General features: G+C 71.3%; 45 protein-coding genes (2 of these 45 only partly in view). 29 read left to right on the top strand and 16 right to left on the bottom strand.

The genetic code is table 11. The features are described 5' to 3' along the window. Positions 1–461, top strand: partial view of a streptophobe family protein gene (locus OG456_RS11225; protein ID WP_266559791.1) — the final stretch only. The gene continues 835 nt to the left of window position 1, outside the view; 461 of the gene's 1,296 nt are visible here — the last part of the coding sequence; its start codon lies beyond the left edge, outside the window; the stop codon is at positions 459–461. A gap of 88 nt (positions 462–549) precedes the next feature. Here the strand turns inward: OG456_RS11225 and OG456_RS11220 are convergent, their stop codons facing one another. Genes OG456_RS11220 through OG456_RS11210 form a run of 3 tightly spaced genes read right to left on the bottom strand, consistent with a single transcriptional unit; the run spans position 550 to position 4,704 of the window. Then, positions 550–1,551, bottom strand: coding sequence for a serine/threonine-protein kinase (locus tag OG456_RS11220; protein WP_266559789.1), 1,002 nt, complete (start codon positions 1,549–1,551; stop codon positions 550–552). Next, positions 1,551–2,261, bottom strand: coding sequence for a hypothetical protein (locus tag OG456_RS11215; protein WP_266559787.1), 711 nt, complete (start codon positions 2,259–2,261; stop codon positions 1,551–1,553). Before OG456_RS11215 ends, OG456_RS11220 begins: the two co-directional genes overlap by 1 nt. A 13-nt stretch (positions 2,262–2,274) precedes the next feature. Then, on the bottom strand, positions 2,275–4,704 hold the full coding sequence (locus OG456_RS11210; protein ID WP_266559785.1) for an FHA domain-containing protein: 2,430 nt from the start codon (positions 4,702–4,704) through the stop codon (positions 2,275–2,277). 140 nt (positions 4,705–4,844) lie between these two features. Here OG456_RS11210 and OG456_RS11205 point away from each other — a divergent pair, with 140 nt between their 5' ends. The 4 genes from OG456_RS11205 (at position 4,845) to OG456_RS11190 (ending at position 9,513) form a co-directional block, all read left to right on the top strand. Then, on the top strand, positions 4,845–5,450 hold the full coding sequence (locus OG456_RS11205; RefSeq protein ID WP_266559783.1) for a hypothetical protein: 606 nt from the start codon (positions 4,845–4,847) through the stop codon (positions 5,448–5,450). A 216-nt stretch (positions 5,451–5,666) separates the two neighbouring features. Then, positions 5,667–5,864, top strand: coding sequence for a hypothetical protein (locus tag OG456_RS11200; RefSeq protein ID WP_266559781.1), 198 nt, complete (start codon positions 5,667–5,669; stop codon positions 5,862–5,864). Between the two features lie 158 nt (positions 5,865–6,022). Further along, positions 6,023–9,082, top strand: coding sequence for a helix-turn-helix transcriptional regulator (locus OG456_RS11195; protein WP_266559779.1), 3,060 nt, complete (start codon positions 6,023–6,025; stop codon positions 9,080–9,082). Between the two features lie 95 nt (positions 9,083–9,177). Further along, positions 9,178–9,513, top strand: coding sequence for a DUF6191 domain-containing protein (locus tag OG456_RS11190; RefSeq protein ID WP_266569147.1), 336 nt, complete (start codon positions 9,178–9,180; stop codon positions 9,511–9,513). Positions 9,514–9,560: 47 nt separating this feature from the next. Here OG456_RS11190 and OG456_RS11185 read toward each other — a convergent pair whose 3' ends face one another. Together OG456_RS11185 and OG456_RS11180 are read right to left on the bottom strand one after the other, a co-directional pair. After that, positions 9,561–10,739 (bottom strand): sorbosone dehydrogenase family protein, encoded by a 1,179-nt coding sequence (locus tag OG456_RS11185; protein WP_266559777.1) that lies wholly within the window; start codon positions 10,737–10,739, stop codon positions 9,561–9,563. A 259-nt stretch (positions 10,740–10,998) separates the two neighbouring features. Then, positions 10,999–11,997, bottom strand: a complete 999-nt coding sequence (locus OG456_RS11180; RefSeq protein WP_266569146.1) for an aldo/keto reductase — start codon at positions 11,995–11,997, stop codon at positions 10,999–11,001. Positions 11,998–12,095: 98 nt separating this feature from the next. Here OG456_RS11180 and OG456_RS11175 point away from each other — a divergent pair, with 98 nt between their 5' ends. From OG456_RS11175 to serA, 6 genes are all read left to right on the top strand, one after another. Then, positions 12,096–13,046 carry a 2-hydroxyacid dehydrogenase gene (locus OG456_RS11175; RefSeq protein WP_266559775.1) on the top strand — a complete coding sequence of 317 codons (951 nt, stop codon included), beginning with the start codon at positions 12,096–12,098 and terminating at the stop codon, positions 13,044–13,046. Positions 13,047–13,291: 245 nt separating this feature from the next. After that, the gene (locus OG456_RS11170; protein ID WP_266559773.1) at positions 13,292–16,306 is read left to right on the top strand and encodes a bifunctional diguanylate cyclase/phosphodiesterase; all 3,015 of its coding nucleotides are present in this window, start codon (positions 13,292–13,294) and stop codon (positions 16,304–16,306) included. A 237-nt stretch (positions 16,307–16,543) separates the two neighbouring features. After that, positions 16,544–18,391 carry an acetolactate synthase large subunit gene (locus OG456_RS11165; protein ID WP_266559771.1) on the top strand — a complete coding sequence of 616 codons (1,848 nt, stop codon included), beginning with the start codon at positions 16,544–16,546 and terminating at the stop codon, positions 18,389–18,391. Between the two features lie 29 nt (positions 18,392–18,420). Beyond that, positions 18,421–18,945: an acetolactate synthase small subunit gene (ilvN, locus tag OG456_RS11160; RefSeq protein ID WP_266559769.1), complete on the top strand. Its 525-nt coding sequence runs from the start codon at positions 18,421–18,423 to the stop codon at positions 18,943–18,945. A gap of 109 nt (positions 18,946–19,054) precedes the next feature. Continuing rightward, positions 19,055–20,056, top strand: coding sequence for a ketol-acid reductoisomerase (gene ilvC, locus OG456_RS11155; RefSeq protein ID WP_116509561.1), 1,002 nt, complete (start codon positions 19,055–19,057; stop codon positions 20,054–20,056). A 416-nt stretch (positions 20,057–20,472) separates the two neighbouring features. After that, the gene (gene serA / locus OG456_RS11150) at positions 20,473–22,098 is read left to right on the top strand and encodes a phosphoglycerate dehydrogenase (protein WP_266559766.1); all 1,626 of its coding nucleotides are present in this window, start codon (positions 20,473–20,475) and stop codon (positions 22,096–22,098) included. A 156-nt stretch (positions 22,099–22,254) separates the two neighbouring features. Here serA and OG456_RS11145 read toward each other — a convergent pair whose 3' ends face one another. Beyond that, positions 22,255–23,790, bottom strand: coding sequence for an MFS transporter (locus OG456_RS11145; RefSeq protein WP_266559764.1), 1,536 nt, complete (start codon positions 23,788–23,790; stop codon positions 22,255–22,257). A gap of 135 nt (positions 23,791–23,925) precedes the next feature. Here OG456_RS11145 and OG456_RS11140 point away from each other — a divergent pair, with 135 nt between their 5' ends. Then, positions 23,926–24,507, top strand: coding sequence for a TetR/AcrR family transcriptional regulator (locus OG456_RS11140; protein ID WP_266559762.1), 582 nt, complete (start codon positions 23,926–23,928; stop codon positions 24,505–24,507). On the opposite strand, the gene OG456_RS11135 is transcribed toward OG456_RS11140, so the two are convergent. After that, on the bottom strand, positions 24,496–25,683 hold the full coding sequence (locus tag OG456_RS11135; RefSeq protein WP_266559760.1) for a CdaR family transcriptional regulator: 1,188 nt from the start codon (positions 25,681–25,683) through the stop codon (positions 24,496–24,498). The genes OG456_RS11140 and OG456_RS11135 overlap by 12 nt on opposite strands. A gap of 183 nt (positions 25,684–25,866) precedes the next feature. Here OG456_RS11135 and OG456_RS11130 point away from each other — a divergent pair, with 183 nt between their 5' ends. Together OG456_RS11130 and pruA are read left to right on the top strand one after the other, a co-directional pair. Then, positions 25,867–26,847, top strand: a complete 981-nt coding sequence (locus tag OG456_RS11130) for a proline dehydrogenase family protein (RefSeq protein ID WP_266559758.1) — start codon at positions 25,867–25,869, stop codon at positions 26,845–26,847. A gap of 170 nt (positions 26,848–27,017) precedes the next feature. Next, positions 27,018–28,649: an L-glutamate gamma-semialdehyde dehydrogenase gene (gene pruA / locus OG456_RS11125; RefSeq protein WP_266559756.1), complete on the top strand. Its 1,632-nt coding sequence runs from the start codon at positions 27,018–27,020 to the stop codon at positions 28,647–28,649. 93 nt (positions 28,650–28,742) lie between these two features. On the opposite strand, the gene bla is transcribed toward pruA, so the two are convergent. The 4 genes from bla to OG456_RS11105 form a co-directional block, all read right to left on the bottom strand. Next, positions 28,743–29,645 (bottom strand): class A beta-lactamase, encoded by a 903-nt coding sequence (gene bla / locus OG456_RS11120; RefSeq protein ID WP_266559754.1) that lies wholly within the window; start codon positions 29,643–29,645, stop codon positions 28,743–28,745. Between the two features lie 86 nt (positions 29,646–29,731). Beyond that, positions 29,732–30,928 (bottom strand): 1-acyl-sn-glycerol-3-phosphate acyltransferase, encoded by a 1,197-nt coding sequence (locus tag OG456_RS11115; protein WP_266559752.1) that lies wholly within the window; start codon positions 30,926–30,928, stop codon positions 29,732–29,734. After that, positions 30,925–31,779 (bottom strand): phosphatidate cytidylyltransferase, encoded by an 855-nt coding sequence (locus OG456_RS11110; RefSeq protein WP_266559750.1) that lies wholly within the window; start codon positions 31,777–31,779, stop codon positions 30,925–30,927. Before OG456_RS11110 ends, OG456_RS11115 begins: the two co-directional genes overlap by 4 nt. Then, a complete protein-coding gene (locus tag OG456_RS11105; RefSeq protein ID WP_266559748.1) occupies positions 31,776–32,660 on the bottom strand; it encodes a CDP-alcohol phosphatidyltransferase family protein in 885 nt (294 codons plus the stop codon). Before OG456_RS11105 ends, OG456_RS11110 begins: the two co-directional genes overlap by 4 nt. A 76-nt stretch (positions 32,661–32,736) precedes the next feature. Between OG456_RS11105 and OG456_RS11100 the strand changes: the two genes are divergently transcribed. Next, positions 32,737–33,273 carry a GNAT family N-acetyltransferase gene (locus OG456_RS11100; RefSeq protein ID WP_266559746.1) on the top strand — a complete coding sequence of 179 codons (537 nt, stop codon included), beginning with the start codon at positions 32,737–32,739 and terminating at the stop codon, positions 33,271–33,273. 403 nt (positions 33,274–33,676) lie between these two features. On the opposite strand, the gene OG456_RS11095 is transcribed toward OG456_RS11100, so the two are convergent. Then, complete coding sequence (locus tag OG456_RS11095) at positions 33,677–35,275, bottom strand: metallophosphoesterase family protein (protein ID WP_266559744.1); 1,599 nt, start codon at positions 35,273–35,275, stop codon at positions 33,677–33,679. A gap of 167 nt (positions 35,276–35,442) precedes the next feature. Between OG456_RS11095 and OG456_RS11090 the strand changes: the two genes are divergently transcribed. After that, a complete protein-coding gene (locus OG456_RS11090) occupies positions 35,443–36,492 on the top strand; it encodes a 3-isopropylmalate dehydrogenase (protein WP_227297363.1) in 1,050 nt (349 codons plus the stop codon). Positions 36,493–36,771: 279 nt separating this feature from the next. Continuing rightward, positions 36,772–37,860, top strand: a complete 1,089-nt coding sequence (locus tag OG456_RS11085) for a branched-chain amino acid aminotransferase (RefSeq protein WP_266559740.1) — start codon at positions 36,772–36,774, stop codon at positions 37,858–37,860. 41 nt (positions 37,861–37,901) lie between these two features. Here OG456_RS11085 and OG456_RS11080 read toward each other — a convergent pair whose 3' ends face one another. After that, on the bottom strand, positions 37,902–39,353 hold the full coding sequence (locus tag OG456_RS11080; protein ID WP_266559738.1) for a cytosine permease: 1,452 nt from the start codon (positions 39,351–39,353) through the stop codon (positions 37,902–37,904). Positions 39,354–39,510: 157 nt separating this feature from the next. Here OG456_RS11080 and ureA point away from each other — a divergent pair, with 157 nt between their 5' ends. From ureA to OG456_RS11060, 4 genes are all read left to right on the top strand, one after another. Next, positions 39,511–40,200, top strand: a complete 690-nt coding sequence (ureA, locus tag OG456_RS11075) for an urease subunit gamma (protein WP_266559736.1) — start codon at positions 39,511–39,513, stop codon at positions 40,198–40,200. Continuing rightward, positions 40,197–41,948 (top strand): urease subunit alpha, encoded by a 1,752-nt coding sequence (locus tag OG456_RS11070; protein ID WP_266559734.1) that lies wholly within the window; start codon positions 40,197–40,199, stop codon positions 41,946–41,948. The genes ureA and OG456_RS11070 overlap by 4 nt, the downstream gene beginning before the upstream one ends. A 10-nt stretch (positions 41,949–41,958) precedes the next feature. Next, entirely contained in the window at positions 41,959–42,987 is a 1,029-nt protein-coding gene (locus tag OG456_RS11065; RefSeq protein WP_266559732.1) for an agmatine/peptidylarginine deiminase, read from the top strand. Between the two features lie 76 nt (positions 42,988–43,063). Further along, positions 43,064–43,618 carry a TetR/AcrR family transcriptional regulator gene (locus OG456_RS11060; protein ID WP_266569145.1) on the top strand — a complete coding sequence of 185 codons (555 nt, stop codon included), beginning with the start codon at positions 43,064–43,066 and terminating at the stop codon, positions 43,616–43,618. A 14-nt stretch (positions 43,619–43,632) separates the two neighbouring features. Here the strand turns inward: OG456_RS11060 and OG456_RS11055 are convergent, their stop codons facing one another. From OG456_RS11055 to OG456_RS11045, 3 genes are read right to left on the bottom strand one after another with little or no spacing between them, the layout of a single operon-like run. After that, complete coding sequence (locus OG456_RS11055) at positions 43,633–44,541, bottom strand: biotin-dependent carboxyltransferase family protein (protein ID WP_266559730.1); 909 nt, start codon at positions 44,539–44,541, stop codon at positions 43,633–43,635. Beyond that, the gene (locus tag OG456_RS11050) at positions 44,538–45,188 is read right to left on the bottom strand and encodes an allophanate hydrolase subunit 1 (protein ID WP_266559728.1); all 651 of its coding nucleotides are present in this window, start codon (positions 45,186–45,188) and stop codon (positions 44,538–44,540) included. The genes OG456_RS11055 and OG456_RS11050 overlap by 4 nt, the downstream gene beginning before the upstream one ends. Beyond that, on the bottom strand, positions 45,185–45,946 hold the full coding sequence (locus OG456_RS11045; RefSeq protein ID WP_266569144.1) for a LamB/YcsF family protein: 762 nt from the start codon (positions 45,944–45,946) through the stop codon (positions 45,185–45,187). The genes OG456_RS11050 and OG456_RS11045 overlap by 4 nt, the downstream gene beginning before the upstream one ends. Positions 45,947–46,121: 175 nt before the next feature. Here OG456_RS11045 and OG456_RS11040 point away from each other — a divergent pair, with 175 nt between their 5' ends. The 8 genes from OG456_RS11040 to OG456_RS11005 all read left to right on the top strand — a co-directional run. After that, entirely contained in the window at positions 46,122–46,877 is a 756-nt protein-coding gene (locus OG456_RS11040) for a DUF969 domain-containing protein (protein WP_266559726.1), read from the top strand. Next, positions 46,874–47,863 carry a DUF979 domain-containing protein gene (locus OG456_RS11035; RefSeq protein ID WP_266559724.1) on the top strand — a complete coding sequence of 330 codons (990 nt, stop codon included), beginning with the start codon at positions 46,874–46,876 and terminating at the stop codon, positions 47,861–47,863. The genes OG456_RS11040 and OG456_RS11035 overlap by 4 nt, the downstream gene beginning before the upstream one ends. Before the next feature lie 86 nt (positions 47,864–47,949). Beyond that, positions 47,950–48,594: a pyroglutamyl-peptidase I gene (gene pcp / locus OG456_RS11030; RefSeq protein WP_266559722.1), complete on the top strand. Its 645-nt coding sequence runs from the start codon at positions 47,950–47,952 to the stop codon at positions 48,592–48,594. A 95-nt stretch (positions 48,595–48,689) separates the two neighbouring features. Further along, positions 48,690–49,688 carry a DUF2891 domain-containing protein gene (locus OG456_RS11025; protein ID WP_266559720.1) on the top strand — a complete coding sequence of 333 codons (999 nt, stop codon included), beginning with the start codon at positions 48,690–48,692 and terminating at the stop codon, positions 49,686–49,688. Between the two features lie 81 nt (positions 49,689–49,769). After that, positions 49,770–51,086, top strand: coding sequence for an MFS transporter (locus tag OG456_RS11020; RefSeq protein ID WP_266559718.1), 1,317 nt, complete (start codon positions 49,770–49,772; stop codon positions 51,084–51,086). A 294-nt stretch (positions 51,087–51,380) separates the two neighbouring features. Then, entirely contained in the window at positions 51,381–53,006 is a 1,626-nt protein-coding gene (gene cimA, locus OG456_RS11015; protein WP_266559716.1) for a citramalate synthase, read from the top strand. A 411-nt stretch (positions 53,007–53,417) separates the two neighbouring features. Further along, positions 53,418–56,444, top strand: a complete 3,027-nt coding sequence (locus OG456_RS11010) for a glycoside hydrolase family 3 N-terminal domain-containing protein (RefSeq protein WP_266559711.1) — start codon at positions 53,418–53,420, stop codon at positions 56,442–56,444. Positions 56,445–56,535: 91 nt separating this feature from the next. Beyond that, positions 56,536–57,671 carry the 5' portion of a hypothetical protein gene (locus OG456_RS11005; RefSeq protein ID WP_266559703.1) on the top strand. Its footprint extends 235 nt past the window's final position, so the window shows 1,136 of its 1,371 coding nt (coding positions 1–1,136); it begins with the start codon at positions 56,536–56,538; its stop codon lies off the right edge, out of view.

Below are 57,671 nucleotides of genomic sequence, written 5' to 3'. Positions count from 1 at the left end.
CGTTCGGTCTGCCCATGCCGCACATCCTCGACGCCGTGCTCCGCACGCCCGACACCTCCACCGTCGACGTCAGCACGCTCGCCGAGCAGGACGGCCGTATCTGGTGGTCGATCGCGGTGGCCGCGATCCTGACGCTGGCGGCCGCGTTCGGCATGGCGCTGCGCTCACCCGCCCGGATGCGGGCCTGGCAGCACGCCCTCCACATGGCGGTGGCCCTCGCGCTGACCGTGCTCGCCATCTGCCTCCTCGCCCGCGTCTCCGCGCACTACGGCCTGTCGCTCCTCGGCATCGGCGACATCGGCGGCGGGCTCGGCGGAGAGGTGTCGCTCCGCCCGAAAGTGTGGAGCGCCCTCGGCCTCGCGGTCCTGTGGGGCCTGGTCACCGGGTTCCTCGGCGGCCTGCTCGCGTCCCGGCGCCACCGGCGCGGGGAGGTGGAGACGGCGAAGCCGGACCGAGGTTGACCGGACTGGAGTTGACCGGACTGGAGTTGACCGGACCGGAGTTGACCGGACCGGAGCTCGGGGAGGCGGAGCTGAGGGAGGGGAGCGGCTAGCGCACGAGGCCCGTGAAGACCGGCAGCGCCCATCGTGGGGGTGCGGGCGGGGGCTCGGCCGTGGGGGACCACGTACTGATCCGGCCGTTCACCTGCGTCGGGGGATGGTTGTCCCGGGCGCCGCCACGGGCCGCCGCGCGCAGGGCCGCCACCAACTGGAGGCACGAGTCGTAGCGGTCGTCCGGGCTCTTCGCCAGCGCCTTGGCGAGTACGTCGTTCATCGCCGCCGGGAGATCCGGGCGCAGCCCGGTCAGGGGCGGCGGCGGGTCGAACTGGTGGGCCCACAGCAGCGCCATGTCGTCGTCGCGCTGGAACGGCGGCAGACCGGTCAGGGTCTCCTGGACGACGCAGGCGAGGCTGTAGACGTCGCACCGGCCGTCGACCGGGCGGCCGGAGATCTGCTCGGGCGCCACATAGTCGAGCGTGCCGACGAACTGGCCCACGGACGTGAACCCCGTCAGCGACAGCGACTTCTTCGTCAGGCCGAAGTCGGTGAGGTAGACGTGCTCGGGGTGGTCGCTGTCCGTTCCCGCGGCGACCAGGATGTTGCCGGGCTTCACGTCCCGGTGCACCAGGTCGTGGTCGTGGGCGGCGTCGAGCGCGGACGCGACCTGCGCGGCGATCCGTACCGCCGTCCCCACGGGCAGCGGACCCTGGCGGTCGATGAGCGCGCGCAGGTCCTGGCCCGCGACGAAGCGCATGGCGATGTAGAGGATGCCCTCGGCCTCGCCGGCCTCGAAGACCGGCACGATGTGCGGATGGTCGATCGCGGCGGCGACGCGCGACTCGTGCGTGAACCGTTTACGGAAGGTGTCGTTACGGACGAGTTCGGGGGCGAGCAGCTTGAGCGCGACGGTGCGGTCGAGGCGCAGGTCCAAGGCCCGGTAGACGACCGCCATGCCGCCCCGGCCGATCTCGCTCTCCACGCGGTACCCGGCGATCTGTCGCCCGAGCAGATCGGACGGACGGCCGACGGGCAACTGCGCGTCGTCCGTCATCACCGGTCACCTGGTGCCTGGGTGCTGCGCTCGCGCTCGGCCGGGTCGTTGCCGGTCATCTGCCCGGGGTCGACGACGCGTGTGGGCTCGGGGGCGTTGGGGTTCGAGGCTGGGGCCGGGGTCTGGTTCGGGGCGGGGGGTGCCTCGGCGGCGTCCTCGGGCGTGCCGGTGTGCGGGTCCGCGGCCCGCGTGGGCGCGGGCGCCGCCGGCGCCGCGCTCGGCCGTCCCGGTCCCGCCCCCGCCGCGTACGTACTCAGCTGTGTGCCGTCGCAGTACACCCACCGCTCGTGCTCGGCGTCGTACAGCCACACCGCCTCGCCGTCGACGACCATGCCCACCCGCAGCCCCTGCGTGCGGCGCTGGAACGTCTCCCCGTCGATGCGCTCCTCGGCCAGTTCCTGTGCGGCCCGCCGGTACTGGCCCGCGGCCTCCTCGACACGTGCCATCAGCGGGCGCGGGTCCGCCGTGCGGGCCATGGGCTTTCCGGCCTGTGGCGGGTCGCGCGGCACGGCGACGAGCAGGCGACCGTCGACCCACGCCGACCAGCCGTTGGCGCACACGATCCGGCCCCAGTCCGCGCGCCGGTCGACCAGTTCGACGGGGAGCAGCGGGTCGAGCGGCTGCGTGGGCCGGGACACGTCCGGCTCCTCCCAGGCGGGCATCCCGTCCGGGGGCACGACATGGGTGGGGCGGAACTCCGGTGTCGCCATGGGCGCCTCTCCGCTACTTCCGCATGATGGCGGGCTCGTGCCGGCGCAGCAGGCGCGCGACGGCGAATCCGAAGACGGCCGAGAGCACGACCAGCATCCCCATGTTGAGCAGCCACACCCCGGTGGCGTGCTCGAACAGGGGGTCGCTCGTCAGCTTCCCCGGCACGATCCGGGACAGACCGACCGTGCCCGCCATCGCGGCCAGCGCCCACCGCGACGGGACCAGCCACGACAACTGCTCGATTCCGGGGACCCCGTGCAGTGTGAGCAGCGCACCGCAGAACACGACCTGGATGATCGCCAGGAGCACCAGGAGCGGCATGGTGACCTCCTCCTTGCGCACCAGCGCGGACACGAGCAGCCCGAGCATCATCGCCGTGAACGACAGGAGTGCCACGGTCAGCGTGATCTCCGCCAGCGGAGGCATCAACACCCCCTTGCCACCTGGCGCGTTGAGGTCGACACCGACGAGTCCGACGAGCGTCAGCACGACGGCCTGAAGCACCGTGATGGTGCCGAGGACGACGACCTTGGACATCAGATACGCCGATCTGGACAACCCGACCGCGCGTTCCCGCTGGTAGATCACCCGTTCTTTGACCAGCTCGCGCACGGCGTTGGCGGCGCCCGTGAGCACACCGCCCACACACAGGAGGAGCAGCGCGTTCATCGCCGTTTCCTGGGTGAGACGGCTGCCGGCCAGCGCACGCACCATCGCACCCATGACGAACGGCAGCGCGATCATGATGGCGAGGAAGGTCCGGTCGGCGCTCAGCGCGGCCGCGTACCGGCGCACGAGCGTCCGCAGCTGCGCGCCCCAGCTCCGTGTCCTCGGCGGCGGGGCCACCTCCTTTGCGGGGGTGGTCGGCAGCCGGGGCTGCGCCGTGGAGTTCACGATGTACTGACGGTGGAACAGGGACGTGTTGTAGTCCTCCGCCCAGCCGCGGTCGCGGTCGTTCTCGAAGGCCTCGAACGCCTCCGGCCACTCCTCGAAGCCGAAGAACCCGAGCGCGTCCCCCGGCGGGCCGTAGAACGCGATCTTCCCTCCGGGGGCGAGGACCAGCAGCCGGTCGCACACCTCCAGGCTGAGGACGCTGTGCGTGACGACGATGACGGTCCGCCCGTCGTCGGCGAGGCCGCGCAGCATGTGCATCACCGAGCGGTCCATGCCCGGGTCGAGCCCGGACGTCGGCTCGTCGAGGAAGAGCAGCGACGGCTTCGTGAGCAGTTCGAGGGCGACGCTGACGCGCTTGCGCTGGCCGCCGGAGAGGCTGTGGATCGGCTGCGTTGCCCGCTGTTCGAGACCCAGCTCGCGGACGACCTCGTCGACGCGGTCGCGCCGTTCCGACTTCTCGGTGTCCTGCGGGAAGCGGAGTTCGGCCGCGTAGCCGAGGGCCCGGTGCACGGTCAGCTGGGAGTGCAGGATGTCGTCCTGCGGCACGAGCCCGATGCGCTGGCGCAGTTCGGCATAGTCGCGGTACAGGTCTCGGCCGTCGTACAGGACCGTGCCCCGGTCGGCGGGGCGCAGCCCGGTCAGGGCGTTGAGCAGCGTGGACTTGCCCGCGCCGCTCGGACCCACGACGGCGAGCAGGCACTTCTCGCCGACCGGGAACGAGACGTGATCGAGGAGCGTCTTGCGGCCCCGGTCCACGGTCACCGCCAGGCCCTGGACGTCGAGCGAGACCTCGCCGGTGTCGACGAACTCCTGCAGCGTGTCGCCGACCAGACAGAACGCGGAGTGGCCGATACCCACGATGTCTCCGGGCGAGACCCGGGCGCGGGAGACCGGTGTGCCGTTGAGGTAGGTGCCGTTGTGCGAGCCGAGGTCGACGATCTCGAACGTGCCGTCGGGCTGAGCCCGCAGCTCCGCGTGGCGGCGGGAGACGATCAGGTCGTCGACCACGAGGTCGTTGTCGGCGCTGCGGCCGATGTGCACGGTGCGGGCGGGCAGCGGCCGCACGGTCGTCGGCTGCCGGAACGTGCCGGTCGCGCCGGGCATGGACACGGAGGAGGGCCGTTCGGGGGCGCGGGGTGTCGCTGACACCTGGGCGAGTACGTGATCAGGAATGCGGTCCGGTACTTGATCCGCCAGGTGATCCGTCACGGGCTCGGGCGGTGGTGGCTCATGGCCGACCAGTACCGCGCGCGGCCCGTCCGCGGGGTGGCCGAACCTGATGACCGTCCCCGGTCCCACCCCGGACTCGTGGATGCGCCGGCCCCCGGTGTACGTGCCGTTCGTACTGTCCTCGTCCTCCAGAGACCAGTGGTCGGCGACGGGCCGGAGCACCGCGTGGTGCCATGAGACACGGGCGTCGTCGATGACGATGTCACTCAGGGGGTCGCGACCGACGTGGTAGACCCTGCTCGGGCTCATCACCGTGGGTCCGGCATCGGTTTCGAGCACAAGCTCGGGCGCAGTGGGCGCGACGGGCCGCTCTGCCATGCCCGAATTCTATCGACGTGTGCTGGTATGCGCCCGATCGGGCGAGTGCCCCGTCCGCACACAGGCCCGGCACAGGCCGGTCTCAGCCCGGACTCAGCTCGTTAAGAGAGCTCTCAGACTCCGTCCGTACGGTGCGGGGCATGGTTACGAAGACTGATGACGAGACGACCGAGACCCCCGAGTCCACCACCGCCGAGGCCGCTGAGGTTGCCGCCGAGAGTTCTGAGGTCATCGAGGCCACCAAGGAGGCCGAAGGCACCGACGCCGCCGAGGCCGCAGACGCCCCCGAGGGCGCGGACACGGACTTCGACGACGAGCCGTTCGCGAGCGGCGCGCCCGTGGAGGACTCCTCCGGTGCGGGGCAGGGCGCCGGCGCCGTCGTCTCCGCCGCACTCGGTGTCGTCGCGCTCAGCGGCAGCTGGGTCGCGACCGTCGCCTCGGCCCGCGAGTCCCTGATCGGCCAGCTCCAGACCTCGCAGGGCGCGAGCGTCGCCAAGCAGGTCTCCGAGGTCTACGGCGACTCGTGGCACGCCACCGCCCTGGTCGGCGGTATCTTCGCGCTCCTCGCGCTGATCGTCGGCGCGGTCGTCCTGGCCAGGCCCGCGTTCGGCGCCCCGGGCAGGCCGCAGGCCGTGTGGATCAAGTCGGTCGCCTGGGCGGGTGTCTCCCTCGGCATCCTCGGTCTGCTTCTCGCCGTGGCGAAGTACACCGACATCCTCATGGCGCTTCCCTCGACCTCTTCCTGACTCCTGCTTCCTGAGGCGTGCGTCGGGGGGCCTCAGACCGGGTCGAGGGTGCCTCAGGCCGGTCTGAGGTCCTCTGAGGTCCTCTGAGGTACGTCTAAGGCACCCCGTACCCGGAACATGCGGCACTCTCCCGATGTGGCGGACCCCCCTGGGAGACGAGTGTTGAGGCATCGCAGAAAGCGAAGCCGAAACCCACTCGCCACCAGGGAGCACCAGATGTACGAGTACGAGATCCACCAGGTCCGCGCCGCCGAACTGGTCCGCCAGGCCGAGCACAGCCGCCTGGTCCGCGAGGCCCGTGAAGCCCGGCGCAGCCGGCGCGCGGAGCGCCGCGCCGCCTCTGCCGGCCAGGACGCGGAGGGCCGGGTGAACAGTCCGCGCTCACGCCGCTCGCGTTTCGCGCGTGCGGCCTGACGATGAAGGCAGAGCAGGGGGAGGGCCACACGGGTGTGGTCCTCCCTTTCACCTTCAGCCCCGACTTCAACGCAGCCGACAGGCATATCGAGGTCACTGACCCGCGCCCGACTCCGCCCTCGGCGATAACGGGTGCCGCTGCGTCGGACCCCTGTGCGATGCTCGCCCCTGTGGAGACCAGGTGCGTCAGCCCGGTGTTCGTCGGTCGCGCCGGCGAACTGGGCGTACTGAACAAGGCGCTCGCCCGTGCCACCACGGGGGAGCCGCAGGCCATGCTGCTCGGCGGGGAGGCGGGGGTCGGAAAGACCCGTCTCGTCGAGGAGTTCGCGCTCGCCGCGGGACGCGAGGGCGCCGTCGTCGCGCTCGGCGGATGCGTCGAGATCGGGGCGGACGGACTTCCGTTCGCCCCCTTCTCGACCGCTCTGCGCGCCCTGCGCCGACTGCTGCCCGAGGAGTTCGTCGCGGCGGCCGCCGGACAGGAGACCGAGCTGGCACGGCTCCTGCCGGAACTCTCCCCGGCGCCGACCGGACGCGACGGACGCCACGACGAGGAAAGCATGGCCCGGCTCTTCGAGCTGACGGCCCGTCTCCTGGAACGCGTCGCCGCGGACCGCACCGTCCTCGTCGTCCTGGAAGACCTCCACTGGGCCGACGCCTCCACCCGCCACCTCCTCTCCTACCTCTTCCGTACGCTGCGCAGCGGCCGCCTCGTCATCGTGGCCACGTACCGCGCCGACGACGTCCACCGCCGCCACCCCCTGCGCCCGCTCCTCGCCGAACTCGACCGCCTGCGCACCGTCACCCGCCTCGAACTCGCCCGCTTCAGCCGTGACGAGGTGGCCCGCCAGGTCGCCGGGATCTTCGCCGCAGAGCCCGAACAGGCCCAGGTCGACGACATCTTCGAGCGCTCCGACGGCAACGCGTTCTTCGTCGAGGAACTGGCCGTCGCCACCAGCGAGGGCAGCTGCACCGGCCTGTCCGAGACGCTGCGCGACGTGCTCCTCGTCCGCGTCGAGAGCCTTCCCGACGACGCCCAGCGCGTGGCCAGGATCGTCGCCGAAGGCGGCTCCACCGTCGAGTACGCGCTGCTCGCCGCCGTCGCCCGGCTCGGCGAGGACGAACTGATCGAGGCCCTGCGCGCCGCCGTCGGCGCCAACATCCTGCTCGCCACCCCCGACGGGGACGGCTACCGCTTCCGCCACTCCCTGGTCCGCGAGGCCGTCGGCGACGACCTCCTGCCCGGCGAACGCTCCCGCCTCAGCCGCCGCTACGCCGAGGCACTCGAGGCCGACCCCTCCCTCGTCCGCGCCGACGAACGCGTCACGCGCCTCGCGAGCTACTGGTACCACGCCCACGACCCGGCCAAGGCCCTGCCCGCCGTCCTCGACGCATCCGTCGAGGCCCGCCGCCGGCACGCCTACTCCGAGCAACTGCGGCTCCTGGAACGGGCGATGAACCTCTGGGACGAGGCCCCCGAGGACATCCGCGCCGAGCTGCGCCCGGTTGACTACACCGAGGTCTATCCGCCCTGCGGCTGCGACCCCGCCACCACCCCCCTGCGCTATCTCGACCTGATGGCCGAGGCCGCCGTCGCCGGCCGGCTGTGCGGCGAACGCGAACGTTCCCTCAAGATCACCAAGCGCGCCCTGCGCCTCATCGAGGACGCCGACGACGAGAAGGACCCCCTGCGCGCCGCCTGGTTCTGGATCCAGCGCTCCCGCCTCGTGCCGTCCCTCGGCCGCGGCGACGGCTGGGCCGAGATCGCCACCGCCCAGGAACTCGTACGCGGACTGCCGCCGTCCGAGGTGCACGCTGAGGTCCTCACCAACGTCGCCTCCTGGGGCATGCTCCACAACCCCGGCGAGGAGACCCTGGCCGCCGCCGAACGGGCCGTCGAATACGCCCGCATGGTCAAGGCCGAGGACATCGAACTGAACGCGAGACTCACCCTCGGCAGCCTCCTCGTCGATGCGGGGGAGGCCGACCGCGGCCTGGCCGAGATGTACGCCGTCCGCGACCGGGTCGTCGAGATCGGCCTCGTCCCGCAGGTCGGCCGCGTCCACATCAATCTCGCCTCCGCTCTGGAGAGCGCGGGCCGCTCCCTCGAGTCCGTGACCGTCGCCGAGTCGGGCATGGACCTGTGCCGCCGGTACGGCCTCCTCGACTCGGAGGGCTGGGTCCTGACCAACATGGCCGAGTCCCTCACCTCCCTGGGCCGCTGGACCGAGGCCGACGCCGTCGTCGACACGGCACTGCGGTCCTCCGCCCTGAGCGCCAAGCCCCGCGGTACGGCCGCCCTCCGCCGCGCGACCGTCGCCCTAGGCCGAGGCGACCATGCCGAGGCGGCCGTCCAGCTCGCCGCCGCCCGCGCCACCTACGGCACCCACGACACCATGCCCCAGTACGCGCTGCCCCTGTCCGCCCTCGCCGTAGGCATAGCAGCCGCCGGCGGCGGCACCCAGGGACTCCTCGACGCCCGCGCCGAACTCGCCCGCGTCGTCACCGAGGGCATCCCACCGAGCAACCAGCGCTATGCCTGGCCCCTCCTCGTCGCCGCAGCCGTCGCCGAGGCCGACGCGCGGGGCCTGCCGACCGCGGAGCCCGGCCGCGCCGGAGCCGTCGACCGCATCCGCACCGCCGCCAAGCACCTGGCCACGCCCATGCCCGTGTGGCTCGCCCACGAACAGTGGGTACGCGCCGAACTCCTGCGCGCCGAAGGCCGCGACACCCCTGACGACTGGTCCCACCCCCTCACCACCTTCGAGTCGCTCGACCGCCCCCACGACCTCGCCCGCGTCCGCTTCCGCGCGGCGGAATCCCTCCTCGCGGCAGCCGCCACGTTCGAGGACGAGAGGGAGCGGGCCACGGAACTGCTGCGGCTCGCGGGAGCCGTCGCCGATCACATCGGAGCGCGCCCGCTCACCGAAGCGGTCGCCCTCCTCGCCCAGCGCGCCCGTCTCACCCTGAACCCCGCCGCGCCACGCCCCCAGATCCCTGCCGACCCCGCCGAGGAACTCGGCCTGACCAGCCGCGAACGCGACGTCCTGCGCCTCGTCGCCGCCGGACGCAGCAACCGCCAGATCGCCGAGGAGCTCTTCATTTCCCCGAAGACAGCGAGCGTCCACGTCTCCAACATCCTCGCCAAGCTGGGCGTCGCCGGCCGGGGCGAGGCAGCCGCTCTGGCCCACCGCCTGAGACTGTTCGCGCCGACGGGCTGAGCCCCAGGCCCGCTCGGGATCGTCACGAAGGGTGAAATTTCGCGCTGTCGTACGCTGGAGTGAGGTCTCGGCCACCCGGAGGTGCCGTGTTCAACATGTTCGAGGAGCTGTTCTCACCCGGCCGTAAGCACACCAACGAGGAGCGCAAACGGCTGGAGCTGACCCGAGTCGACCTCAACGACGGCGACCCGGGACGCGGCCCCATAGACCTCACCTCCGGCAAGGTGGTGGTCCGCGTTCCCGCTCAGGCCACACCTGGCCCGACGGACCCGACGGACCCGACGGACCCGACGGACCCGACGGACCCGACGGACCCGACGGACCCGACGGACCCGACGGACCCGACGGACGAAGCGGAGTCGGGGGAGCCGGCCCCCGAAGCGGACGCGCCCGACCCCGCCGTCCCCGCCCCCTCCGGCGGCGAGACCTGAGCCCTGGCTCCGCTCCCGCCGCCCGGGCCCGGGGCCGGCCCCGCCGTTCAGGACACCTCCAGCTCCAGGATCCGGTCGTCGCCCTTCCGGGGCGTGCCTCTCGAGTCCGTGTTGCTCGTCGTCAGCCACAGCTTGTTCCGGCCCGCGGCGACCACCGTGCGCAGCCTTCCGTACGTGCCCTGCTGGGTCGCCTCGTCGATGAGGAAGGACTGGGGCTCGGCCGCCACCCCGGCCCCCTTCAAGGGGATTCGCCACAGCCGCTCGCCTCTCAGGCCCGCCATCCAGACCGAGCCCTCCGCGTAGGCGATGCCGCTCGGTGACGCCTCGGACGTGTGCCACACGGCCACCGGGTCGTGGAAGCCGGGCTTGCCGCTCTTGCCCTCCACGTCGGGCCAGCCGTAGTTGTCACCCGGCACGATCAGGTTGAGCTCGTCCCACGTGTCCTGGCCGAACTCCGAGGCCCACAGCCGCTTGTCCTTGTCCCAGGCGAGGCCCTGGACATTGCGGTGACCGTACGTATAGACCACGGAGTCCCCGAAGGGGTTTCCGGGCGCCGGTTTGCCGTCCGGGGTCATCCGGAGGATCTTGCCGCCCGGGGACTTCTTGTCCTGGGCGTACTTCTTCACGTACGTCTCGCCCGTGCCCGCGTAGAGCAGCTTGTCCGGGCCGAACGCGAGGCGCCCACCGTTGTGGTTCGTGCCCTTCGGGATGCCCTTGAACACCGTCTCGGGCGCACCCAGCTGATCACCCGGCGGCTTCTTCGCGTCGTACCGCATCCGCACGATGCGGTTGTCCGACTTCGCGGTGAAGTACGCGTAGAGCCAGTGGTCGGAGGCGAACGACGGGGAGAGGGCCAGGCCGAGCAGTCCGCCCTCGCCGGCAGGGACCACCCCGGGCACGGTGCCGACCGCGGTCTTCTTGCCCGTCTTCGTGTCGACCCGCGTGATCGTCGCCTCGTCCCGCGAGGACACCAGCAGACCGCCGCCGCCCGGCAGCGGAGCCAGGCCCCAGGGGGAATTCAGGCCCTCGGCGACCGTGCGCACCACCTTCACCGAACCCTTCACCGGACCGGTGTCGCCCCCCGCGCTCCCGGAAGCGGACGTTCCTGGTGGGGACGAGCCGGGGGAGGCGCTGTGCCGACTGTCCGGTGGACCGTCGTCACCCGAGGAACACCCCGCCGTGAACAGGATCGAGGCGCAGGCCAACACGGCCAACACGGGCTGCACACCTGGACGTTGCACGATCGGATCCCCTCGACGCCGCGGACTGGGCTGCTCTTCTGCGCTGCGGTTCTACTGTTCATACACCGCAGCCATCCCGCAGGTTCCCGATCAACCCCGACGCGTTCGGAGTAACCCACTCCCCGCCCGCCGCTCTCACAGCCCCAGCCGTCAAAGCTCCCCCAGCCCTCGAAACTCCCCCCTCAGCTCCCAGAACTCCCCCCGTCCCGTCCCCGGAGTTCCCCCCGTTCCCAGAGGCTCCCCCTCAGTCCCAAGACCCCCGAGCCCGCGGCAGCTCCCCGATCTCCGCCAGATCACGGTCCGTGAGCCGCAGTTCCGCGGCCGCAGCGTTCTCCGCCGCCCACCGCTCCCGCTTGGCACCCGGCACCGGGACCACGTGCCGCCCGCGGCCCAGCACCCACGCCAGCGCCACCTGCGCAGGAGTGACCGCTTCCCCGTGCCGCGCGGCGATCCGGCGCAGGCCCGCCACGATCGGCTGGTTGGCCGCCATCATCTCCGCGGTGAACCGGGGATGCCGGGCCCGCAGATCGTCCGGTTCGAAGCCCTGCCCCGGCGTCAGCGTGCCCGTGAGGAAGCCGTTGCCCAGCGGCATCGCCGCGAGGAACCCCACGCCCCGCGCCTCGCACCACGGCAGCAACGTCTCCAGGGCCTCCGGTGACCACACCGAGAGCTCGGCCTCCACCGCGCTCACCGGGAACACCTGCTGCACCCGCTCCAGCTGCCGGATCGTTCCCGCATGCAGCCCTGCCCTGCCCCGCCGTGTCGCCCGCGCCCCCACCGCGCACAGCCCGAGCGCCCGCACCTTCCCCGCGCCCACCAGCTCCGCCATGGCGCCCCACGTCTCCTCGACGGGCACCTCCGGGTCGGCCCGGTGCAGCTGGTACAGATCGATCGTGTCGGTCTGGAGCCGCCGCAGCGACGCGTCGCACGCCCGCTTCACATACCCAGGCCGGCCGTTGGCGACGACGTGCTGCTCCCCGACGAGCAGCCCGCACTTGGTCGACACGAAGGCGTCGCCCCGGCGCTCCTTCAGGACCCGTCCGAGCAGCAGCTCGTTCGTGAACGGTCCGTACATGTCCGCCGTGTCCAGCAGGGTCGACCCCCGGTCCAGCGCGGCATGCACAGTGCGTACGGACTCGTCCCCCCGCTGCTGTGAGCCGGTGTAGGCCCAGCTCATCGGCATGCACCCGAGCCCGATCGCGCCCACCTCGAGCGCTGCCGCCCCGATCGTCCTGCGCTCCACCTGGAAGTAGCCTCCCCCTGCGTGTTCGAGAGGCACCCAAACTAACCTCTGGGACCCGGCCCGCCGCGCACAGCCCACCTCCCATTAGCCTCCTGACCATGAGTGCTGAGGTATCCGCCGACGTTTGGCTCCCGTTCCGTGCAGACGAGGTCCCCGGGCTTCCCGAGGGGCTCAACTACCGCTTCTGGGACGGCGGCCCCGACTTTCCCGCCGACCCGGCCGACTGTGCCTTCTACGTGGTCCCCTACATGAAGGGCGCGGACGTCGGCGTACGCCCCATGGCGCAGATGGCGTCCGTACGGGCCGTGCAGACGCTCTCCGCGGGCGTCGACCACGTACAGGGAGGCCTCAAGTCGCTCCCGTCGGGCGTGCGGCTGTGCAACGCGCGCGGCGTGCACGAGGCGAGCACGGCCGAGCTCACCCTCGCCCTGATCCTGGCGTCCTTGAGGGGCATCCCCGGGTTCGTGCGGGGACAGGAGAGCGAGGAGTGGCGCTCCGGGTTCTATCCGGCGCTCGCCGACAAGAACGTACTGATCATCGGGTACGGGTCGATCGGCTCCGCCATCGAGGACCGGCTCGCTCCCTTCGAGTGCGCGCGGGTGGTGCGCGTCGCACGCTCCGCCCGCACGACCGCACGCGGCCCGGTGCACCCGCTCACCGAACTGCCTGCGCTGCTCCCCGACGCGGACGTGGTGATCCTTTCGACGCCGCTCAACGAGGCGACGCGAGGTCTCGCGAACGCAGCCTTCCTGGCACGACTCAAGGACGGCGCCCTCCTCGTGAACGTCGCGCGCGGGGCCGTCGTCGACACCGAGGCGCTCCTGGCCGAACTGGAGAGCGGCCGGATCACCGCCGCTCTCGACGTCACCGATCCCGAACCCCTGCCCCAGGGGCACCCGTTGTGGCACGCTCCGGGAGTACTCGTCAGCCCGCACGTCGGCGGCTCCACATCCGCCTTCTGGCCGCGGGCCAAGCGTCTGCTCGCCGCGCAGCTGACCCGGTTCGTGGCGGGAGAACCGCTCGAGAACGTCGTCCTGACGACGGACTGAGGGCGGGCTCCGGAGAGGCCCATCCGCCGCCTCCCGGCCCGACCCAGCGCACCCCCGCACACGCTCCGCGCTCGTCCGGATGCGCCCCGTACGCGTATCGCCGCCGGTCGTCACGGAGAGTAGAGGCGCTATGTCCCTGAGTGACGAGTCTGGTGTATCGTCCCGACTGGGGCAGCGCCGTGGAGAGTTCGGCGCCGGGGACGGACAACCGGACTGCGAGGGGGGCGACGGGCGATGCACGGCCTATGGGCGAACGATCCGACGCGGCGGGGCCGCCGGCGGCGACCCGCGCGCGCACCGGTCCGCACAAGCCGGCCCGGCTGCCACGGCAGTCGCAGGAGCGGACGCCACAGGAGCGGCGGACGCAGAAGGCCTCAGCAACCAGCACACGGAAACCGGGACACGGGGGCGGGGCGGATCGGAGTGACCCCGTGAGCGCCCCCGGAGCCGTGCTCACCGGCCGCCGCCTGTTCCAGGGCGGAAGGTCCAGTCTCGCCTCACAGCTCGTGCTCGCCCTCCTGTGCGCCGGGTACGCCACGGGGTCCGCGCTCGGCTGGGGATCCGACCGACTCGCCCTGTTCATGGGCGACTTCGGGCTCAGCGCCGCCGCCGCGGTCGCCGCCGTGTCGAACTTCGCGTACGCACGCAGCCGGCGCAGTCACTTTCGACCGGCCTGGATCCTGTTCGCGGTCTCCTCCGCCATGGCATCCCTGGGGAACGGGGTGTGGGGCTGGTACGAGGTCGTGCTCCAGCGCCCCGTGCCGACCCCCAGCCTGGCCGACCTCTTCTTCCTGTGTTTCGCGCCGCCCGCCATCGTCGGGCTGCTCGTTCTCGCCAAGCGCCCCTTCACCAAGGCCGGTTGGGTCTGTCTCGCCCTCGACTCCTGGCTCATCGCCGGCTCGCTGATCACGCTGTCCTGGAGCCTCGCCCTCGTGCACACCGCGCGGTTCGAGGGGCAGAGTGTCACCCGCACCGCGCTCTCCCTCGCGTACCCGCTCCTCGACATCGTGCTGGTCAGCATGGTGCTCGCGCTGCACTTCCGCCGCTCGCCCGGCAACCGCACGGCGGTGAACACCGCCATCGGCGCGCTCGCCCTGACCGTCATGTGCGACGCCCTGTTCACCTCGCCCCTGCTGCACGCGAGTTACCACTCGGGGGAGATCCTCGACGCCGGCTGGTTCGCCGGGTCGCTGCTTCTTGCGTACGCGCCCTGGGTGGGGCCGAGGCGCGGGGAGTGCGACGGAGGGCCCGGGTTCGCGCGGTACCAGGTCACCCGCCCCATCTCCGGATCGCTCGCGGCGCTCACGCCCTATCTGGCCGCCGCCGTCTGCACGCTGGGGATTCTCTACAACGTCCTGAACGGCCACCGCATCGACCCCGTGGTCCTCTTCACGGCCTGCACGGTCGTCCTGGCCCTCGTCATCCGCCAGGGCATCATGCTCCTCGACAACATCACCCTCACCCAGGAGCTGGCGCAGAAGGAGAACCACTTCCGCTCCCTGGTACAGGGCTCCAGCGACGTCATCATGATCGCCGCTCCGAACGGCATCCTCAGATACGTCAGCCCTGCCGCCGCCGGGGTCTACGGGCGCGACGCCGAGGAACTCGTCGGGTCCGAGCTCGCCTCGATCATCCATCCCGAGGACCTCGGGCGCGTGGTCCACGAAGTGCGCCGCTTCCTCGCGGCGAGCCAGATCGAGGAGCCCACGACCCGGATCGAGTGCCGCTTCCGCTCCGGCGCCGGCGCCTGGCTGAACGTGGAGTCGACGATCAACCGCCACCACGGCGGCCTCATCCTCAACAGCCGGGACGTCACCGAACGGGTCCGTCTCCAGGCGCAGTTGCAGCACAACGCCGAGCACGACCCGCTCACGGACCTGCCCAACCGCGCCCTGTTCACCAAGCGGGTCGGCAACGCGCTGGGCGGCCGCCGCGCCACCGACCACGGTACGGCCGTCCTCTTCATCGACCTCGACGGCTTCAAACAGGTCAACGACACCATCGGCCACCAGGCCGGCGACGAGCTCCTCGTGCAGGCCGCCCGGCGGCTGGCCGAATCCGTGCGCTCCGGGGACACCGCCGCCCGCCTGGGAGGCGACGAGTTCGCGGCGCTGATCGTCGGCGACGGCAGCCGCGACGACACCGCGCGTGAGCAGCACATCTACGAGCTCGCGGACCGCCTCAGGGTCACGCTCTCGCAGCCGTACACCATCGACGGCAACGATGTCCGGGTGGCTGCCTCCATCGGCGTCGCCTTCGCCGCACCAGGCCTGTCCGCGGGCGAGTTGTTGCGGAACGCGGACCTGGCGATGTACCGGGCGAAGGCCGCCGGCAAGGGCCGGGTGGAGCTGTACGCGCCCCAGATGCAGGCCGACGTCGTCCGCAAGGCGGAGCTCGCCACCCGACTGCGCACCGCCCTGCACGAAGGCGAGTTCGCTCTGCTGCACCAGCCGGTCGTCTCCCTGGGCACGGGCCGGATCACGTCGGTCGCCGCGCAGGCCCGCTGGCGCTCGACCCAGGGCATCCTGTTCACGCCCGCCGAGTTCCTGCGTACCGCCGAGGAGGGCGAGCGCACCGCCGAGCTCGGCCGCTGGATGCTGGAGGAGGCCGTCGAGCAGGCCGCCGAGCGCGGCCGCAGATGTCATGCCGTGCCCGTGGCCGTCCGGATCAGCGCCCGCAGGCTCCTCGACCGGTCGCTGCACCTCGGCTCCATCGAGGCGCTCCTGACCCGGCACGGGCTGCCCTCCGGCGCGCTGGTCATCGAGCTGGCCGACAGTGACCCCAGGGTCCCCTTGGACGAACTGGAGCGCCGTCTCACCGCGCTGCGCAGACTCGGCGTCCGGATCGCCCTGGACGGCTTCGGCAGCGGATACGCGGCCATCACGGCGCTGCGCAGGCTCCCTGTCGATGTACTGAAACTCGACCGCAGTCTCGTAGAAGGAGTAGTGGAATCCGCCCGCCTGCACAAGATCACCAGTGGTCTGCTGCGCATCGCCGGCGACCTCGGCCTGAAGTCCGTGGCCGACGGCGTCGACCTGCCCGAGCAGGTCGTCGCACTGCGCGCCATGGGGTGCACACATGGACAGGGGATGGCCTTCTCCGGGCCGCTCGACGAGTACAGGCTGCGCCGCGCGCTGGCCTCGGGGAACTACCCGGTGCCCAGCGGTCCGGCCGAGCCGGTGTTCGCGGGGGTACCGTCGCCGTCCGGCCGGACGGCTCTGCTCCGCTCACATAATGAGACTCCCGTCCCACCTACTTGACACGCACTATGTCCCGGAGGGAGGGTCAATGCCATGCGCACCCGAATTCTCGTACTTGGAAAGCGCGTCGGCTGAAGCTGGGACCTACCGGTCGGAACACCGGATCCCAGCGACCGCACCCGGCGCGCTCCCCTCGCTTGCCTCACGGCACGAGGGGTTTTTTGTTGCACAAGCGCGTGTAATCCAGTAACCGAACACCGTACAAACCTCGCAAAAACCCTCAGCATCGAGAAGAGAATGCCGATGACCGAGCAGGCCACCGGGGCCCACCATCCGCAGCCGCGGCCCCGAGGACAGCAGTCCGCCCCCGTCGAGCACGTCACGGGTGCGAAGTCCCTCATCCGTTCGCTCGAGGAGGTCGGGGCCGACACGGTATTCGGCATTCCTGGCGGTGCGATCCTTCCCGCCTACGACCCGATGATGGACTCCACCCGCGTCCGTCACGTGCTCGTCCGGCACGAGCAGGGCGCCGGCCACGCGGCGACCGGCTACGCGCAGGCCACCGGCAAGGTCGGGGTGTGCATGGCCACTTCGGGCCCCGGCGCCACCAACCTCGTCACCCCGATCGCCGACGCGCACATGGACTCCGTGCCGCTCGTCGCGATCACCGGCCAGGTCGCCTCCAAGGCCATCGGCACGGACGCCTTCCAGGAGGCGGACATCGTCGGCATCACCATGCCGATCACCAAGCACAACTTCCTGGTGACCAAGGCCGAGGACATCCCGAAGACGATCGCCGAGGCGTTCCACATCGCCTCCACCGGCCGTCCGGGCCCCGTCCTCGTCGACATCGCCAAGGACGCCCTCCAGGCGCAGACCACCTTCAGCTGGCCGCCGCAGACCGACCTGCCCGGCTACCGCCCGGTGACCAAGCCGCACGCCAAGCAGATCCGCGAGGCCGCGAAGCTGATCACCGCCGCGAAGCGGCCGGTCCTCTACGTCGGCGGCGGTGTGCTCAAGGCGCACGCCACGGCCGAGCTGAAGGTCCTCGCAGAACTCACCGGAGCGCCCGTCACCACCACCCTGATGGGGCTCGGCGCATTCCCCGACAGCCACCCGCTGCACGTGGGAATGCCGGGCATGCACGGTGCGGTCACCGCCGTCACCGCGCTGCAGAAGGCCGACCTGATCGTCGCCCTCGGAACCCGCTTCGACGACCGCGTCACCGGCAAGCTGGACAGCTTCGCCCCGTTCGCGAAGATCGTCCACGCCGACATCGACCCGGCCGAGATCGGCAAGAACCGCGCCGCCGACGTGCCGATCGTCGGTGACGCCCGCGAGGTCATCGCCGACCTGGTCCAGGCCGTGCAGAAGGAGCACAGCGAGGGCCACACGGGCGACTACAGCGCCTGGTGGAAGGACCTCAGCCGCTGGCGCGACACCTACCCGCTGGGCTACGACCAGCCCGAGGACGGCTCGCTCTCGCCGCAGAACGTCATCGAGCGGATCGGCCAGCTCGCGCCCGAGGGCACGATCTTCGCCGCGGGCGTCGGCCAGCACCAGATGTGGGCCGCGCACTTCATCCAGTACGAGAAGCCCGCCACCTGGCTCAACTCCGGCGGCGCCGGAACGATGGGCTACTCGGTGCCCGCCGCGATGGGCGCGAAGGCCGGCATGCCGGACCGCACCGTCTGGGCGATCGACGGCGACGGCTGCTTCCAGATGACCAATCAGGAACTGACCACCTGCGCGCTCAACAACATCCCGATCAAGGTCGCCATCATCAACAACGGCGCCCTCGGCATGGTCCGCCAGTGGCAGACGCTGTTCTACAACCAGCGCTACTCCAACACCGTGCTCCACAGCGGCCCGGACGACGTCAAGGACAACAAGGGCACCCGCGTCCCCGACTTCGTCAAGCTGTCGGAGGCCATGGGCTGCTACGCCATCCGGTGTGAGCGCCCCGAGGACCTGGACAAGGTCATCGAAGAGGCCAACTCCATCAACGACCGCCCCGTCGTCGTCGACTTCATCGTCCACGAGGACGCCATGGTGTGGCCGATGGTCGCCGCCGGCACGTCCAACGACGAAGTCATGGCCGCCCGCGGGGTCCGCCCCGACTTCGGCGACAACGAAGACGACTGAGACCGAGAGCGAAAGAGAGACCAAGAGCCATGTCCAAGCACACGCTCTCCGTCCTGGTCGAGAACAAGCCAGGTGTCCTCGCCCGGATCACCGCACTGTTCTCCCGCCGCGGGTTCAACATCGACTCCCTGGCGGTCGGCGTCACCGAGCACCCCGACATCTCCCGCATCACCATCGTGGTGAACGTCGAGGACCTGCCGCTCGAACAGGTCACGAAGCAGCTCAACAAGCTGGTCAACGTCCTGAAGATCGTCGAACTGGAGCAGGGCCACGCCGTCCAGCGTGAGCTCGTCCTCGCCAAGATCCGCGCCGACAACGAGACGCGCTCGCAGATCGTCGAGATCGTCCAGCTGTTCCGCGCCAAGACCGTGGACGTCTCCCCGGAGGCCGTCACCATCGAGGCCACCGGCTCCAGCGACAAGCTGGAGGCGATGCTCAAGATGCTGGAACCCTTCGGCATCAAGGAGCTCGTCCAGTCGGGCACCATCGCGGTCGGCCGCGGCTCGCGCTCCATCACCGACCGGAGCCTGCGGGCGCTCGACCGCACGGCCTGAGCCCCCAGGTGCTTTCGAGCGCCCTCTCGTATACCGAGACCCGAAAACTTCCCTCCGCAATCCCGCCGTACGGTGGGACGCAACACCTGCACACCAAGGAGAAAATCCAGTGGCCGAGCTGTTCTACGACGACGATGCCGACCTGTCCATCATCCAGGGCCGCAAGGTCGCGGTGATCGGTTACGGCAGCCAGGGCCACGCCCACGCGCTGTCGCTCCGTGACTCCGGTGTCGACGTCCGCGTCGGTCTGCACGAGGGCTCCAAGTCCAAGGCCAAGGCCGAGGAGCAGGGCCTGCGCGTGGTGACGCCGTCCGAGGCCGCCGCCGAGGCCGACGTCATCATGATCCTGGTCCCGGACCCGATCCAGGCCCAGGTCTACGAGGAGTCCATCAAGGACAACCTGAAGGACGGCGACGCGCTGTTCTTCGGCCACGGCCTCAACATCCGCTACGGCTTCATCAAGCCCCCGGCCAACGTGGACGTGGCGATGGTCGCGCCCAAGGGCCCGGGTCACCTGGTGCGCCGCCAGTACGAAGAGGGCCGCGGCGTTCCGTGTATCGCGGCCGTCGAGCAGGACGCCACGGGCAAGGGCTTCGAGCTGGCCCTCTCCTACGCGAAGGGCATCGGCGGCACCCGCGCCGGCGTCATCAAGACGACCTTCACCGAGGAGACCGAGACCGACCTGTTCGGTGAGCAGGCCGTCCTGTGCGGTGGCACCGCCGCGCTGGTCAAGGCGGGCTTCGAGACGCTGACCGAGGCCGGCTACCAGCCGGAGATCGCGTACTTCGAGTGCCTCCACGAGCTGAAGCTCATCGTCGACCTCATGTACGAGGGCGGCCTGGAGAAGATGCGCTGGTCGATCTCCGAGACCGCCGAGTGGGGCGACTACGTCACCGGCCCGCGCATCATCACGGACGCCACCAAGGCCGAGATGAAGAAGGTCCTCGCCGAGATCCAGGACGGCACGTTCGCCAAGAACTGGATGGACGAGTACCACTCGGGCCTGAAGAAGTACAACGAGTACAAGACCCAGGACGAGAACCACCTCCTGGAGACCACCGGCAAGGAGCTCCGCAAGCTCATGAGCTGGGTGGACAACGACGAGGCGTAAGCCTTGCGACGAGGGGGCCGGGGCGAATGCCCCGGCCCCCTCGTCGAGGTGGACGGCCCGCGGCGCTCTCGCGTCAACATGGTTGTCCACCCCGTCCAGCCACGGACGGGTGATCCTTCCACGGAGGCGCAAGACCACCTCCGAAGCGCCACTAGACTGCAGAACACATTCGCGTCGGGCCCACAGCGTCGTGCGTCTACCACGCGGCACATCGACACCGAAGAAGTGCAAGCACGTCCCCACGCCGCCCGGCACGCACTCTCGCCGGACCGGCCAAAGGCACAAGTAGCCCCGCTACGAGAGCCTTCGTCCGGCACACCGAGAGCACGCACCGAACGACGCGGGAACGCACCCGCACTTCCCCGGCGCCGTTGACACCCCTCCACCGCCTGCGGCCGTCGGGACGGCCGTCCGCAATGGGACTTGTGAGGACTCACGTGAGCACTGCTGCAACCGGCAAACCTGTCGTACTCATCGCGGAAGAGCTGTCTCCCGCGACCGTCGACGCTCTTGGCCCTGACTTCGAGATCCGCCAGTGCAACGGCGCCGACCGGGCCGAGCTGCTCCCGGCCATCGCCGACGTCGACGCGATCCTGATCCGCTCGGCCACCAAGGTCGACGCCGAGGCGATCGCCGCCGCGAAGAAGCTGAAGGTCGTCGCACGAGCCGGTGTCGGCCTCGACAACGTCGACGTCTCCGCCGCCACCAAGGCCGGCGTGATGGTCGTCAACGCCCCGACCTCCAACATCGTGACCGCCGCCGAGCTCGCCTGCGGCCTGCTCATCGCCACGGCGCGCAACATCCCGCAGGGCAGCCAGGCCCTCAAGGCCGGCGAGTGGAAGCGCTCCAAGTACACGGGCGTCGAGCTGGCCGAGAAGACCCTCGGCGTCGTCGGCCTCGGCCGCATCGGCGCGCTCGTCGCGCAGCGCATGTCGGCCTTCGGCATGAAGGTCGTCGCGTACGACCCGTACGTGCAGCCCGCGCGCGCCGCCCAGATGGGCGTCAAGGTCCTCACCCTCGACGAGCTGCTCGAGGTCTCCGACTTCATCACCGTGCACCTCCCCAAGACCCCCGAGACAGTCGGCCTCATCGGCGACGACGCGCTGCGCAAGGTCAAGCCGACCGTCCGCATCGTCAACGCCGCGCGCGGCGGGATCGTCGACGAGGCGGCGCTGTACTCGGCGCTCAAGGAGGGCCGCGTCGCCGGCGCCGGCCTCGACGTGTACGCCAAGGAGCCCTGCACGGACTCACCGCTGTTCGAGTTCGACCAGGTCGTGGCCACCCCGCACCTCGGTGCCTCCACGGACGAGGCGCAGGAGAAGGCCGGTATCGCCGTCGCCCGCTCCGTGCGGCTCGCCCTCGCCGGTGAGCTCGTACCGGACGCGGTGAACGTCCAGGGCGGCGTCATCGCCGAGGACGTCAAGCCGGGCCTGCCGCTCGCCGAGAAGCTCGGCCGGATCTTCACCGCGCTCGCGGGCGAGGTCGCGGCCCGCCTCGACGTCGAGGTCTACGGCGAGATCACCCAGCACGACGTGAAGGTGCTCGAACTCTCCGCGCTGAAGGGCGTGTTCGAGGACGTCGTCGACGAGACGGTGTCGTACGTGAACGCTCCGTTGTTCGCGCAGGAGCGCGGCGTCGAGGTCCGCCTCACCACGAGCTCCGAGTCCCCCGACCACCGGAACGTCGTCACCGTGCGCGGCACGCTGACCGGCGGCGAGGAGATCTCGGTCTCCGGCACGCTCGCCGGCCCCAAGCACCTCCAGAAGATCGTCGCCGTCGGCGAGTACGACGTGGACCTCGCCCTGGCCGACCACATGGTCGTCCTGCGCTACGAGGACCGTCCCGGTGTCGTCGGCACCGTGGGCCGCGTGCTCGGCGAGGCGGGCATCAACATCGCCGGCATGCAGGTCGCCCGTGCGGACGTGGGCGGCGAGGCGCTCGCCGTCCTGACCGTCGACGACACGGTTCCCGCCGGGGTGCTCAGCGAGCTGGGTGACGAGATCGGCGCGACGTCGGCGCGTTCCGTGAACCTGACGGACTAGTTCACGGACTAGTTCTTGGTACGTGGTCGGGCCCGGGTCACCCTTTTGGTGGCCCGGGCCCTTCTTTTTTTCTCCCCCGACCTAAACGCCGGACGGGCTGAAATTCAGCCCGCCCGGCGTTTGAGGACATTGGGGAAGGTGCGGGTCGAGGGGAGATCAGGCCGTCGCCCCCTCCGGCTCCCGCTGCTCCTCCCGCTGCGGCGCAGCCACCCCGCGCAGGCCCCGCAGGGCCAGGACAGCCGCCCCCAGCAGGATCGCCGCGCCGGCCAGCGCAGCGATGTGCATGCCGCTCGTGAACGCCTCCCGGGCTGACGCGAGGAGTGCGTCGCCCGCCCGGCCCGGCAGGTGCTGCGCCACCGCGAGCGCTCCGCCCAGCGTCTCCTTCGCCTCGGCCGGCGCGTCGCCGATCTCGTGGCGGTAGACCGCCGTACCGATCGAGCCCAGGACGGCCATGCCGAGGGCGCCGCCGAACTCCTGGCCCGTCTCGAGGAGGGACGACGCCGCGCCCGCCTTCTCCGCGGGGGCCGCGCCGAGCGCCAGGTCGGTCAGCTGCGAACCCACGATCACCGCGCCGGAGGCGAGTACACCCGCTCCGGCCAGGACGGTCCACAGCGAGTCCGTGCCGGTCAGCGTCAGGAGGCCGTAGCCGCAGGCGCTGGTCAGGAAGCCGGAGGTGACGACGGAGCCGCGGTGCACGCCCCGCTGCACGAGGACGGTGGCGATGGGGGCCGCGAGGCCGATGAACACGGTCGGCGCGAGCGCCCACAGCGCCGCTTCGAGTGCGCTCTTGCCGAGGACGGCCTGGAGGTACTGCGTGGTGAAGTACGCCGACCCCATCATCGCGAAGGCCGAGATGAGGTTGAGGGTGACGGCGGGGCCGAAGCCGCGGCCCCGGAAGAGGGCCGGCGAGATCATCGGTGACTCGACGGTGCGCTGACGGCGTACGAACAGGGCCCCGAAGACGAGGCCGACGACGACCGAGGCGACGTAGAGCGGCTCGAAGCCCTCGGAGGGGATCTCCTTGATGCCGTAGACGAGGGGGAGCACCGCGGCCATCGACAGCGGGACGCTCAGGAAGTCGAAGCGGCCCGGCCGCGGGTCCTTGAACTCGGGGAGCAGGACCGGGGCGAGCAGCAGGAGCAGGGCCATCGCGGGCAGGTTGACGAGGAAGACCGAGCCCCACCAGAAGTGCTCGACGAGGATGCCGCTCATCACCGAGCCGAGCGCGATGCCACCGGTCATGACGCCGGACCAGATGCCGATGGCCGTCGCACGCTGTTTGTCGTCGCGGAACATGTTGCGCACCAGAGCCATCGTCGTGGGCATCAGGGTCGCGCCGCCGATGCCGAGGATCGCCCGGGCCGCGATCAGCATTTCCGCGCTGTTCGCGTAGGCCGCGCAGACGGAGGCGGCGCCGAAGGCGGTGGCGCCGATCATCAGGAGCTTGCGTCGGCCGATGCGGTCGCCGAGGGAGCCCATCGTCATCAGCAGGCCGGCGAGCACGAACGCGTAGATGTCGAAGATCCACAGCTGCTGGGTGCCGGTGGGCTCGAGGTCCGCGCTGATCGAGGGGATCGCGAAGTAGAGGACGGAGACGTCCATCGAGACGAGGAGCAGCGGAAGCATCAGGACCGCGAGAGCCGTCCATTCACGGCGCCCCGCACGGGAGTTGGTGCTCGGTGAGTTCGTCATGAGGAGGACTGTACGGGCGTCTTAAACGCTTGTCTAGTACGAGCGTATAGATCGCCTGTGTGTGACGTCGGCGTGGGGAGTTTGTATGGGACGCCCGTATAGGACGCCCGTATGAATCGGGGGTACGGTGGCCGCATGGGACATCGCGAGGATCTGCTCGAAGGCGCCAAGCGCTGCCTTCTGGAGAAGGGGTTCGTGCGCACGACGGCGCGCGACATCGTCAAGGAGTCGGGGACCAATCTGGCGTCGATCGGCTACCACTACGGCTCGAAGGACGCGCTGCTCGCGCAGGCGTACGTGGCGCTGGCCGAAGGGGCCTCGGACGACTGGAGCGCGGTGGGTGAACTGCCCGGTGCGGCCGGCTCGTTGGAGCGGTTCCGGGCCGTGATGGCCGGGATCACCGACAGCCTCGGAAAGCCCGGGTCCATCTGGCACCTGAGCATCGAGCTCGTGACGATGGGCGACAAGATGCCGGTCGTGCGCGAGCAGCTGGCGCAAGCTCAGCACGAGGCGGGGCGCGGCTTCATCGGCATGGTCATGGGGGAGGAGCCGCCGGCCGACGACCCGAGCGTGCACACGCTCGGGAAGCTCTTCTCGGTACTGGTCCTCGGGCTCGTCGCCCAGCACACCTTCGACGCGGACTACTCGCCCAGCGCCGACGAACTCACCGAGGGCCTGCGGCTGTTGCTGGACGCGATGCGCGCGTCACAGGCGTGAAGCCTTGAGCCCCATGTGCAGCAGCAGCCGGTCCTCGCCGTCGTCCAGGTCGAGCCCGGTGAGCTGCTCCACGCGGGACAGACGGTAGTAGAGGGTCTGGCGGTGGATGCCCAACTCCGCCGCCGTGCGGCCCGCCTGGCCCGCGCAGTCGAGGAACACCTCGGCGGTGCGGGCCAGTTGGCGGTTGGCCGGCAGCAGGAGCGGGGCCAGGGCCGGGTCGTGCGCCGTGTCCGGGGGCAGCGCGGTCAACAGGCGGTACGGGCCGATCGCCGCCCAGTGCGCGTCCGGGCCGAGACGCGGCTCGGCGAGCGCCGCGCGCGCCGCCGCCGTCGCCTCCTGCCAGGCGGCCCCGAGCTCACCCAGTTCGCGCCGCGGGCCCCCGAAACCCGCCGCGACGACCGCCGTACCGGCGCGCTCCCGAAGCTTCGCCGTCGCCGCCATGGCCGGCCCGAGCGCGTCCGCCGCACGCAGCCGCACCAGGAGGGCCAGGGCCTGCCCGGCCGCGCCCCACGGCACCGTGCACAGCGCGTCGGCCGCGGGGATCGTACGGAAGGACAGGCCACCGGATGCGCTGTCCGGGTCCGCCGACGGCCACGGCGCGACGCACACCACCGCGTGCAGCCCGTCCGCGCGCGGGCCGAGCGCCGTGCGCAGGGCCGCCACCGCCATGTCCCGCTGCCAGCCGCGCTCGGCCGTGAGCACCTCGCGGAACTCGCGGGTCAGGTCGGCGCCCGCCTGCGCCTCGTCCGCGAGCAGCGCGCCGATACGGCCCGCCACCTCCATCGCGGCGGTCAGCTGCTGCTCGGTCGGACCCGGATCGTCGTCGAGCAGCCACACATAGCCGAGGACGACACCCCGATGGCGTACGGGAAGGCAGATGCGGCCCCGGTAGACCCCGGCCTCCGGCGTCGGCGGGATGCGGACGGGTCCGGTGGCACGGGCGATGCCGAAGCCCTCGAACCAGGTGCGCACCGCCGCGGTGGAGCGGCGGGTCAGGATCGAGCGGGTGCGGACGGGGTCCAGCGTCGATTCGTCGAAATCGCTGTCGCTGTCGTGCGCGCCGAACGCGATCAGGCCGAAATCCCGGTTCTCCAGCGTCGCGGGGGCGCTGAGCAGCGCCGAGATCTCGTCGACCAGTTCCTGGTAGTCGCCCTTCACCCCGCCATTCTCGCGCACCCCACCGAACTCTTCAGACAAATGTCTGAGGTGGTGGCCACAGATGCGTGACAGCTGTCGATGGCACCGGATCGGAGGGATCCTTAGATTTCACGGTGGTTCTCCGTGCCGTACCGGTCTGTTGCGATTCAGTTCGTCTACACCGATAGGGCCACTCGTTCGTACTCTCCGTGGAGGTGCCCCGTGCTGGGTCCCGTGATTCTCGCCGCGTCGCGCAGCGACAGGATGCGCCGTTTCATCTCGGCAGCCCCCGGCACGAAGCAGGTCGTCGACCGGTTCATCGCCGGTGAGGGCGTCGACGACGTCGTGCCGATCGTCGTGGACGCCTGCGGCAGGGGCCTCGAAGTCACCCTCGACGTGGTCGGCGAGGACATCACCACCCCCGAGCAGGCCGCCGCCGCGCGCGACGCCTACCTCGAGCTGATCGCACGCCTCAAGGACCTGGGCCTCGGCACCAAGGCCGAGATGTCCGTCAAGCTGTCGATGTTCGGCCAGTCCCTCCCGTCGCCCACCACCGCCCTCAACGGAGAGCCCTCCGGGCTCGCTGATAAATTCCCGGGCGGCCACGAGCTGGCCCTCGCCAACGTCCGCCCGGTCGTCGAGGCCGCCGCCGAGATCGGCACCACGGTCACCCTGGACGCCGAGGACCACACCACCCTCGACTCGATGTTCGCCATCCACGAGGAGCTGCGGAAGGACTTCCCGCAGACCGGATGCGTCATCCAGGCCTACCTCTTCCGCACCGAGGACGACGCCCGCCGCCTGGCCGCCGCCGGCAGCCGCGTGCGCATCGTGAAGGGCGCCTACAAGGAGCCCGCCTCCGTCGCGTACCAGGACAAGGGCGAGATCGACAAGGCGTACGTCCGCATCCTGAAGGTTCTGATGGAGGGCGACGGGTACCCGATGATCGGGTCCCACGACCCGCGCCTCATCTCCATCAGCCAGGAGCTCGCCCGCCGCGCCGGGCGCAAGCTGGACGAGTACGAGTTCCAGATGCTGTACGGGATCCGCAGCGACGAGCACGTCCGTCTCGCCGCCGAGGGCCACCGGATGCGCGTCTACACCGCGTACGGCACCGACTGGTACGGCTACTTCATGCGCCGCCTCGCGGAGAAGCCCGCCAACCTGCTGTTCTTCGCCCGCTCCATCCTCACCAAGGGCTGAGCCCCACCCCTGTCAAAGGAGTTCCGAGACTCGTGACTCCACCCCTGGGGGCTTCTCACCCGACCGACGCCGCGGTCTCGTGAAGGTCAAGCCCTGACCGCCAGACAACGTACGCCGTGGTTTCAGATCCTCCCTGCTGAAGCCCGGGATTTACTCGGAAGAGGTAAGTCATGGACGCCGTAACCCAGGTCCCCGCTCCCGTCAACGAGCCGGTGCACGGCTACGCCCCCGGCTCCCCGGAGCGAGCGCGCCTCGAGGTCAAGCTCAAGGAGCTTGCCGAGAACCCGATCGAGCTGTCGATGACCATCGGCGGCGTCAAGCGCCTCGGTGGCGGTGACGAGTTCACCGTCGTCCAGCCGCACAACCACAAGGCCGTCATCGGTACCGGCCGCGGCGCCACGCAGCAGGACGCGCAGGACGCGATCGACGCCGCGCTCGCCGCCGCCCCGGCCTGGCGCGCGATGTCCTTCGACGACCGCGCCGCGATCATCCTGCGCGCCGCCGAGCTGCTCTCCACGACGTGGCGCGAGACCCTCGCCGCGTCCACGATGCTCGGCCAGTCGAAGACCGCGCAGCAGGCCGAGATCGACACCCCCTGTGAGCTCGTCGACTTCTGGCGCTTCAACGTGCACTACGCGCGCCAGATCCTCGCGGAGCAGCCCCCGGCGAACTCGACCGGCGTGTGGAACCGCATGGACCACCGCCCGCTCGAGGGCTTCGTCTACGCGATCACGCCCTTCAACTTCACCGCCATCGCGGGCAACCTCCCCACCGCCCCCGCCCTCATGGGCAACGTGGTGGTCTGGAAGCCGTCCCCGACGCAGACCCACGCCGCCGTGCTGCTCATGCAGCTCCTCGAAGAGGCCGGCCTGCCCAAGGGCGTCATCAACCTCGTCACCGGTGACGGCATCGCGGTCTCCGAGGTCGCCCTCAACCACCGCGACCTGGCCGGCATCCACTTCACCGGCTCGACCCCGACCTTCCAGCACCTGTGGAAGACGGTCGGCGAGAACATCGCGAAGTACCGCACCTACCCGCGTCTCGTCGGCGAGACCGGCGGCAAGGACTTCGTCGTCGCCCACCCGAGCGCCGACCGCGCCGTCCTCAAGACGGCCCTGACCCGCGGCTCCTTCGAGTTCCAGGGCCAGAAGTGCTCCGCGAGCTCGCGCGCGTACATCCCGGCCTCCATCTGGAACTCCGGCTTCAAGGAGGAGTTCGCGGCCGAGGTCGACGGCATCAAGATGGGTGACGTCACCGACCTGTCGAACTTCATCGGCGCCGTCATCGACGACCGCGCGTTCGCCAAGAACAAGGCGGCCATCGACCGCGCCAAGGCCGACGACTCCTGCACCATCGTCGCGGGCGGCACCTACGACGACTCGGTCGGCTACTTCGTGCGCCCGACCGTCGTCGAGTGCGCGGACCCGGAGAACGAGGTCTTCAAGACCGAGTACTTCGGCCCGTTCCTCGCCGTCCACGTCTACGAGGACGACAAGTACGACGACATGCTGACCCAGATGGAGTCGGCGTCGGACTACGCCCTGACGGGCTCGGTCATCTCCAACGACCGCGCCGCGGCCGCCCACACGATGGAGAAGCTCCGCTACGCCGCGGGCAACTTCTACATCAACGACAAGTCGACCGGCGCCGTCGTCGGCCAGCAGCCCTTCGGCGGCGGCCGCGCCTCCGGCACCAACGACAAGGCCGGCGCCCCACAGAACCTGCAGCGCTGGACCCTGACCCGCGCCATCAAGGAGACGCTGGTCCCGCCGACCGAGTACGGCTACCCGCACATGGGCTGACGCCCACCCCGGGCGGCCCGCACGGACCGCCCCCACCCGCCCCCGCCTCCGACCAGGGCCCCACCCCGGTCGGAGGCGGTGTCGTGTCCGGGGTCAGAGCAGTGCGTCCACGGCGACGCGCGTGATGTCGGCGGCGATCCGGTCCTCGCCCGGGGTGTCCGGGTCGAGCCGGGTCGTGTACACGGAGACGACCAGGGGAGCCCCGCCGCCCGGCGGCCAGGCCACGGCCACGTCGTTGACCCCGCCGTAGGCGGGCGACCCGGTCTTGTCGCCGACCCGCCAGCCCGGCGGGAGCCCCGCGCGGATCCGCTTGTCGCCGGTGGTGTTCTCCACCAGCCACCGGGTCAGCTGGCCGCGGTCGAGCGGGTGGAGGGCGTCGCCGAGGACCAGCGCGCGCAGGTCCTCGGTCATGGCGGCGGGCGTCGTGGTGTCCCGCCGGTCGCCGGGGAGGTTCGTGTTGAGGTCGGTCTCCCACCGGTCGAGCCGGGTCACGGAGTCGCCGAGCGAGCGGGCGAACGCGGTGACGCCGCCGGGGCCGCCGATCCGGCGCATCAGCAAATTGGCCGCGGTGTTGTCGCTGTAGGTGATGGCGGCGTCGCACAGCTCCCGTACCGTCATGCCGGTTTCGAGGTGCAGCTCGGTGCGGGGCGACGCGGCCACGAGGTCGTCGCGTCCGTAGCGGATCAGCACGTCGAGCAGCCCGGGCTCCTGCTCGCGCGCCCTGTGCAGGATCGCCGAGGCGGCGAGGACCTTGAACGTCGAGGCGATCGCGAAGCGTTCGTGCGCGCGGTAGGCGAGGACGGCGCCGGTGCCGGTGTGCAGGGCGTGCACCCCGATGCGGCCTGGGTAGCCCGCCTCCAGCTCGCTCAGCCGGCGCCGGGCGTCGCCGCCGGCCTCGGGGGAGGGCGCCGCGCTCGCGGTGCCGGGCACGGAGAGGAGGACGGGCGCCAGGGCCGCGGCGCCGAGGAGGGTCCTGCGGGAGGGAGGTAAATTCATGATCTCGAAGGTACGTGAGCGGGGTCGGGGATGCCGCTGTCATCGCCTGGTTCGGGGCGCCGCGGGGCCGGCCGTGACGGGCCGCGTCAGCTCCAGCCCGCCACGACGAGCGAGAGACCGGCCGCGAAACCGCCGCTCAGCAGCCCCAGGTAGAGCCCGTAGAGCCTGCGCAGCCGGTGTACCAGGAAGCCGAACGCGCCGAACGCGAGCCCCACGGTGAGCGTGCGCGAACCGCGGGCACGCGCCGACTCGGACAGCCAGTCCGTGACGGGGACGTCCGCGCGGCCCGCCTCCTTCGCGTAGACCTTGAAGGGGATGCCGTTCCAGGGCTGGTGGCGTACCGCCGACGCGCCCTCGACGGACAGTTCGTGACGGACCTCCGCCCGCATCCGGTCCGTCGTCAGAGGTGCGGGCAACGACACGCCCATGGACGCCAGGTGGAGTGCGAGCAGGCCGCCCGCGAGGCTGCCCGCGAGCGCGGTGACGGACAGCTTCAGGGCCCGGCGCGGCACCGCGACGCACGCCACCGCGAGGAACAGCTCCGGCATCAGCGGCCAGCTCAGCGCCTCCGCGAACGCCCATGCGAAGGCCAGGAGCAGCCCGAGCCGTGCGCTGATCACGCGGGCCAGGAACTTGCGGACGCGGGAGTCCCGCAGCGGCTCCGCGACCGTACGGTCATGCAGCGCCGCGACCGCCTTACGGGCCTCCTCCGGAGTCGCCGTGTACGCGAGCGGCCGGCCGATCCGCACCCGGACCAGGGCCGGGCGCAGCCTGCCGTGCTTGGGCAGGAGCCGGTCCGTGCCCGCGATCGCGACCGGCACGACCGGTACGCGCGCGTGCTCCGCCAGGACCAGCGCGCCCCGGTGGAACGACCCCAGCTCACCCGCACGCGCGCGCGTGCCCTCGGGGAAGAGGACCACGGCGCGGCCCGCGCGCAGCGTGTCCGCCATGCCGAGCAGGTCGTCCATGCCCCCGCCCGAGCGCCGCACCGGGAACCCGGCGGCGAGGCGGCTGCAGATCCGGGCGCGCCAGGGCGAGGCGAACCAGTAGTCGGCCGCCGCACCGATCGCCGGCGCGTGCGTCGCGTCGAGCGCGGCGAGCAGCGCCGCGGTGTCGGCGTGCGAGCTGTGGTTGGCGACCACGACGCAGCCGCCGCGCGGGAGCCGGCCCCGGCGCTCCACACCGCCGGTGAGGGTGAGGACGAGCCACCACAGGGCGTGGCGGAGGCGGGCGGCGGCACGGGGAGGGCGCACCCGGGCCGCGACGGTCACGGTCGTCGTCACAGGGTCACCGTCATCACGAGGAGCAGGGCCACGAGGAGCGAGTCGATACGGTCGAGGAGCCCGCCGAAGCCCGGCAGCCAGCTGCCCGCGTCCTTCACGCCCGCCTCGCGTTTCACCATCGACTCGACGAGATCGCCGAGGACGCAGCCGGCGAGGACGGCCGCCCACAGGACCGGCGTGAACGCGCCGACTGCCGCGAGCGCGGCGGCAGTTGCCGCAGCGGCGCCGACCACACCCGCCCACGTCTTGTTGGGGGACAGCGGCGAGAGGCGCCGCGCGAGCGGCCCCCGACGACCGAGCGCCGTACCGCCGCACCACGCGCCCACGTCACCGAAGGCCACCGCGACCCCCACCGCGAGCGCCGTGTCGCCGAGCAGCACCAGGCCGCTGAGCGACACCGGGATCCACAGCAGACCGAAGAGCGTGCGCGACGCGCGCGTGAAGCCCTGCTCGGCGTCTCCCGCGCAGACCGCCGCGAGGACGGCGAGTACGAGAAGCGCTCCCGTAGTACGGGGGTCGGGACCCGCAAGTGCCGCTCCAGGTACGGCGATTGCCGCGGCGACCAGTACGGCCCGCTCGGCGCGGGGCAGGCCCGCCATCCGCGCGTACTCGCCCACGGCGACCACGCCGAGCCCGGCCGCGAGCGCGAACGCGCCCGCGCGGCCCACGAAGAAGGCCCCGATGAACAGCGGCGCGGACAGCGCCCAGGTCCGCCACCGTCTGCGCAGCTCGGCCCGCATCCGTACCCGGGACGGCAGCGAGGCGACCGCGACACCCCCGGCCCCGAGGACCCCGGCCACGACCGGCACGGCCCGCCCGGCCACCTCGCCGGCGACGAACACGGCGCTCATCGGGTGCCCCGCAGCTGCGTGCCGCGGTCCACGGGGGACTGCGGGCGGGTGTGCGTGATGCCGCCCGACACCTCGCCTGGGTCGAGGGGGAGGCTCCGATCGTGCTCAGAGGGAGGGGAGCTGAGCCTGGGGGAGGAGGACGGGGACGGGGGGCAGGGGGATGGGGACGGGCGGCGACGGGTGGCCGGGGACGCGGGCTCCGCCACCCGCACCACAGGCTTCTCGCTCGCCACAGTCCTCTCTGCAGCCGCGCCCCTCTCTGTAGCCACAGCCCGCTCGATCGCCACAGGAGCCACAGCCGTCTTAGGCTGCCCCAGCGCCCTCCACACCCACACCGCCCGCACCACCGCCGTCACCGCGGACCCCGCCGCGACGACCGCGAGGACCGGTACCGCCCAGCCCGAGGCCGCGGCCACGACCGCGAGGAGGCAGCGCTCCGTCTTGCCGACCGGGCCGCCGTTGCGCCGGGGCGCACCCGCCGCCGCCCCCGCCAGCGAGACCCACGAAGGGAGCGTCGCCGCGAAGGCCGCCGCGGCCACCAGCCACAGCGGGGCCAGCGGCAGGAAACCCGCGATGACGAGCAGGTCGGCCGCACGGTCACCCAGCTCGTTCAGGAGCGCGCCGCGCCGCGTCGTGCGGCCGGTGTCGCGGGCGAGCGCGCCGTCCAGGTTCGCGAAGGCGAGCCGCCCCGCGAGCAGCACCCCCACGGGAAGCGCGGACAGCGGCGTCGGCAGCCACGCGAGCGCGGCCGCCGCGCCCGCGGCGCACACGACACCGGCCGCCGTCAGGGTGTCGGGCGAGACCTGCCGGGCGGCGAGCGTGCGGCGCAGGCCGGAAAGCCGGTCCGCGTACCAGGGCTTGAGAGCGTAGAGGCCGTTCATGAGGACGACTGTGCCGCCACGGACGCGGCGTGAAATCGGCACGCGTACTCAAAAGGCGCGTGAGTACGGTGTCCCGGTGACCACGCTGAGCACCGCACACACCGCCGACCTCACGCGAGCCGAACTCCGGTCCGTGCGCGACCTGTTGGACGACTCCTTCGCCGGCGGCTTCAGCGACGACGACTGGGACCACACCGTCGGCGGCGTGCACGCCCTCGTGCGCGACAGCGCCGGTGGCCTCGTCGCGCACGGCTCCGTGGTGCAGCGCAGGGTCGCGCACACGGGCCGCTCTCTGCGCACCGGCTACGTCGAGGGCGTCGCCGTCCGGTCCGAGGCGCGCAGGAGCGGTCTGGGCGGGCGTGTCATGGCGGCCCTGGAGCGGGTGATCGACGCCGCCTACGAACTGGGCGCGCTGTCGGCGTCGCCCGACGGGGCCGGGCTCTACCGGGCGCGCGGCTGGGAACAGTGGCCGGGCGCCTTCGCCGCGTACGGCCCCGACGGGCCGGTGCCACTGCCGGACGACGAGAGCGCGCCGTACCTGCGCCGCGTCACCGCCGCACTCGACCCGGCCCAGGCGCTCCTCTTCGACTGGCGGGGCGGCGACATTCTCTGAGCCCGGAACGCCGGCCGACCCCGGCGCGAAATCACCCATCGCCGTGACTGCCGTCTCAGATAGTAGGAAGTCCGAGTAATTGTGGAGACAGAAGCAGGCTCCTCGCTTAGCTTTGTAGGAGCCGAACGTCTCGCTCGATCCAGCGAATGGCGGTCGTGAGCTGAGCAGAAGGCAGGCAACCCCTGCGGCTCCAGGCTCCCCGCCTCTTCCGGCGCCTCGAAATCCCCAGTGATCTCAAGGAGTCGATCTCTCATGGCCACAGCGACGCCCGTCCGCCGCCGAGTCCGTCACACATCGCCGTCCGATTCAGACCGTAAGAACGCTGCCGCTGCCCTGCAGCGAGCTCTCGACCGCAGGGACAACGGCGGCGAGACGGGGCACGAAAACCGTTAGGGCCCCCGCCCTACGGCTGTGTGCCGCGCCTGATCTCGAAGTAGTCGATGCGCTCGCCGCTCTCGGCCAGTGCGGAGACCTTCAGTGTCGGTGTCACGCCCGCCCCGCCGGTCTCCGCCTCCACCGCGAGGAACGAGAAGCCGGTGTACCGCACCCGGGACCACTCCACGGTGTCCGGGTCCGGCAGGCGTGACTTCGTCCAGTGGAACGTCACGATCGACTCGCGGTCGTGGACATGGCCCTCGTAGCTGTCCCCGACCCCGATGCCGAACCCGTAGAGGTCCTTGCCGGCGCCGCCCGCGGTGACGTACACGATGCCGTCGCGCGTCGGATCGGTCGACGCGCCGACCGGCACCGGCTTGCCCACCTCTCCGTCCTTGATGGCGTCCGTGCGCTCGTACACGTGGTTGTGCCCGTTGATCACCAGGTCCACCTGGTGCTCGGCGAACAGCGGCAGCCACGCGGCGCGCACCCCGCCGTCGGAGGCGTGCGTCGACGTCGAGTACGCGCAGTGGTGGAAGAAGACCACCACGAAGTCGATGTCCTTGCGCGCGCGCAGCGCACCGAGCCGCTCGGCCAGCCACGCGGTCTGCTTCCCGTCCGTGTAGCCCTTGTTCGCGGGGATCTCGTACGAGACGTCGTTCGCGTCGAGCGCGACGACGCCCACGTTCCCGTACACGAAGGAGTAGACGCCCGGCGCGATCCGCGGGTCCGGGCCGTTGTCCGGCAGGGTCCAGCGGGCCGACTGGCCGCCGTACCCGTTGGGGGAGTACCAGGCCTCCATGTCGTGGTTGCCGGTCGTCACCATCCACGGCACCGACTTCGCGACGGACTCCGTCTGCGCGAGGAACTGGTCCCACACGCGCGCGTCGTACGTGTCCGACTCCTTGCCGTGCCCGCTGCTGTCGGCGTAGCAGATGTCGCCCGCGTGCAGATGGAACGAGGGGTTCTGGCCCAGGATCAACTGGTCGTTGGCGAGCGAGTCATAGCTGACGCCCTGGTCGCCGAAGGCCGTGAAGACGAACTTCTCCGCCTTCGCCGGAGCCGTGCGGAACGAGCCGATCGTCGCGATGCGCTCCGCGGACGCCGGGTCGAAACCGTCGTGGCCCACTCCGTAGTAGTACGTCGTCCCGGGCGTCAGGCCGTCCAGGGCCGCGTGCAGATAGAGCTGCTCGACCGCCGGGAGTTTCTTCGACAGGCTCGGGGTGTGCAGCGCGCGCACCTCCGCCTCTATCTTCCGGCTGAGGTCCCAGGGCTTGAGGCCCACCCGTACGAACGGCTTGCGCACCGCGAACGGCACCTGCCAGGAGATCCGCATCTGCGTCTTCGGGTCGGCGCCGAAGGCGAGATGGCGGGCGAAGGGCGCGACGAGGGAGCCGTCGACCCGCACGGCCGCCGAGCGGACGGGAGCGGCGGGCGAGGCGGCAGCGGAAGGCGCCGCGGACGCCGAGGAGGCCGAGCCGCCCAGGAGGGTCAGGCCGCCCAGGCTCGCCGCGGTCCCGGTCAGCGCGCGCCGCCTGCTGAACCGGGCCCGCAGGTACTCGTGCTGCTCCGGCATGCTCAGGCGGCGGGCCAGCTGCTCCGGAATGCCGACGTTCGGTGTGTCCATGAGAAGAAAACTTCCCAGTAACAACCAACGAGGGCCATACCTGCGGGTGAACAGAAATCGACCGCACGGCGGCCCGTACGGCGGATCCGGAGAACGGCCCGCACGAGGTCTGTCCGAATGGCGGACTGCGAGTGTCATCCCATGGGACGCCGAAGTAGGGTGCCCGTATGTCGGCTAGCTCTCGCATCCTCAATCTCGCAGTGATCCCCGGTGACGGCATCGGCCAGGAGGTCGTGGCCCAGGGGCTCAAGGTCCTCGGCGCCGTCCTCCCGCAGGATGTGAAGCTGGAGACCAAGGAATACGACTTCGGCGCCAGGCGCTACCACGCGACCGGTGAGACCCTCACCGACGCCGATGTCGAGGCGCTCAAGCAGCACGACGCCATCCTGCTCGGCGCGATCGGTGACCCCTCGGTCCCGTCCGGCGTCCTCGAGCGCGGCTTCCTGCTCAAGCTCCGCTTCCTCTTCGACCATCACGTCAACCTCCGCCCGAGCAAGCTGCTCCCGGGTGTGGCGACGCCCCTCAAGGGCCAGCCGGAGATCGACTTCATCGTGGTCCGCGAGGGCACCGAGGGCCCGTACACGGGCAACGGCGGCTCGATCCGCACCGGCACCCCGCACGAGGTCGCCACCGAGGTCTCCGTCAACACGGCGTTCGGTGTCGAGCGCGTGGTCCGTGACGCCTTCGCCCGCGCCCAGGCCCGCCCCCGCAAGAAGCTCACGCTGGTCCACAAGAACAACGTGCTGTCCTTCGCGGGTCACCTCTGGACGAACATCTTCAACAAGGTGGCCACGGAGTTCCCCGAGGTCACCACGGACTACCTGCACGTGGATGCGGCGACGATCTTCCTCGTCACCGACCCCGAGCGCTTCGACGTGATCGTCACCGACAACCTCTTCGGCGACATCATCACCGACCTCGCCGCCGCCGTCTCCGGCGGTATCGGCGTCGCGGCCTCCGGGAACATCAACCCGTCCCGCGAGTTCCCGTCGATGTTCGAGCCGGTCCACGGCTCGGCCCCCGACATCGCCGGCCAGGCCAAGGCCGACCCCACGGCCACGGTCCTGTCCGTGGCGCTCCTGCTGCGTCACCTCGGTTACGAGGCGGAGGCCGCCCGCATCGAGGACGCCGTCTCCGCCGACCTGGCCGAGCGCGGCACCAGCGTGCGGTCGACCGACGAGATCGGCGACGCGCTCGCCGGACGAGTAGCCGGCTGACCCGCCGCTTCTTAATGCACTTAAGCAGCCGCCGGGTCGCATCCGCGCCCGGCGGCTTCACCTTTGCGGTCCCCGGGTGCCACCATCAACCCTGGGCCGCACCTCACGCTGTACCCGTACGGGCCGTTTTCGTCCATCGGACCCCACGCGCGATAATCGAACGTGGGGCCGCGGTGAACGCAGAAGCTCGGACGACCAAGTAGGTGGGAAGTTCGTGCTTCCAGCTGCGCGAGCGTGAAGAGCGGTCCGTCACACACAACCGGTGAAGGACACGCAACCATGACGACGCCCACGATCGAGCTCAAGCCCTCCTCGACCCCGCTGTCCGGCGCGGAGCGCGAGGCGATCCTGGCCAACCCGGGATTCGGCCGCCACTTCACCGATCACATGGTGACGATCCGGTGGACCGAGGGCCGCGGCTGGCACGACGGGCAGCTCGTGCCCTACGGACCGCTCTCCCTCGACCCGGCGACGAACGTCCTGCACTACGCGCAGGAGATCTTCGAGGGCCTCAAGGCCTACCGCCGGCCCGACGGCACCGTCGCCACCTTCCGCCCCGAGATGAACGCCAAGCGCTTCCAGGCCTCGGCGCGCCGCCTGGCCATGCCCGAGCTGCCGGTCGAGACGTTCATCGAGGCGTGCGACGCGCTGGTCCGGCAGGACATCGCGTGGGTCCCGGCGCACGGCGGCGAGGAGTCCCTCTACCTGCGCCCCTTCATGATCGCGACCGAGGTCGGCCTGGGTGTGAAGCCCGCCAACGAGTACCTCTTCATCGTGATCGCCTCGCCTGCGGGCGCCTACTTCGCCGGTGGCGTCAAGCCGGTGTCGATCTGGCTGTCCGAGGACCGCGTGCGCGCCGTCCCCGGCGGCATGGGCGACGCCAAGACCGGCGGCAACTACGCGGCGTCCCTCCTCGCCCAGGCCGAGGCCGCAGCCGAGGGCTGCGACCAGGTCGCCTACCTCGACGCCGTCGAGCACAAGTGGGTCGAGGAACTGGGCGGCATGAACCTGTACTTCGTGTACGGAGACAAGATCGTCACCCCCGAGCTGACCGGCTCGCTCCTCGCGGGTGTCACCCGTGACTCGCTCCTGTCGGTCGCCCGCGACCTGGGCTTCGAGTCCGTCGAGGGCCGCGTCTCCATCGACCAGTGGCAGGCCGACTCGGAGAACGGCACGCTCACCGAGGTCTTCGCCTGCGGCACCGCGGCGGTCATCACGCCCGTCGGCACCGTCAAGCGTGCCGGCGCGCAGTGGACCCAGTCGGGCGGTGAGCCCGGCGAGGTCACGCTGAAGCTGCGCGAGGCGCTGCTCGACATCCAGCGCGGCACGAGCGCCGACAAGCACGGCTGGATGCACCAGCTCGGCTAGGGCCTCCCGGCTGGGCGAAAGACCCCGGAACCGGCTCGCGCTCAGCCTTCACCGCTCGTGACCAGGGCCGCCTCGGACTTCTTGTCCGCGGCGGCCCTGACGCGTACCGAGCGCACCTCACGTGCCGTCAGTGCCAGGTACGCCGCGCCGCCGACCAGGCCCGACAGCAGGAAGCTGCAGTCCACGCCGCCCGTCAGCGAGAGCAGCGGTCCCTCGTACGACGGCAGGGACACCGAGAGCAGGCCGACGAACGCGCCCAGGGCCCAGGAGGCGGCGGCGCGCGGGTTCCAGCCGTTGCGGTACCAGTAGACGCCGCCGCGCGAGCGCCGGTTGAAGACCTGGAGCGCGTCCGCGTCGTAGACGCCGCGGCAGCGCACGAAGCCGATCAGGGTGATCACGGCCCAGGGGGTGCCGATCGCGGTGAGGAGCAGGACGAACGAGGTCATGGCGTCCTGTGCGGCCCACGCGAAGTGGCCGACGAAGACGCAGACCGTGGCGACGCCGGCGACCGTGTAGGTCGCGGCCGTGCGGGAGGCTCGGGGCAGGATCGCGTCCAGGTCGAGGCCCATGGAGTAGAGCATCAGGCCCGCGTTGCCGACCGAGCCCGCGGAGGCGGCGAGCAGCAGCGGGATCAGGTACCAGGTGGGCGAGGCGGAGACGAGCGAGCCCGCGTAGTCGAGGGCGGCGCGGGCCGCGTACGCGGTGAACGTGCCGAACAGCTGGGGCGTGAGCAGGCCGACGATCAGGCCGAGCCAGGTGGCGCGCAGGACGCTGCGCTGGGAGTGGCGGGCCGGGGACACGTAGCGCGTGTAGTCGCCGAGGAGCGTGATGAAGGCGATGGGGCCCGACAGGCCGGCCGCGACGAGGGCGAGCAGCCAGGTCGGCCAGAACGAGCCGAGGAGGTAGCCGCCCGCGTCCGGCAGCGGCGCCGTCGTGAAGTGCGGGGCGTACGCGGCGACGCCGAGCGCCAGGAGCGCGGTCATGCCGACGGCCAGGACGCGCGAGAGGCGCAGCAGGACGCGGTAGCCGTAGACCGCGCCGATCACGGTGGCGGCGGCCAGGAGCGCGTAGACGACGCCGTAGGTGAGGCCCGACTCGGGCACGCCGAACAGGCGGTGCAGGACGCCCGTCATCGCGTCGCCGCCGATCCACACGGTCAGCGCCGTGTAGCCGAGCGACAGGAGCAGGCCGACGACCGAGCCGACGAGCCGGCCGCGGACGCCGAACTGGGCGCCGGACGACGTCGACAGGTTCGTGCCGGTGCGCAGGGAGACCAGGGCGAGCGGGGCGGTGAGCGCGGTGCCGAGGAGCGTGCCCGCGATCACGGAGGTGACCGAGGCCCACCAGCCGAGCCCGAACGACACGGGCAGCCAGCCGAAGACGATCACCCCGAGGCAGAGGTTCGAGCCTAGGAGGATCGAGACGATGTCCCGGGGACCGCTGGTGCGTTCCTCATCGGGGATGGTGTCTACACCGCGCTGTTCTATCGCCATGGGGGGACCCCTGATCTTTGCGTCGTTGCATCGGTCACATCGGGCACTTTAGAGCAGCGTTCAATGTGACTCATCGCAAGCTGGCACGTCAATGTTTCCGAGTTCTGAATCATATGGTTAGAGTGAAGCTCTAAACCTGTACGGGAGGTGTGGTGGCGTGCGTCTGACCCCCACGGAACGCGATCGGCTGCTGCTGTTCGGGGCCGCCGAGCTGGCCAGGGCCCGGAAGGCCCGGGGCCTGCGGCTCAATGTCCCCGAAGCGACGGCCCTGATCGCGGACACGGTGTGCGAGGCGGCCAGGGACGGCCGGCGGCTCGCCGAGGCCATCGAGGCGGCGCGCTCCGTCCTCGGCCCCGACGATGTGCTCCCCGGCGTCTCCGACGTCGTGACGGAGGTGCACGTCGAGGCCGTCTTCGACGACGGGTCGCGGCTCGCCGTGGTCAGCGACCCGATCGGCTCGTCGCTGGGCGACGAGGCACCGGGCGCGCTGCTCCCGGGCCCCGGGCACAGCGACCCGCCGGCCACGGTGACGCTCACGGCGACCAACACGTCGAGCGTCCCCGTCTCCGTCACCTCCCACTTCCACTTCTTCGAGGCCAACCCGCGGCTCGACTTCGACCGCGCGGCCGCGTACGGCATGCGGCTCGCCGTCCCCGCCGGGTCGTCGGTGCGGTTCGGGCCGGGGGAGAGCGCCGAGGTGGGACTCGTGCCCATCGGCGGCGCGCGCGTCGCGATCGGCTTCGCCGGGCTCGTCGACGGCCCGCTGGACGCGCCGGGGGCCAAGGAGGAGGCCCTGCGCAGGGCAGCCGCCTGCGGATATCTCGGAGTGAAGGGAACGGGCGCATGAGCAGGCCCACCAAGCACAGCGACCACTGCGCGCCGGGCAGCCGGCACATCGACCCGCACGCGTACGCCGCCACGCACGGCCCGCGCGCCGGTGACCGCGTCCGCCTCGGCGACTCGGGCCTGACCGTCCGCGTCGAGTCCGACGCGCAGGCGTACGGCGACGAGTTCCTCGCCGGGTTCGGTAAGACGGCCCGCGACGGACTGCACCTCAAGGCCGCCGCCGTCCGCGAGACCTGCGACGTCGTGATCAGCAACGTCCTCGTGATCGACGCCGTGCAGGGGATCAGGAAGGTCTCCATCGGCATCCGCGAGGGACGGATCCACGCCATAGGGCGCGCCGGCAACCCGGACACCCTCGACGGGGTCGACGTCGTCGTCGGCACCGGCACGTCCATCGTGTCCGGCGAGGGCCTCATCGCCACCGCGGGCGCCGTCGACACCCACGTACACCTGCTGTCGCCGCGCATCATGGAGGCCTCGCTCGCCTCCGGCGTGACCACGATCATCGGCCAGGAGTTCGGGCCCGTGTGGGGCGTGGGCGTCAACTCGCCCTGGGCGCTGCGCCACGCCTTCAACGCCTTCGACGCCTGGCCCGTCAACATCGGGTTCCTCGGCCGGGGTTCGTCCTCGCACGACGCCCCGCTGATCGAGGCGCTCGCCGAGGGCGGCGCGTCCGGCTTCAAGGTCCACGAGGACATGGGCGCCCACACCCGCGCCCTCGACACCGCGCTGCGCGTCGCCGAGGAGCACGACGTCCAGGTCGCCCTGCACAGCGACGGCCTGAACGAGTGCCTGTCCGTCGAGGACACCCTCAGGGTCCTCGAAGGCCGCACCATCCACGCCTTCCACATCGAGGGCTGCGGCGGCGGGCACGTACCGAACGTGCTGAAGATGGCGGGCGTCCCGAACGTCATCGGGTCGTCCACCAACCCCACGCTGCCCTTCGGCCGCGACGCCGTCGCCGAGCACTACGGCATGATCGTCTCGGTCCACGACCTGAAGACCGACCTGCCGGGCGACGCCGCCATGGCCCGCGACCGGATCCGCGCCGGGACGATGGGCGCCGAGGACGTCCTGCACGACCTCGGCGCCATCGGCATCACGTCGTCGGACGCGCAGGGCATGGGCCGCGCCGGTGAGACCGTGCGCAGGACCTTCGCCATGGCCGGGAAGATGAAGGCCGAACTCGGGCCCCTTCTTTCCCGGAACGGGGAGGCCGGGGACGGCGAGTACGACGACAACGCGCGTGTCCTGCGCTACATGGCGAAGCTGACGATCAACCCCGCCATCGCGCACGGCCTCTCCCACGAGGTCGGCTCCATCGAGGCCGGCAAGCTCGCGGACATCGTGCTGTGGCGCCCCGAGTTCTTCGGCGCGAAGCCGCAGCTCGTCCTGAAGTCCGGCTTCCCCGCGTACGGCGTCGTCGGCGACCCGAACGCGGCCACCGACACCTGCGAACCCCTCGTCCTGGGGCCGCAGTTCGGGGCGCACGGCGCGACCGCGGCGGACATCTCCGTCGCCTTCGTCGCCCAGGCCGCCCTCGACCAGGGCAACGACAAGATGCCCACCCGCCGCCGCCGCGTCGCCGTCCGCGGCACCCGCGGCATCGGCCCCGCCGACCTGCGCCTCAACTCGCGCACCGGCTCCATCGACGTCGACCAGGCCACCGGACTCGTCACGCTCGACGGCGACCCGGTCCGCTCGGAACCCGCCGACTCCGTCTCCCTGAACCGTCTCTACTTCCTGTGAGGACCCGCTCATGAGCAGCTTCCACATGCCCCCCGAGTGGGCCCCGCACGAGCGCACCTGGATGGCCTGGCCGAGCCCCAACCCGACCTTCACCAACGACGAGGAGCTGGCCGAGGCGCGCGAGGCCTGGGCGTCCGTCGCCCGCGCCGTACGCCGCTTCGAGCCGGTGACCGTGATCGTCGCCCCGGGCCAGAGCGACTCGGCCCGCGCGCTCCTCGGCGAGGACATCGACCTCGTCGAGCGTGACCTCGACGACGCGTGGATGCGCGACATCGGCCCCACGTTCGTCGTCGGAGACGGCCGGCTCGCCGCCGTGGACTGGACGTTCAACGGCTGGGGCGCTCAGGACTGGGCCGTCTGGGAGCACGACGCGAAGATAGCCCGCCACATCGCGGACCTCGCCGGCGTCCCCGTCCACTCCTCCGCCCTCGTCAACGAGGGCGGCGGCATCCACGTCGACGGCGAGGGCACCGTGCTCCTCACCGAGACCGTGCAGCTCGACCCCGACCGCAACCCGGGCCGCACCAAGGCCGAGGTCGAGCAGGAGATCCACGCCAGGATCGGCACCACCAAGGCGATCTGGCTGCCGCGCGGCCTCACCGGCGACTACGGCGTCTACGGCACCCGCGGCCATGTCGACATCGTCGCCGCGTTCGCCGCGCCCGGCGTCGTCCTGGTCCACTCGCAGCAGGACCCCGCCCACCCCGACCACGAGCTGAGCAAGCAGCTCATCGCCCAGCTCAAGGGCGAGACGGACGCCAAGGGCCGGCCCCTGGAGGTCGTCGAGGTCCCCGCGCCGACCGTCCTCAAGGACGACGAGGGCTGGGTCGACTACTCGTACATCAACCACTACCTGTGCAACGACGGCGTCGTCCTGTGCTCCTTCGACGACCCGAACGACGAGGTCGCGGCCGGGATCTTCCGCCGGCTTTTCCCGGGCAGGACCGTCCAGCTCGTGGACGCCCGTACGATCTTCGCCGGGGGTGGTGGCATCCACTGCATCACCCAGCAGCAACCCGAGATCACGCCCGCACACTGAAAGACCCGCAGGAGTCCCCGTGGCCCAGGCCCGCCGGAAGAACGCCCCTCCGCGCGAAGAGGTCCTCGCCGTGGCCATGGAGATGATCGCCGAGCGCGGCCTGGAGAAGCTCACCATGGCCGCGCTCGGCCGCGAGGTCGGCATGAGCAGCGGCCACCTCCTCTACTACTTCGGTTCGAAGGACGAGCTGCTCCTGCGGACCCTGGAGTGGAGCGAGGGCCGCCTCGGCGCGGAGCGGGCCCGGCTGCTCTCCGGCGGCGGCACCGTCCGCGAGCGTCTCGACGCGTACGTCGACCTGTATGTCCCCGACGCCCAGGGCGACCCGCACTGGACGCTGTGGCTGGAGGTCTGGAACCGCTCGCAGAACGCCGAGGCCCACGGCGACGCGCGCGAGCGGCAGGCCGCGATCGAGCTGGCCTGGCACCGGGACCTCGTCGCGCTGCTCGCCGAGGGCACCTCGCGCGGCGAGCTACCGCCGCTCGACCCCGACCGGTTCGCGTCCCGGCTGCGGGCGCTGCTCGACGGCTTCTCCATCCATGTCGCGATCGGCCTGCGCGGCACGGACCGGGCCCAGATCCTGTCCCACGTACGGGAGTTCCTGGACGAGGCGCTGACCTCCGCGGACTCCTGACCGGGTGTTCGGGGTCAGACCGGGCTCTCGTGGTCCCTCGGCCGGCCTGATCCGGACGTAGGACCCTGCTGCAGTGTGAAGCGCACGGGTGTTCCCGGGGCGGCCTGGGCCGCCCCGGCCAGGGCGGCCTCCGGGACCACGGCGATCACCGGGTAGCCGCCGGTCGTCGGGTGGTCGTGGAGGAAGACCACCGGCCGGCCGTCGGGCGGCACCTGCACCGCGCCGAGCACCATGCCCTCGCTGGGCAGTTCACCCGGCAACTCCCGTTCCAGGCAAGGGCCTTCAGTGCGCAGGCCGATGCGGTTGCTGTGCGCGGACACGCGATACGTGGCAGAGGTGAACGTGCGCAGCGCCTCGGGGGTGAACCAGTCGGCGCGGGGGCCGAGTCGCACGGGCAGGGTCAGTTCGGCGGGCGGGGCCGGCCAGGGCGCGGCTGACGGCAGCGGCGGGCAGGGCGCTGCCTCGCCCACCGGCAGCACGTCGCCGTCGCGCAGGGGGGCGGGGCCGAGCCCCGACAGGAGGTCCGTCGAGCGGCTGCCGAGCACGGCCTCGACAGCGATCCCGCCGGCCACGGCCACGTAGGAGCGCAGGCCGCGGGCCGCCGCCCCCGCGTCGAGGACCGCACCCGCGGGCACCCGCACCGGGGCACCCCACGCGACGGGCCTGCCGTCCAGGGTCACCGGACAGGGAGCGCCGCCGACGACGACGGTGACCGGCCGGTCGGGCCGCAGAGCGCACCCGGTGAGCGTGGTCTCCAGGACGGCGGCGTCCCCGGCGTTGCCGAGCAGCCGGTTGGCGAGCCGCATCGCGGGCGCGTCGAGGGCTCCGGAGCGCGGAACTCCCAGGTGGGCGTGGCCGGTTCGGCCCGCGTCCTGGATCGTCGTGAGAGCTCCGGCCCGTACGAAGGTGATCTTGGCGGTCATGCGCGGTCCCCCTCGGCGACGAAGCGCACCCGGGTGCCCGGCGTCAGGAGCGCCGCCGCCTCCCGGGACGGGTCCCACAGCGGCGCCGGGTCCGGCATGGTGCCGATCAGCTGCCAGCCGCCGGGGGTCGCGCGGGGGTACACGGCGGTGTAGGGGCCCGCGAGAGCGAGCGCGCCGGCGGGGACGCGGGTGCGCGGGGTCGCGTGGCGCGGTACGTGCAGTTCGGCGGGCAGGCCCGTGAGATAGCCGAAGCCGGGGGCGAACCCGCAGAACGCGACGCGGTATGTGTGAGCGGAGTGGCGGGCCGCGACCTCCTCCTCGGGGACTCCCCAGCGGGCCGCGACCCCGGCGAGGTCCGGGCCGTCGTAGACCACCGGGATCTCGACGACGGCCCCCTCCGTGGGGGCGTGCAACGGGATGTCCCAGGCCGTGAGCTGACGGGCCAGGAGCTCGGGCTCGCCCACCCCGTCGAGCAGAACCGTGCATGCGCCGGGCACGATCTCGGTGACGTGCGGCAGGGTCCCGGCGGCGCGGCGGCGGAGCAGCTCGGCGTGGAGCGCGCCGGTGCGCCCGGCATCCGGCAGCTCCACGAGCAGCGCGTGCCGCCCGGCGGGCCGCACCACCATCGAAGGCGAAGACGCCGTCATACGAACGCCCCGACCTTGACTCCGGCCTCCTCGAGGGCGTGGCGCACCCGGATCGCGAGCCGGGCCGCGCCCGGGGTGTCGCCGTGCAGGCACAGGGAGCGGGCGGCGACCGTGACACGCGCACCGTCCACCGCGTCCACGGCGCGCTCGACGGCGAACGCCAGGGAGCGGCGCACCACCGCGTCCTCGTCGCAGACCACGGCGTTCGGCTCGCTCCGGGGCACCAGCGTGGCTGCGGAGGTGTAGGCGCGGTCGGCGAAGGCCTCCGGCACCGGCGTGAGACCGGCGTCCGCCGCGGCGGCCAGCAGCCGGGAGCCGGGCAGCCCGAGCACGGGCAGCGCACCGCCCGCGAGCCGGACCCCCGCCACCACGGCGCCCGCCTGCTCCGCGTCATGGACCGTCCGGTTGTAGAGCGCGCCGTGCGGCTTCACGTACGCCACCTCGGCCCCGGCCGCTTCGGCGAACACTCTCAACGCGCCGATCTGGTACGCCACTTCGGCCGCCAGCTCGTCCGCGGGCACATCCATCGCCCGCCGCCCGAAGCCGGCCAGGTCGCGGTACGACACCTGTGCCCCGATCCGTACGCCGCGCGCGGCCGCGAGGTCGCAGACGCGGCGCATCACCGAGGGGTCGCCCGCGTGGAAGCCGCAGGCGACATTGGCGCTGGTCACCACGGAGAGCAGGGCCTCGTCGTCGGTGAGGGTCCAGCGGCTGAAGCCTTCGCCGAGGTCGGCGTTGAGGTCGATGAGGTCCTGGATCACGTCCGTAACGTAGAGGATTGTTGAACGATTCGACAAGAGGTTGATTTGGTCACGGAGGCCTCACACCCCTTGTTCGATCGTTGAACGATCCCTTACGGTCCGTGAATCCCCCGCGGAACCGGACGCACCTGATCCGGTCCGTGCCCCCTCATGCCCTGAAGAAGGCCGCCGCATGATCGTTCTTCTCGGCGTGCTCGTGGTGATCCTCGGATTCGTCACGCGCCGCAACCCCGTCCTCGTGGTCGGTGTCGCCGGAATCGTCACCGGACTGCTCGGCAAGCTGAACCCGCAGGAAGTCCTCGCGGCATTCGGCAAGTCCTTCGCCGACAGCCGCTCGGTCACCGTCTTCGCCATCGTTCTGCCGGTGATCGGGCTGCTTGAGCGGTACGGCCTGCGCGAGCAGGCCCGCACCCTCATCGGCCGCCTCGGCAAGCTCAGCGCCGGCCGCTTTCTCGCCGTGTACCTGCTGATCCGCCAGGTCACCGCGGCCTTCGGGCTCAACAGCATCGGCGGCCCCGCACAGACCGTGCGCCCACTCGTCGCGCCCATGGCCGAGGCCGCCGCCGAACGCACCACCGGCGGTCCGCTGCCCGACCGGCTGCGTGAGAAGGTCCGCTCGTACTCCGCCTCGTCCGACACCGTCGGCCTCTTCTTCGGCGAGGACTGTTTCATCGCGATCGGCTCGATCCTGCTGATTACCGGGTTCGTGAACTCGACGTACCACCAGCAGCTCGAACCCACCGAGCTGGCCCTGTGGGCGATCCCGCTCGCGCTCTGCGCCCTGGTCATCCACGGCGCCCGGCTCCTGCTCCTGGACCGGAAGCTGGAGCGCGAGATGGCCCTCCACGCCGCCGAGAACGAGCTGCCGCTGCCGCACCAGGCCACGGCGTCCCGCACGCGCAACGGGTCCGAGGAGGCCGGCAAGTGATCAAGGTCGAGTGGCTCTACTGGCTCATCGGACTCATCTTCGTCGTCATGGCCCTACAGATGGCGGCCGACCGCACCAACCCCAAGCGGTGGACGTCCGCCGCGTTCTGGGGACTGCTCGGGCTCACCTTCCCCTACGGCACCGGCGTGGTGAACGCCGAGCTGAACGCGGCGAAGCCGGGCTCGGCGGGCTGGACCCTGCCCGCCGAACCCCTCGGCGTCGCCGTCCTCGCCCTCATCGTGCTGGCCGGGTTCAACTTCATCGGCAAGGGCGTCCCGGTCACCACCACCGACGAGCGGCGCCAGGCCTCCGCGGCCCGGCTGGGCAGCAAGCTCTTCATCCCCGCCCTGACGATCCCGCTCGTCGCCATCGTCTGCGCGTCCTTCCTCGACGAGTCGGGCCTGTTCGAGACGGGGAAGGCCACGCTCATCGGCCTGGGCCTCGGCTGCATCGCGGCGCTCGCGGTCGGCATGTTCGTCACCGGCGAGAAGAAGATCTCCGTCCCGATCCACTCGGGCCGCTCCATGCTGGAGGCCATGGGCTCGGCCCTCCTGCTTCCCCAGCTCCTGGCGGTGCTCGGCTCGATCTTCGCGGTCGCCGGCGTCGGCACCCAGGTCGGCACGATCGTGAACGACGTCCTGCCCGGCAACTCGAAGTACCTCGCCGTGATCGCGTACTGCGTCGGCATGTTCCTGTTCACCGTGATCATGGGCAATGCCTTCGCCGCGTTCCCCGTGATGACGGCCGCGATCGGCTGGCCCGTCCTCATCCAGCAGATGCACGGCAACGAGGCGGCCGTCCTCGCGATCGGCATGCTGGCGGGCTTCAGCGGCACGCTCTGCACGCCGATGGCCGCCAACTTCAACATCGTCCCGGCGTCGCTCCTCGAACTGAAGGACCAGTACGGCCCGATCAAGGCGCAGCTGCCGACAGGGATCGCGCTGCTCGTCTGCAACATCGTGATCATGGCGTTGTTCGCCTTCTAGGAACTGGTCCCCGTGCAGGAACTGGCTTCCGTCCAGATCCTGTTCTCGTCCAGGAACGTGCGCCGTCTCAGGAAGGTCGACAGAAAATGACCCGCGTCCTCATCACCGGCTTCGAGCCCTTCTGCGGCGAGAGCGTGAACCCGTCCTGGCAGGCGGCGTCCATGGTCGCCGCCGAACCACCCGCCGGCCTCACCGTCACCGCGGTCCAACTCCCTTGTGTCTTCGGCGAATCCGTGGTCGCCCTACGTCGAGCCGTCCGCGAGAGCGGACCGGACCTGGTCGTGTGCGTCGGCCAGGCGGGCGGCCGTCCGGGTGTCACCGTCGAGCGGATCGCGGTCAACGTCGACGACGCTCGCATCACGGACAACGCGGGCGCGGCGCCGGTCGACGAGCCGGTCGTCCCGGGCGGGCCCGCCGCGTACTTCTCCACGCTGCCGATCAAGGCGTGCGTGGCCGCGATACGGGAGGCCGGGGTGCCGGCCGCCGTGTCCAACACGGCGGGCACGTTCGTGTGCAACCACGTGGCGTACGGCCTCGCCCACCTCATTGCGACCGAACTCCCCGGTGTGCGGGGCGGGTTCGTCCATGTGCCGTGGGCGCCGGAGCAGGTTCCCGACGGCACCGCCGCCGCGCTGCCCGCCGCGACAGTGGCCCAGGGCCTGCGGGCGCTGCTGCTCGCCGCGGCGGCCACGGCGGAGGACCTGCGGGTGACGGAGGGGGCTACGCACTGAGCGTGCGGCCGCGAGTTGTCCGTGCCTGAGCGCGCCGTTCCCCACGCCCCCGACGGGGCGACCCGCAGTCGAACCGCACCTACGAGGAGCCCTTCATGACCATCCAGGCCGTAGAGTTCGCCCGCCTCGCCACAGGCAACGTCACCCGCGAATACCCCAACTTCCCTGCGCATCTGGTCACTTCAGTCGGCGAAGAAACCCGTCCCAGCGCCCTACACCCCGCCTTCTACGGCGCCTACGACTGGCATTCCGCCGTCCACATGCACTGGCTGCTCGTCCGGCTCCTGAGGCGGCGCCTGCCCGACCCCGCCCAGGTCGCCGAGGTCACCGGCGTACTCGACCGGCACCTCACCCCCGCCAACCTCGCCGCGGAAGCCGCCTACCTCCAGGACCGGCCCACGTTCGAGCGCCCCTACGGCTGGGCGTGGCTGATCGCGCTCGCCGCCGAGTGCCGCGCTCACGGCGGCCCGGACGGTGACCGCTGGGCGGACGCGCTCGCCCCCGCCGTCACCGCCGTGGACCTGCTGCTGAGCGACTGGCTGCCCAAGGCCACGTATCCCGTACGCCACGGCAACCATCCCAACAGCGCCTTCGCGCTCGGCCTCGTCCTCGACACGGGCGAGCGGGCCGGGCTGCCCGCGGCCACCATCGGGGCCGTACGGGGCCGGCTGCGCTCCTGGTTCGCCGGCGATCACGACGCGCCCGCCCACTGGGAGCCGTCGGGGCAGGACTTCCTCTCCCCGGCGCTCACCGAGGCCGACGCGATGCGGCGGGTGCTGACAGTGCCGGAGTTCGCGCCCTGGCTGGACCGGTTTCTGCCCGCGCTGCGCGCCGGCGCGCCCTGCCCCCTCCTGGAGGTCCCGGTCGTCTCCGACCACGCCGACCCGCAGATCGGTCACCTCCTGGGCCTCACCCTCAGCAGGGCGGCCGCCCTGCGCGGCGTCGCGGGCGCACTCCCGGACGGGCCGGTCCGCACGCGCCTGACGGAGGCGGCCGACGCCCATCTGGAGGCGGGGCTGCCCGCCGTGGAGCGCGGCGACTTCACCACCGACCATTGGCTGGCCACCTTTGCCACGCTCGCCCTTGAGGCGTGACCACAAAGAACACAAGTACGCATGATCGTTGTGTGTTACACCCTTGTCATGGAGTGAAGCGTTCCGGCACCGTGGCCGCCCATGGGACGAGAGCAATGGAAGAAGATCCTGGTCGGGTCGGCCGGGAACATGGTCGAGTGGTTCGACTGGTTCGTGTACGCGAGCTTCGCCACGTACTTCGCGGGAGCCTTCTTCCCCGACGGGAACCCCACGGCACAGCTGATGAACACGGCCGGCATCTTCGCCGTCGGCTTCTTCGTGCGGCCCGTGGGCGGCTGGCTGCTGGGCAGGGTCGGGGACCGCAAGGGCCGTAAAGCGGCGCTCACCCTGACCGTCACGCTGATGTCGGCGTCCGCGGTCCTCATCGCGATCGCGCCCACCTACGGGGTCGCCGGGTACGGCGGCGCCGTCGTCCTGCTCATCGCCCGCCTCCTGCAGGGCCTCTCGGTCGGCGGCGAGTACGCGGCGAGTGCCACCTACCTCACCGAGGCGTCCGACCCGAGCCGCCGCGGCTTCGCGTCCAGCTTCCAGTACGTCTCCATGACCGCGGGTCAGATCGTGGGCCTCGGCCTCCAGATCGTCCTCCAGCGCACCCTGTCCGACGACGCGCTGCACAGCTGGGGCTGGCGCATCCCGTTCGTCATCGGCGCGCTGGGCGCCGCGATCATCTTCTATCTGCGGCGCAACATGCTGGAGACCGACGTCTACGAGGAGTCCGCCGACGACGCGGGCGCCGACCGCAAGGGCACTCTGACGGCGCTGTGGGCGCACCGGCGCGAGGCGTTCCTCGTGATGGCCCTGACGATGGGCGGCACCGTCGCGTACTACACGTACACGACGTACCTCACCAAGTACCTGTCCAACTCCGCCGGCCTGAGCAAGCAGACCGCGACGCTCGTCTCGTTCTGCGCGCTGATCGTCTTCGCCTGCATCCAGCCGCTCGCGGGCCGGCTCTCGGACCGGATCGGCCGCCGCCCGCTCCTGATCACCTTCGCGGTCGGCTCCACCTTCCTGACCGTGCCGATCATGACGATGCTCAAGCACGCGGGCTCCTTCTGGCCGGCCCTAGGCCTGGCCCTGCTCGCCCTCGTCGTCGTCACCGGCTACACGTCGATCAACGCGTGCGTGAAGGCCGAGCTGTTCCCGACCGGCATCCGCGCCCTCGGCGTCGCCCTCCCGTACGCCATCGCCAACGCGCTCTTCGGCGGCACGGCGGAGTACGTGGCCCTGTGGTTCAAGGACGCGGGCGTGGAGTCGGGCTTCTACTGGTACGTCGCCGGGTGCGCGGCGGTGTCGCTGATCGTCTACCTGACGATGCGCGAGACGAGGGACATCGACCTGAACCGGGTCGATGTCGCCGCGCCCGAGGCCGAGCGGCGCACGGCCGAAGCGGTCTGAGCCCACATCGTGAGACCACGGTCCGGGCCACGCCCGGGCTGTGGCACACTGCCGATGTGCTCTCGTTCGCCATGATTATTGGCAGCAGGCGCGCCGGTCCGCAGTGACCGCCACGTACGACCACGTACGGGCGGACATCGTCGTCTCGACCCGCGCGCAGACCTCTCGCACCCGCGAGGGGTTTTTTCGTTTCCTGGCCCACCTCAAGCCAGGGCCGGAGCGCGAGGGATCATAGGGGGACGGTGGAGCCGGTCATTCCGGTAGACCGAGATCCGACACAGGAGCCAGATCAGCATGACGGACGCAACCGACGACCATTACCCCGCTTCCCGCGTCGACGACGACTTCCACGTCTTCGACACCACGCTGCGCGACGGCGCGCAGCGTGAGGGCATCAATCTGACCGTCGCGGACAAGCTGACCATCGCCCGGCACCTGGACGACTTCGGCGTGGGTTTCATCGAGGGCGGCTGGCCCGGCGCCAACCCCCGCGACACCGAGTTCTTCGCGCGCGCCCGCCAGGAGATCGCCTTCAAGCACGCGGAGCTCGTCGCGTTCGGCGCGACCCGCCGCGCCGGCGCCAAGGCCTCCGAGGACCCGCAGGTCAAGGCACTCGTGGAGTCCGGCGCCCCGGTCGTGACGCTGGTCGCCAAGTCGCACGACCGCCATGTCGAACTGGCCCTGCGCACCACCCTCGAGGAGAACCTGGAGATGGTCCGCGACACCGTCTCCTACCTGCGCGAGCAGGGCCGCCGCGTGTTCGTCGACTGCGAGCACTTCTTCGACGGCTATCGCGCCAACCCCACGTACGCCAAGGCCGTCGTCACGGCCGCGCACGAGGCGGGCGCCGACGTGGTCGTCCTGTGCGACACGAACGGCGGCATGCTGCCCGCCCAGGTCCAGGCGATCACCGCCACGGTCCTCGCCGACACGGGGGCCCGCCTCGGTATCCACGCCCAGGACGACACCGGCTGCGCCGTCGCCAACACCCTCGCCGCCGTCGACGCGGGCGCCACCCACGTGCAGTGCACGGCCAACGGCTACGGCGAGCGCGTCGGCAACTCCAACCTCTTCCCGGTCGTCGCCGCCCTGGAGCTGAAGTACGGAAAGACGGTCCTCCCCGAGGGCGCCCTGCGCGAGATGACCCGCATCTCCCACGCCATCGCCGAGGTCGTCAACCTCACGCCCTCCACGCATCAGCCGTACGTGGGTGTTTCCGCGTTCGCCCACAAGGCGGGTCTGCACGCCTCGGCGATCAAGGTCGACCCGGACCTCTACCAGCACATCGACCCGGACCTGGTCGGCAACCGCATCCGCATGCTCGTGTCCGACATGGCGGGCCGCGCGTCCATCGAGCTCAAGGGCAAGGAGCTCGGCGTCGACATCTCCGACGACCGCGAGCTCGTCGGCCGCGTCGTCGAGCGTGTCAAGGAGCGCGAGCTCAAGGGCTACACGTACGAGGCGGCCGACGCCTCCTTCGAACTCCTCCTGCGCGAGGAGGCCGAGGGCCGCGCCCGGCGCTACTTCCGCGTCGAGTCGTGGCGGGCCATCGTCGAGGACCGCCCCGACGGCAGCCACGCCAACGAGGCGACCGTGAAGCTGTGGGCCAAGGGTGAGCGCATCGTCGCCACGGCCGAGGGCAACGGCCCGGTCAACGCCCTCGACCGCGCCCTGCGCGTCGGCCTGGAGCGGATCTACCCGCAGCTCGCCAAGCTGGAGCTCGTCGACTACAAGGTCCGCATCCTGGAGGGCAAGCACGGCACGTCCTCCACGACCCGCGTCCTGATCTCCACGAGCGACGGCGCGGGCGAGTGGTCCACCGTCGGGGTCGCCGAGAACGTCATCGCCGCGTCGTGGGGCGCCCTGGAGGACGCCTACACGTACGGGCTTCTGCGGGCCGGGGTCGAGCCGGTCGAGTAGGCAGCGCGGGTGCGGACGCCGGAGGGGCCGTGGTCGGCCCCTCCGGCTTTCTGTTGCCTCGGCTGCCGGTTGGCTACCAGCAGCCGGGCCGCCCGGCGCGGGCCCGAACGGAGTCGTCCGGGAGTCCTCATGGTGCGCCGCCCTTCTGTGGGGGTGAGGAGTTGGGGTGTGCGAGGCGTGAGTACATGACGGCTGCGAACGGGAGTCAAGGGGGCGTGCGTTCAGAAAATGAATGCTCAACTGCCCTGGCGAGCAAGGCGAATTGGCTGTGCACCGGATCTGACGTGAAGTCTTGACGGGTTCACGGGGCACCAGTTAACTCACGGCGTGAGCTAAGTCATGAGCTTCACCAGGGACGCCCGTCACCCCCAGAGGTTGCGGCGCGTACCCGAACCGGCCGAAGGGAAGTCCATGCGAAGAACCGCCCTGCTCGTCTCCGCAGCCCTGCTCACGGGGCTGCTCCCGCTCGCGTCGGCAGGCGCGGCGACCGGCGCTGAGGAACCGCCGCCGGTGCCCGTCGACCGCTTCGAGGGCGAGGTCCCCTTCGCGTCCCAGCCCGCGGAGGGCATCTTCACCTGGGGCGGCGACAGCGACGACCCGCCGAAGCTGGAGCTCGCCGCGCGCGACGACGCCCCCGAGGGCGACAAGGTCCTCTCCGGGACGTACGACATCAGCGGCTACGGCGGCTTCACCCACGACTTCGCCGCGAACGAGCCCGGCCACGACTGGTCCGCGCACAAGGGCATCCGCTTCTGGTGGGACGGGAAGAACTCCGGCAAGCGGGTCAACTTCGAGATCAAGGACGGCGGTGCGAACGGCGAGGCGTCCGAGCTGTGGACGACCTCGTTCACCGACGAGTGGACCGGCTGGCACCAGGTCGAGATCCCCTTCGCCGACTTCGCCTACCGCACCGACTACCAGCCCGTCGGCGGTATCGACCAGAACCTCGGCCTCACCGAGATGTGGGGCTACGCGCTCACCCTGCCCACCGGCACGCCCGGCACCTTCGCCATGGACGGAGTGGAGCTGTACGGCAAGGCCGACCCCGCCCTGACCACGAAGGTACTGACGGGCGCCTCCGTGTACCCGGTGAAGGAGGGCGGCACGGCCGGCGTGCGGATCTCCGTCGCCACCACCGGCTCCGCCCCGCTCGCCGAGCCGGTCACGGTCGCGTACGAGAGCGCGGGCGGCAGCGCCGGCGCGGGCACGGACTACACCCCGGTCAAGGGCGAGTTCACCTTCCCGGCCGGCACCGCTTCGGGCGCCACGCACACCGTGTCCGTACCGACCCTCAAGGACAAGGCGGCCGAGCCCGCCGAGACGATCCCCCTGAAGCTGACGGTCACCGGCGCCAAGGCACCCGCCGAGACCCCGCAGGTGGTGATCGACGCCCACGGCCTGCCCTACCTCGACGCCAGGCTCCCGGTGAAGCGGCGCGTCGCCGACCTGCTCTCCCGGATGTCCCTGGAGGAGAAGGCCGGCCAGATGACGCAGGCCGAGCGCAACGCGGTCGGTACGGGCGGCGACATCGCCGCGTACGACCTCGGCTCCCTGCTCTCCGGCGGCGGCTCGACACCGACGCCGAACACGGCCGCGGCCTGGGCGAAGATGATCGACGGCTTCCAGCTCCGGGCGCAGGCGACGCGGTTCCAGATCCCGCTGATCTACGGCGTGGACGCGGTGCACGGCCACAACAACCTCGTCGGCGCCACGGTCCTGCCGCACAACATCGGCATCGGCGCGACGCGCGACCCCGGGACGGCCGAGAAGGCGGGCGCGGTCACGGCCGCCGAGGTCCGCGCCACCGGCATCCCCTGGGACTTCGCGCCCTGTCTGTGCGTCACCCGCGACGAACGCTGGGGCAGGTCGTACGAGTCCTTCGGTGAGGACCCCGCCCTCGTGAAGCAGATGGAGACGGTCGTCCAGGGGCTCCAAGGGGCACGCGACGGCAAGGACCTCGACCGGGACGACAAGGTCCTCGCCACCGCCAAGCACTTCGTGGGCGACGGCGGCACCGCGTACGGCTCGTCGACCACCGGCTCGTACACCATCGACCAGGGCGTCACCAAGGTCACGCGGCAGGAGCTGGAGGCGGTGCACCTCGCGCCGTTCCAGGAGGCCGTGGACCGCGGGATCGGCACGGTCATGCCCTCGTACTCGTCGCTCGACATCATCGGTGACGACGAGGGCCCGGTGAAGATGCACGCCGACGCCGCCATGATCAACGGAGTTCTGAAGGACCGCATGGGCTTCGACGGCTTCGTCATCAGCGACTGGCAGGCCATCGACCAGCTCCCCGGCGACTACGCGTCCGACGTCCGTACGTCGGTCAACGCGGGCCTCGACATGATCATGGTCCCGACCGCGTACAAGGACTTCCGGACGACCCTGGTCGACGAGGTGAAGGCGGGCCGGATCAGCGAGCCGCGGATCGACGACGCCGTCTCGCGCATCCTGACCCAGAAGTTCAAGCTGGGCCTCTTCGAGAAGCCGTACGCCGACACGAGCGGGGCCGCCGCCATCGGCTCGGCCGGACACCGTGCCGTCGCCCGTACCGCCGCCGCCGAATCCCAGGTCCTCCTGAAGAACGATGGCGGCGTGCTCCCCCTCAAGAAGAGCCAGAAGGTGTACGTCGCCGGGTCCAACGCCGACGACATCGGCAACCAGACCGGCGGCTGGACCGTCACCTGGCAGGGCTCGTCCGGAAAGATCACTGACGGCACGACGGTTCTCGAAGGCATGAAGAAGGCCGCGCCCGGGGCCACCATCTCCTACTCCAAGGACGCCTCCGCGCCCACGGACGGCTATGACGTGGGCGTCGTCGTGGTCGGCGAGACCCCGTACGCGGAAGGGATCGGCGATGTCGGCAACGGCAACGACCTGGAGCTCACACCCGCCGACCAGGCCGCCGTGGACAAGGTGTGCGGCGCCATGAAGTGCGCGGTGCTCATCGTCTCCGGCCGCCCGCAGCTCATCGGCGACCGGCTCGGCGACATCGACGCGCTTGTCGCGTCCTGGCTGCCGGGCACGGAGGGCGACGGCGTCGCGGACGTCCTGTACGGGGCGAAGCCCTTCACCGGGCAGCTTCCTGTGACCTGGCCTAAGTCGCAGGCCCAGCTGCCGATCAACGTCGGGGACACGGCGTACGACCCGCAGTTCCCCTTCGGCTGGGGCCTGACGACGCTGCGTACCCCGCCGGGCGGCGGCACGCTCACCCTCAAGGCCCTCGCCCTCGCGGCCGCCGCGGCGCAGAAGGCCGGGTCGGCACAGGCCGGCCGCGCGGTGGTGGGCAAGGCGCGGCTGCTCGTCCAGCAGAAGGTGGGGCAGGACATCACGCCGGCGGTGGCCAAGCCGTTCGCCGACGCGGACCACCTGCTCCTGTCCGGACGCTATGCGGACGCGGTCGCGAAGCTGACCGAGGCGTACCGCGCCGCGTGAGAGGGCGCGGGGAGGGGCCCACCGCGGAGCCGGTGGGCCCCTCCTCGCAGTACATACGGCATACGGGTCCCTCCTGGGTTAGCGTCGAGGTATGAGGCCCACGCGTCGGGCATCGCGCCTGATATCCGTCCTGTCCGGTTCACTTCTCGCCCTGGGGGCCATGACGGCGGTGACACCGGGGGCCCAGGCGGCTGCCTCCGACGTCTCGACGGTGGCCGACGCACTGAAGAAGAGCCCCGTGTACGTCGACCCGGCCGCCTCCGCGCAGCTGTCCGCCGGGGACACCGACGCCCTGACCAAGAAGATCAAGGACGCGGACAAGCCCGTCATGGTGGCGGTGCTGCCCGCGAACTTCCCCACCCAGGACCTCTTCACCGACCTGCGCACCAAGACCGGCATCACCGGCGTCTACGCGGTGCGCCTCGGCCAGAAGTTCGACGCCAGGGCCGACAGCCGGGTCATGTCCCAGGACGCGGTCAGAAACCTGACGACCAGCGTCCAGGGCGAGAACGTCACCCGCCAGCTCAACGACTTCGTGGACACGGCCGTCCGTAACGCGCGCGGCTCGGCGCCCTCCGCGTGGGGCGCGGGCGGCGGTACCAGCGGCGCCCCGGTCGGCGCCCTGATCGGGATCGGCGCGGTCGTCGTCGCGGGCGGCGGCGCAGCGTACGCCGTGTCCCGCAGGCGGCGCCGGCAGCGGGAGGACGAGCAGCGGGCCGCCCTGGAGCAGCTCCGCGTGGTCGTCGACGAGGACATCACGGCGTTCGGCGAGGAGCTGGACCGCCTCGACTTCCACCCCGCCGAGCCCGGCGCCGACGACACGATGCGCGCGGACTACGAGCGGGCGCTCGACTCGTACGAGAAGGCGAAACAGCTCATGGCCGCCGCCCAGCGACCCGAGGAGGTGCGCGGGGTGACGCAGGCCCTGGACGACGGGCGGTTCTCGCTGGCCATGCTCGCCGCGCGCCGCGAAGGCCGGCCGCTGCCCGAGCGCCGGGTGCCCTGCTTCTTCGACCCGCGGCACGGGCCCTCCGTGACGGACGCGCTGTGGTCGCCCCCGTCCGGCGCCGAGCGGGAGGTGCCCGTCTGCGCGGCCGACGCGACGCGCCTCAAGGACGGCGCCGACCCCATGGTCCGCACGGTCGACACGGGTTACGGCGAGCGGCGCCCCTACTACGACGCGGGCCCGGCCTACGGCCCCTGGGCGGGCGGCTACTTCGGCGGCGG

It is taken from the genome of Streptomyces sp. NBC_01446 (assembly GCF_026340095.1).
Lineage (GTDB): Bacteria > Actinomycetota > Actinomycetes > Streptomycetales > Streptomycetaceae > Streptomyces > Streptomyces aureus.
The sequence above is the reverse complement of the archived record's forward strand: the minus strand, read 5'-3'. Positions and strand labels throughout refer to the sequence as shown.

What these genes read in the sequence shown, in the direction of transcription:
- OG456_RS11220 (WP_266559789.1), bottom strand. Translation starts at nt 1,551, where the DNA reads ATGACGGACGACGCGCAGTTGCCCGTCGGCCGTCCGTCCGATCTGCTC.
- OG456_RS11215 (WP_266559787.1), bottom strand. Translation starts at nt 2,261, where the DNA reads ATGGCGACACCGGAGTTCCGCCCCACCCATGTCGTGCCCCCGGACGGG.
- OG456_RS11210 (WP_266559785.1), bottom strand. Translation starts at nt 4,704, where the DNA reads ATGGCAGAGCGGCCCGTCGCGCCCACTGCGCCCGAGCTTGTGCTCGAA.
- OG456_RS11205 (WP_266559783.1), top strand. Translation starts at nt 4,845, where the DNA reads ATGGTTACGAAGACTGATGACGAGACGACCGAGACCCCCGAGTCCACC.
- OG456_RS11200 (WP_266559781.1), top strand. Translation starts at nt 5,667, where the DNA reads ATGTACGAGTACGAGATCCACCAGGTCCGCGCCGCCGAACTGGTCCGC.
- OG456_RS11195 (WP_266559779.1), top strand. Translation starts at nt 6,023, where the DNA reads ATGCTCGCCCCTGTGGAGACCAGGTGCGTCAGCCCGGTGTTCGTCGGT.
- OG456_RS11190 (WP_266569147.1), top strand. Translation starts at nt 9,178, where the DNA reads ATGTTCGAGGAGCTGTTCTCACCCGGCCGTAAGCACACCAACGAGGAG.
- OG456_RS11175 (WP_266559775.1), top strand. Translation starts at nt 12,096, where the DNA reads ATGAGTGCTGAGGTATCCGCCGACGTTTGGCTCCCGTTCCGTGCAGAC.
- OG456_RS11170 (WP_266559773.1), top strand. Translation starts at nt 13,292, where the DNA reads ATGGGCGAACGATCCGACGCGGCGGGGCCGCCGGCGGCGACCCGCGCG.
- OG456_RS11165 (WP_266559771.1), top strand. Translation starts at nt 16,544, where the DNA reads ATGCCGATGACCGAGCAGGCCACCGGGGCCCACCATCCGCAGCCGCGG.
- ilvN (WP_266559769.1), top strand. Translation starts at nt 18,421, where the DNA reads ATGTCCAAGCACACGCTCTCCGTCCTGGTCGAGAACAAGCCAGGTGTC.
- serA (WP_266559766.1), top strand. Translation starts at nt 20,473, where the DNA reads ATGGGACTTGTGAGGACTCACGTGAGCACTGCTGCAACCGGCAAACCT.
- OG456_RS11145 (WP_266559764.1), bottom strand. Translation starts at nt 23,790, where the DNA reads ATGACGAACTCACCGAGCACCAACTCCCGTGCGGGGCGCCGTGAATGG.
- OG456_RS11140 (WP_266559762.1), top strand. Translation starts at nt 23,926, where the DNA reads ATGGGACATCGCGAGGATCTGCTCGAAGGCGCCAAGCGCTGCCTTCTG.
- pruA (WP_266559756.1), top strand. Translation starts at nt 27,018, where the DNA reads ATGGACGCCGTAACCCAGGTCCCCGCTCCCGTCAACGAGCCGGTGCAC.
- bla (WP_266559754.1), bottom strand. Translation starts at nt 29,645, where the DNA reads ATGAATTTACCTCCCTCCCGCAGGACCCTCCTCGGCGCCGCGGCCCTG.
- OG456_RS11110 (WP_266559750.1), bottom strand. Translation starts at nt 31,779, where the DNA reads ATGAGCGCCGTGTTCGTCGCCGGCGAGGTGGCCGGGCGGGCCGTGCCG.
- OG456_RS11105 (WP_266559748.1), bottom strand. Translation starts at nt 32,660, where the DNA reads ATGAACGGCCTCTACGCTCTCAAGCCCTGGTACGCGGACCGGCTTTCC.
- OG456_RS11095 (WP_266559744.1), bottom strand. Translation starts at nt 35,275, where the DNA reads ATGGACACACCGAACGTCGGCATTCCGGAGCAGCTGGCCCGCCGCCTG.
- OG456_RS11090 (WP_227297363.1), top strand. Translation starts at nt 35,443, where the DNA reads ATGTCGGCTAGCTCTCGCATCCTCAATCTCGCAGTGATCCCCGGTGAC.
- OG456_RS11085 (WP_266559740.1), top strand. Translation starts at nt 36,772, where the DNA reads ATGACGACGCCCACGATCGAGCTCAAGCCCTCCTCGACCCCGCTGTCC.
- OG456_RS11080 (WP_266559738.1), bottom strand. Translation starts at nt 39,353, where the DNA reads ATGGCGATAGAACAGCGCGGTGTAGACACCATCCCCGATGAGGAACGC.
- OG456_RS11070 (WP_266559734.1), top strand. Translation starts at nt 40,197, where the DNA reads ATGAGCAGGCCCACCAAGCACAGCGACCACTGCGCGCCGGGCAGCCGG.
- OG456_RS11065 (WP_266559732.1), top strand. Translation starts at nt 41,959, where the DNA reads ATGAGCAGCTTCCACATGCCCCCCGAGTGGGCCCCGCACGAGCGCACC.
- OG456_RS11060 (WP_266569145.1), top strand. Translation starts at nt 43,064, where the DNA reads ATGGAGATGATCGCCGAGCGCGGCCTGGAGAAGCTCACCATGGCCGCG.
- OG456_RS11055 (WP_266559730.1), bottom strand. Translation starts at nt 44,541, where the DNA reads ATGACCGCCAAGATCACCTTCGTACGGGCCGGAGCTCTCACGACGATC.
- OG456_RS11050 (WP_266559728.1), bottom strand. Translation starts at nt 45,188, where the DNA reads ATGACGGCGTCTTCGCCTTCGATGGTGGTGCGGCCCGCCGGGCGGCAC.
- OG456_RS11040 (WP_266559726.1), top strand. Translation starts at nt 46,122, where the DNA reads ATGATCGTTCTTCTCGGCGTGCTCGTGGTGATCCTCGGATTCGTCACG.
- pcp (WP_266559722.1), top strand. Translation starts at nt 47,950, where the DNA reads ATGACCCGCGTCCTCATCACCGGCTTCGAGCCCTTCTGCGGCGAGAGC.
- OG456_RS11025 (WP_266559720.1), top strand. Translation starts at nt 48,690, where the DNA reads ATGACCATCCAGGCCGTAGAGTTCGCCCGCCTCGCCACAGGCAACGTC.
- OG456_RS11020 (WP_266559718.1), top strand. Translation starts at nt 49,770, where the DNA reads ATGGGACGAGAGCAATGGAAGAAGATCCTGGTCGGGTCGGCCGGGAAC.
- cimA (WP_266559716.1), top strand. Translation starts at nt 51,381, where the DNA reads ATGACGGACGCAACCGACGACCATTACCCCGCTTCCCGCGTCGACGAC.
- OG456_RS11010 (WP_266559711.1), top strand. Translation starts at nt 53,418, where the DNA reads ATGCGAAGAACCGCCCTGCTCGTCTCCGCAGCCCTGCTCACGGGGCTG.